The sequence below is a fragment of the Pseudomonas sp. MEJ108 genome, from assembly GCF_030208985.1.
Lineage (GTDB): Bacteria > Pseudomonadota > Gammaproteobacteria > Pseudomonadales > Pseudomonadaceae > Aquipseudomonas > Aquipseudomonas fragariae.
The window spans coordinates 115,344-173,014 of record NZ_JARVSW010000029.1; the positions used below are offsets into that span (position 1 = coordinate 115,344).

The following is a 57,671-nucleotide window of genomic DNA, read 5'->3' on the forward strand; positions in this document are numbered from 1 at the left end:
ATGGTGTGGCGCTTGGTGCTTTCGGCCATCAACCAGGCGAGGGCTTCCTTGAACTCGTTGACGGGCTTCTTGCGCTCGCCACGTTGTACGTAGGCACCTTCTTCCAGCAGCGTGCTGATCTGCGCGCCCAGAGCGGTAACGGTCTTGTAGTCGTTGCTGCCGAAGAAGTCGCGGTTGAAGGTGACGTAGTTCGACAGGCCGTGGGAGATCAGTTCGACCTCTGGCAGCCAGACGTTACGTTCACGGTCTTCACGCAGGCTGGCCTTGTAGACCAGACCCGACTTCTCGCCGGTGCGCAGACGCGCGTCGAACAGTGCCAGCCAGGCTTGCATGCCCTCGTGATCCGACAGTTGTTCGAGCGTGATCGGCGGCAGGTAGACGAAGTGCTCGGTCAGTTCCTGTGGGTACAGACGCGACAGGCGCTTGAGCGTCTTCATGACCATGCGGAAGTCGTTGACCAGCTTCTCCAGTGCGGTACCGGAGATACCCGGCGCCGATTCGCTGAGGTGCAGGCTGGCGTCTTCAAGGGCCGACTGGGTCATGTATTCTTCCATGGCCTCGTCGTCCTTGATGTACTGCTCCTGCTTGCCTTTCTTGACCTTGTACAGCGGCGGCTGAGCGATGTAGATGTAGCCACGCTCGATCAGCTCGGGCAACTGACGGAAGAAGAAGGTCAGCAGAAGGGTACGGATGTGCGAGCCGTCGACGTCAGCATCGGTCATGATGATGATGTTGTGATAACGCAACTTGTCGATGTTGTACTCTTCACGGCCAATACCGCAGCCCAGCGCAGTGATCAAGGTGCCCACTTCCTGCGAAGAGATCATCTTGTCGAAACGCGCTTTTTCAACGTTCAGGATCTTGCCCTTGAGCGGCAGGATGGCCTGGGTTCTACGATTACGCCCCTGCTTGGCTGATCCGCCAGCAGAGTCCCCTTCCACCAGGTACAGTTCGGAAAGGGCAGGGTCCTTCTCCTGGCAGTCCGCCAGTTTGCCCGGCAAGCCGGCGATATCCAGCGCGCCTTTACGACGAGTCATCTCACGCGCCTTGCGCGCAGCTTCACGGGCACGGGCAGCGTCGATCATCTTGCCGACAACCGCTTTGGCTTCGTTCGGGTTTTCCAACAGGAAGTCGGAGAAGTACTTGCCCATTTCCTGTTCGACAGCCGTTTTGACTTCGGACGAAACCAGCTTGTCCTTGGTCTGCGAGCTGAACTTCGGATCAGGCACCTTGACCGAAATGATCGCCGTCAGACCTTCACGCGCATCATCGCCAGTGGTCGCGACCTTGTGCTTCTTGGCCAGACCTTCCTGCTCGATGTAGTTGTTCAGGTTACGCGTCAGCGCAGAGCGGAAGCCCACCAGGTGAGTACCGCCATCACGCTGTGGAATGTTGTTGGTGAAGCACAGCAGGTTCTCGTTGAAGCTATCGTTCCACTGCAGAGCAATCTCGACACCGATGCCATCATCACGCTGGATGTTGAAGTGGAACACTTCGTTGACCGGCGTTTTGTTGGTGTTCAGGTACTCGACGAATGCACGCAGACCGCCTTCGTATTTGAACAATTCTTCCTTACCGCTGCGCTCATCCTTGAGGACAATGCCGACACCGGAGTTCAGGAAGGACAGCTCACGAATCCGCTTGGCCAGGATGTCCCAGCTAAAGTGGATGTTCTTGAACGTTTCAGCGGAAGGCTTGAAGTGGATCTGAGTGCCTGTGCTGTCACTTTCACCGACAATCTTCATCGGTTCCTGTGGAACACCATGAACATAGGTCTGTTCCCAGATCTTGCCGCTCCGACGAACCGTCAGCAACAGAAGCTCTGAAAGGGCGTTAACCACAGAGACACCTACACCGTGCAAACCACCGGATACTTTGTAGGAGTTATCATCGAACTTACCGCCAGCGTGGAGCACGGTCATGATGACCTCGGCTGCCGACACGCCTTCTTCTTTATGCACGTCTACCGGAATACCGCGGCCGTTGTCGCGCACGGTGATAGATTCGTCTGGGTGGATGATGATGCTGATGTCGTCGCAATGGCCTGCCAATGCTTCGTCGATCGAGTTATCAACCACCTCGAACACCATGTGGTGCAGACCGCTGCCATCGTCTGTATCACCGATGTACATTCCGGGACGCTTGCGTACGGCATCAAGTCCTTTCAGCACTTTAATGCTGGACGAGTCGTACGTTTGGTTTTCGCTCATGCAATCACTCCCGATGGTCGTGGGTCTGGGTGATACGGCCTTGTTCCACGTGGAACAAAGCGACTGGCGTTTCCGTCTGCCAGCCTTCCCTCAAAAATTCTTGATCTACACAGGTGATAAACACCTGGCAGCGTAATTCTTCCAGCAAGCGGCAAAGCGCGCGTCGATGGTTGTCATCCAGTTCGGAGGGCAAATCATCTACCAGGTAAATACACTGGCCGCGACGGACCTGGCTGACCAGATGTCCCTGAGCAATACGCAGTGCGCAGACCACCAGCTTTTGCTGACCGCGAGACAGAATATCTGCCGCATTATGCGCGCCTAATCTAAGGCGCAGATCAGCTCGCTGTGGTCCGGCCTGGGTGTGGCCCATTTGCTGATCGCGGTGGATGGAAGAGGCGAGCACTGTACTTAGCTCTTTTTCCTTGTCCCATCCTCGGTAGTAGCTCAGGGTCAAACCTTCAAGCTCAACAAGTTCGCTCAAAGTCTGTTCAAAGACTGGCTTCAATGCCTTGATATAAGCCCGGCGGAACTCGTCGATCTCGTCACTTGCCGAGCACAGCTCACGGTCCCATGCCGCCTGTGAAGCGGCGTCAAGTGTACCATGCCGAAGCCACGAGTTTCGCTGCTTGAGGGCCTTCTGCAGGCGCTGCCACGTGGCCATAAAGCGAGGTTCCACGTGGAACACTCCCCAATCCAGAAACTGCCTGCGTATCTTCGGCGCACCTTCGAGCAATCGGAAGCTGTCGGGGTTGATGAGCTGCAGCGGCAGAATTTCTGCAAGCTGCGCGGCGCTTCTGGCGTTCTGCCCATCGATACGAATCTGGAACTCGCCTTGGCGGTCGCGTGAAACACCCAGATTGCTGTGTCCACCTTGTGCAAGATCGACCTGACCGAAAACGGTGCAGGAAGGCTGCTCGTACTGAATGACGGGCAGCAGGCGACTGCTGCGGAACGAGCGGGCGATGCCCAGCAGATGGATAGCTTCCAGCACGCTGGTTTTGCCACTGCCGTTTGCGCCGTAGAGGATATTGATACGCGGGGAGGGGGAGAGGGTCACCGGGTGCAGATTGCGCACCCCGGTGACCGAGACGCGACTAAGAGACATCTAGGTTGCGCTGGACATGAAGTTACAGACGCATCGGCATGACAACGTAGGCGGAGTCGTCGTTATCGGACTCTTGCACCAGGGCGCTGCTATTGGAGTCAGACAGGATCAGGCGCACCTGTTCGGTGGTCATGACGCCCAGCACGTCGAGCAAGTAGCTCACGTTGAAACCAATCTCCAGCGAGTCACCGTTGTACTCGACGCTGATTTCCTCTTCTGCTTCTTCCTGCTCAGGGTTGTTGGCCTGAATCTTCAATTGACCGCTGGCCAGTTGCAGACGGATGCCGCGGTACTTCTCGTTGGACAGAATCGCCGTGCGGCTGAACGCCTCACGCAGTGCCTGACGATCACCGAGCACCAGCTTGTCACCACCTTTAGGCAGCACACGCTCGTAATCCGGGAACTTGCCATCGACCAGTTTGGAGGTGAAGGTGAATTCGCCAGTCGTCGCACGAATGTGATGCTGACCCAGAACGATACTGACCGTACCGTCCTGCTCGGTCAGCAGGCGCGCCATTTCAAGAATACCTTTACGTGGAACGATCACCTGATGGCGATCGGCATGTTCGATATCGGCAGACATCGAGCACATGGCCAGGCGGTGGCCGTCGGTGGCAACCGCACGCAAGATACCGGCACTCACTTCAAGCAGCATGCCGTTGAGGTAGTACCGAACGTCCTGCTGGGCCATCGCAAAGCTGGTGCGCTCGATCAAGCGGCGCAGTTTGCTCTGCACCAGAGTGAACGTCAGCGAACCCGGGCCTTCTTCGACGGTAGGGAAATCATTGGCAGGCAGAGTCGACAGGGTGAACCGGCTACGACCGGCCTTGACGATCAGTTTCGAATCATCGAGCTTGATGTCGATCAGCGCGTCATTGGACAGGCTTTTGCAAATGTCCATGAGCTTGCGCGCAGGAACCGTGATTTCTCCAGGTTCGGCAGGCTCTTCCAGCTGGACGCGGCCAACCAGTTCGACTTCCAGATCCGTACCGGTCAGCGACAGTTGCTGACCTTCGACGACCAGGAGCACATTGGAAAGAACCGGCAAGGTCTGGCGGCGTTCGACGACGCCGGCGACCAATTGCAGGGGTTTCAACAGGGCTTCGCGTTGAATGGTGAAATGCATGGTCTAGTCCCTTGCCTTGATGAGCTGCACTGGCGTTATCACGTAGTCAGAGTGCGCAGCAGGTTCTTGTAGTCCTCGCGGATATCCGCATCGGATTCCTTGAGCTCGTTGATCTTTCGGCATGCGTGCAAGACAGTCGTGTGGTCACGGCCACCAAACACGTCACCGATTTCCGGAAGACTGTGGTTGGTGAGTTCCTTGGAGAGCGCCATCGCGACCTGACGAGGCCGGGCGACAGAGCGGGAACGACGCTTGGACAGCAGATCGGAAATCTTGATCTTGTAGTACTCGGCGACAGTGCGCTGAATGTTATCCACACTGACCAGCTTGTCCTGCAACGCCAGCAAGTCCTTCAGCGACTCGCGAATCAGCTCGATGGTGATGTCGCGGCCCATGAAGTGCGAGTGAGCGATGACGCGCTTGAGCGCACCTTCCAGCTCACGGACGTTGGAGCGAATTCGCTGGGCGATGAAGAACGCTGCGTCATGGGGCAGATCGACCTTGGCCTGATCTGCTTTTTTCATGAGGATCGCCACGCGGGTTTCCAGCTCCGGAGGCTCGACGGCAACCGTCAGGCCCCAGCCAAAACGCGATTTGAGTCGCTCTTCAAGGCCTTCGATTTCCTTGGGATAGCGGTCGCTGGTCAGAATGACCTGCTGTCCGCCTTCCAGCAGCGCGTTGAACGTGTGGAAAAACTCTTCCTGCGAACGTTCCTTGCGGGCAAAAAACTGGATGTCGTCGATCAGCAGCGCATCGACTGAACGGTAGAAGCGCTTGAACTCGTTGATTGCATTGAGCTGCAAGGCCTTGACCATGTCTGCAACGAAGCGCTCCGAATGCAGGTACACGACCTTGGCGTTCGGGTTCTTCTTCAGCAGGTGGTTACCCACCGCATGCATCAAGTGAGTTTTACCAAGACCGACGCCGCCATAAAGGAACAGCGGGTTGTAGCCATGCTTGGGGTTGTCGGCAACCTGCCAGGCCGCAGCGCGTGCCAGCTGGTTGGACTTACCCTCGACGAAATTTTCGAACGTGAACGTACGGTTCAGGTAACTGGTGTGCTTGAGCGCACCTTCTACCTGGACGGTGCGTTGTTCCGCGCGAGCGGGCGCTTGTTGCGAGCTGGCACCGGCCATCGGATCGAAGCTGTCACGCGACGGTTCGTCGTGTGTTGCAATGTTCTGGACCGGTGCAGGCGTCGCTACAGCAGCAGCTGGAGCAGCCGTGGCAGGAGCCGGGGCCGAGACGCTGCTGACCGAATTGGCAGACAGCGCCTGTGAGGCTGCAGCGGCCAAGGGTGCATTCGGGGCAGCACGCGGTGCTGAGCTGCGCTTGCTTCCTATTAATAAGGAAAGAGCAGGGGCCATGCCTTGACCGTGTTCGCCGAGAAGCTCGAGCAGACGACCAAGGTACTTTTCGTTGACCCAGTCGAGAACAAAACGATTGGGTGCGTACACACGCAACTCGTCGCCTTCGGCTTCGACCTGTAGCGGACGGATCCAAGTGTTGAATTGCTGGGCAGGCAGCTCATCGCGCAAAAGCTCCACGCACTGCTGCCAAAGTTCCACTGACACGGATATCCCCTGAGTTGAAAGCCGGTGAGGCAAAAACAGCCGCCATTGTAACGACCCAGAGGCGACTTATCCACATGTAGGTTGCTCACAGACAGCTATAAATCAACGATTTATGCCTGAAGCACACGACAAACGGTCGATGCCTAAGCTCTGTGGATAACCCGTCTTCAGCCCATTGCATAAGTCAGGCTTGAACTCTGTGCATAACTCGCCTGTGGATAAAACAGCGTTCCATGCACAGCTTTTCCGAGGGTCCGGCACAGGCAGGGCACCGTTTCTCGACAACCTTTCTAACCTCTGTACACATTGAATAACAAGGGCTGTGAGAGGTTATCCACAGAAAAGCGCTGCCTAAGAGTTATAAGCTTTATAAAGAAGCTTTAAATACTTTCTTCTTTTTATTTCTATAACAGGATCGGGTCAGCCTAGCGGTGAACGAGAGGAAGAGGGCTTTCAGCTATAAAAAGACGCCCATGAAGAAAAGCTGGTTGGAAATTGACCTGCGGGCCCGCTTTCTCTAGAATCCCCGGTCTCTTAAAACGGGGGCCATTCCGGCCCGTAGTGGACGAACCAGGTAACACGCCATGAAACGTACTTTCCAACCCAGCACTATCAAGCGCGCCCGCACCCACGGTTTCCGTGCACGCATGGCCACCAAAAACGGCCGCGCAGTTCTTTCGCGTCGTCGTGCCAAAGGCCGTAAGCGTCTGGCAGTTTGATAAATCGGCACAGGAGGTGAGTCGAGACTTCAGTCGGGAAAAGCGTTTGCTCACTCCCCGGCATTTCAAGGCAGTCTTTGACTCCCCTACCGGTAAGGTTCCGGGGAAAAATCTCCTGCTCCTTGCGCGCAACAACGACCTTGATCATCCCCGCCTGGGGCTTGTGATAGGTAAAAAGAGCGTGAAGCTTTCCGTCGAGCGCAATCGTTTGAAACGCCTGATGCGCGAATCATTTCGCCAACACCAAGACAGTTTGGTCGGTTGGGATATCGTTATCGTCGCGCGTAAAGGCTTGGGTGACGTAGAAAACCCTGAACTGATTCAGCATTTCGGCAAGCTCTGGAAACGTCTGGCGCGTAGCCGACCCATTCCGGAAGAAAAATCCGAACCTGCAGGGGTAGACAGTCCAGATGCGTAAACTGGCACTCGTTCCGATCCAGTTTTATCGCTATGCCATTAGCCCGCTGATGGCCAGTCACTGTCGTTTCTACCCCAGTTGCTCCTGCTACGCGTATGAAGCCATCGAGAATCATGGCCTTTTGCGCGGTGGCTGGCTGTCAATTCGTCGTCTTGGTCGCTGTCACCCATGGAATCCCGGTGGTTATGACCCGGTTCCAGCTGTCCCCACCTCCCGTTCTTCTTCGATGGCCGAGTAATCATGGATATTAAACGCACGATCCTGATCGTCGCCCTGGCAATCGTGACCTACGTCGGGGTTCTGAAATGGAACCAAGACTATGGCCAGGCTGCCATGCCGACCCAGAATGTTGCAGCCAGCACCACCGCACCGGGTATTCCGGACACGGCCGCTGGTACTAATGGTTCTGCAAGTGCCGATGTTCCAAGCGCAAACGCTACTGCCAATACGGCTGCAGCACCTCTTGAAACTCCGGCCGTAGCCAGCAAAGACCTTATCCACGTCAAGACCGATGTGCTCGATCTGGCGATCGATCCGGTGGGTGGCGACGTCGTTCAACTTCGTTTGCCTCTGTACCCGCGTCGTCAGGATCGTCCTGACGTTCCGTTCCAGTTGTTCGACAACGGTGGCGAGCGTACTTTTCTGGCACAAAGTGGCCTGACCGGGACCAATGGTCCTGATGCTCGCGCTGCCGGTCGTCCGGTTTACACCTCCACACAAAAGACTTATCAACTGGCTGACGGCCAGGGCACGATGGTCGTGGATCTGAAATTCTCGGAAAACGGCGTCAATTACATCAAGCGCTTCACGTTCAAGCGCGGTCTGTACGATCTGGTCATGACTTACGTTGTGGATAACCAGAGCGCACAACCCTGGTCCGGCAATCTGTTCGCGCAATTGAAGCGCGATGCCAGCTCCGATCCTTCTTCGACGACTGCTACCGGCACTGCTACCTACCTGGGCGCTGCCCTGTGGACTGCGGCCGAGCCGTACAAGAAAGTGTCGATGAAAGATATCGATAAGGGCCAGGTCAAGGAAACTGTCCAGGGCGGCTGGGTTGCATGGTTGCAGCACTACTTCGTGACTGCGTGGATTCCGGATCACAACGCAACCAACGCCGTTCAGACCCGCAAAGACAGCCAGGGCAACTACATCATCGGCTTCACCAGCCCGACTCTGTCGGTTGCACCTGGTGCACAAGGTGAAACCAGTGCCACCCTGTACGCAGGTCCGAAAAGCCAGGCGGTACTCAAAGAGTTATCCCCAGGCCTGGAGCTGACTGTCGATTATGGTTTCCTGTGGTTCATTGCCCAGCCTATCTTCTGGCTGCTGCAACATATCCACGCCATTCTCGGTAACTGGGGCTGGTCGATCATTGTTCTGACCATGCTGATCAAAGGCCTGTTCTTCCCGCTGTCCGCAGCCAGCTACAAGTCGATGGCACGCATGCGCGCCGTGGCTCCGAAGCTTGCACTGCTGAAGGAACAGCATGGCGATGATCGTCAGAAGATGTCCCAGGCAATGATGGAGCTGTACAAGAAAGAGAAGATCAACCCGCTGGGTGGATGCTTGCCTATTCTTGTGCAGATGCCGGTTTTCCTTTCGCTTTACTGGGTACTCCTGGAAAGCGTGGAAATGCGTCAGGCACCATGGATCCTGTGGATAACCGACCTGTCGATCAAGGACCCGTTCTTTATCCTGCCGATCATCATGGGCGCGACCATGTTCATCCAGCAGCGTCTGAACCCGACTCCGCCGGACCCGATGCAGGCCAAGGTCATGAAAATGATGCCGATCATTTTCACGTTCTTCTTCCTGTGGTTCCCTGCCGGTCTGGTTCTGTACTGGGTTGTGAACAACACCCTGTCGATCGCTCAGCAGGCTTACATCACTCGCAAGATCGAAGCAGCTACCAAGAAAGCAGCTGTCTGATCTAACCTGTGAATAAGTTCTACAAGACGCCCCCTCGTGGGGCGTTTTGCTATCCGTCATTTGTCCGGGAGCCGGAGCATGAACGTTCCTCGTGAAACCATTGCCGCCATTGCTACAGCCCAAGGGCGTGGCGGTGTGGGTATCGTCCGGGTGTCAGGTCCTCTGGCGGGCAAGGCCGCCGAAGCCATTATCGGTCGGACCCTCAAGCCACGATTTGCCCACTACGGACCTTTTGTAGATGGCACCGGGCAGGTGCTCGATGAAGGTATCGCACTGTATTTTCCGGGACCCAACTCGTTCACCGGCGAGGATGTACTGGAACTTCAGGGTCATGGCGGCCCCATTGTTCTGGACATGCTGCTGCAGCGCTGCCTGCAACTGGGCAGCCGCCTGGCTCGTCCGGGAGAGTTCAGTGAGCGTGCGTTTCTCAATGACAAGCTCGATCTTGCCCAGGCGGAAGCGATTGCCGACCTGATCGAGGCGAGTTCTGCACAGGCAGCGCGCAATGCACTGCGCTCGCTGCAGGGCGCTTTCTCGCGGCGTGTGGATAACTTGACCGAGAAATTGATCAGCCTGCGTATCTACGTAGAGGCTGCAATCGACTTCCCCGAAGAGGAAATCGACTTCCTTGCCGATGGCCACGTTCTGAACATGCTCGATGACGTGCGTGCCGAGTTATCCACAGTGCTGCGTGAAGCCGGGCAGGGTGCCTTGTTACGCGACGGCATGACCGTAGTGATTGCCGGGCGCCCCAATGCGGGCAAATCCAGTCTGCTGAACGCTCTGGCGGGCAGGGAGGCGGCGATTGTCACCGAGATCGCCGGCACAACCCGCGATGTACTGCGTGAACATATCCACATAGACGGAATGCCCTTGCATGTCGTCGACACCGCAGGGCTGCGGGATACTCAAGACCAGGTGGAAATGATCGGCGTGCAGCGCGCACTCAAGGCCATCGGCGAAGCTGACCGGATTCTGCTGGTGGTGGATGCGACCGCGCCGGAGGCAGCCGACCCGTTTGCACTGTGGCCCGAATTTCTCGAGCAGCGCCCGGACCCGTCGAAAGTCACGCTGATACGCAACAAGGCAGATCTGAGTGGAGACCCCATCAATCTGCAGACCAGCGTTGATGGCCACGTCACCATCAGCCTGAGCGCCAGGTCTGGTGGCGAAGGGCTTGAACTGCTGCGCGAACATCTCAAGGCCTGCATGGGCTATGAACAAACCTCGGAAAGCAGCTTCAGCGCGCGTCGACGCCACCTTGAGGCGCTGCGCCATGCCAGTGACTCGCTGGAACACGGCAGGGCTCAACTCACCCTGGCGGGCGCTGGAGAGCTGCTGGCCGAAGACTTGCGTCAGGCACAGCAAGCGCTTGGCGAGATTACCGGCGCATTCAGTTCCGATGACCTGCTTGGCAGAATCTTCTCCAGCTTCTGCATCGGCAAGTAAACCTCTTGGCATGGCCCGCCCTGGGTCATGCCTTCAAGCACCACAAAACGCCTCTTTCAGCGGCAGCGTTATCCACATACTCCGCCATTTCCTCCTTTAATTTTGCCTCGACACCTGAATCTGACGAGCAGGAATGCCCGAGGGATGGATTTTCCGTGCCTGATTTTTGCTGAATAGCCGTTTTTTTGTGGATTAAGCCCTGTGAATAACTGCCCTTTAGCTCGGTGGGTAAGCAGGGTGCAAACCTGAAGATAAATCCCCCTGTGGACAAGTGGCTATCTTATCAACAGGCTCAGGACGGTTATCCAAACCCCTCATCCCCACATGAACACAGACTTTTGAATCTCTGTACACATTGAAAATAAAGGCCTGTAGCAATCTATCCACAGAAAGGTGGCTCAGTAAGAATAAACATAAAAACAAGGCTTTATAAACTTTCTTTCCTTTTTATTTTCTTTATCCGCGACTTTTCCACAGCTGGTTAAATTTTGTCCAACGGGTTTCATTCAGGTGGGGTAAGTCCCTATACTTGTCAGCTATCCCAATTTCTCATCGACAACAGGCACGAGGTGCGTGGTGGATTTCCCTTCCCGTTTTGAAGTGATCGTCATCGGTGGCGGTCATGCCGGTACCGAGGCCGCACTGGCGTCGGCACGCATGGGTGTCAAAACCCTGTTGCTGACCCACAACGTGGAAACACTCGGCCAGATGAGTTGCAACCCGGCCATCGGTGGTATCGGTAAAAGCCATCTGGTCAAGGAAATCGACGCCCTGGGTGGCGCCATGGCCATGGCTACTGACAAGGGCGGTATCCAGTTCCGCGTGCTGAACAGCCGCAAGGGGCCGGCAGTACGGGCCACGCGTGCACAGGCCGATCGCGTGCTGTACAAGGCAGCCATCCGTGAAACCCTGGAAAATCAGCCGAATCTGTGGATATTTCAGCAAGCCTGCGATGACCTGATCGTTGAACAGGATGAAGTGCGCGGCGTCGTGACCCAGATGGGTATGCGCATATTTGCTGATTCCGTGGTGTTGACCACAGGTACGTTCCTTGGCGGACTTATCCACATCGGTATGCAAAATTATTCGGGCGGTCGGGCAGGTGATCCTCCTTCGATCGCACTGGCGCAACGACTGCGTGAGCTGCCGCTGCGCGTCGGCCGCCTGAAAACCGGGACCCCGCCACGCATTGACGGGCGTTCTGTGGATTTCTCGGTGATGACAGAGCAACCAGGTGACACGCCGATCCCGGTCATGTCGTTCCTGGGCAACAAGGAACAGCATCCGCCGCAGGTCAGTTGCTGGATTACCCACACCAACGCGCGGACTCACGAGATCATTGCGTCCAACCTTGATCGCTCGCCGATGTATTCGGGCGTGATCGAAGGTATTGGTCCACGTTACTGCCCGTCGATCGAAGACAAGATCCACCGGTTTGCCGACAAGGAAAGCCACCAGGTCTTCATCGAGCCGGAAGGGTTGACCACGCATGAGCTGTATCCGAACGGTATTTCCACGTCGTTGCCATTTGACGTGCAACTGCAGATCGTCCGGTCGATTCGCGGCATGGAGAATGCACACATCGTTCGCCCTGGTTACGCCATCGAATACGACTATTTCGACCCGCGTGATCTGAAATACAGCCTGGAAACCAAGGTCATCGGTGGCCTGTTCTTCGCTGGCCAGATCAACGGCACGACCGGTTACGAAGAGGCCGGTGCCCAGGGTTTGCTGGCCGGGACCAATGCCGCGCTGCGCGCACAGGGTCGAGACAGCTGGTGCCCGCGTCGCGATGAAGCGTACATCGGCGTTCTGGTCGATGACCTGATCACGCTTGGTACGCAAGAGCCTTACCGGATGTTCACCTCCAGGGCCGAATACCGTTTGATCCTGCGCGAAGACAACGCTGACCTGCGACTCACCGAAAAAGGCCGCGAACTGGGCCTGGTCGACGATGCCCGCTGGGCTGCGTTCTGCACCAAGCGTGAAAGCATCGAGCTGGAAGAACAGCGTTTGAAAAGTACCTGGGTGCGTCCCGGTACCGAGCAGGGCGATGCGATTGCCGCACACTTCGGCACACCACTGACCCACGAATACAATTTGCTCAACCTGCTGACCCGTCCGGAAATCGACTATGCCAGCCTGATTTCAATCACTGGCCAGGGCTGCACCGATCCCCAGGTCGCCGAGCAGGTCGAGATCAAGACAAAATACGCCGGTTACATTGATCGCCAGCAGGATGAAATTGCCCGTCTGCGCGCCAGCGAAGACACCCGCCTGCCGGAAGACATCGATTACGCCGCGATATCCGGCCTGTCGAAAGAAATCCAGAGCAAGCTGGGGATAACTCGTCCGGAAACGCTCGGACAGGCATCGCGCATCCCCGGTGTTACGCCTGCAGCGATATCGCTGTTGATGATTCATTTGAAAAAACGCGGCGCGGGCCGTCAGTTGGAGCAAAGCGCTTGAGTTCTATGGTCACCCCGCAACACGCCCAAGAGTTATCCACCGGTGCCCGGGAATTGGGGATTGACCTCAGTCCGGCCCAGCACGAGCAATTGCTGGCGTATCTGGCGTTGTTGATCAAGTGGAACAAGGCCTACAACCTGACTGCGGTACGCAACCCGGACGAAATGGTATCGAGGCATCTGCTCGACAGTCTCAGTGTGGTGCCCTTCATCGAAGGTACACGCTGGATCGACGTCGGCAGCGGCGGTGGGATGCCCGGCATTCCCATGGCCATCCTGTTTCCGGAGCGCAAAGTGGCGCTGCTGGACAGCAATGGCAAGAAAACCCGGTTTCAGACCCAGGTCAAACTTGAGCTGAAACTGGATAATCTTGAAGTTATCCACAGCCGTGCAGAAAGTTATCAGCCCGAAGTGCCTTTCGACGGGATCATCTCCCGTGCGTTCAGCAGCCTGGAAGACTTCACCGGCTGGACCCGTCACATGGGCGACGTCAATACACGCTGGCTGGCAATGAAAGGGCTGCATCCTGACGATGAGCTGGTAGCATTGCCCTCGGATTTTCACCTCGATAGCGCACACGCCTTGACCGTTCCGGGTTGCCAAGGCCAACGCCATCTGCTGATACTGCGCCGCACGGCATGACTGGGAACACAAGCAAGAATGGCTAAGGTATTCGCGATAGCGAACCAGAAAGGTGGGGTCGGCAAGACCACCACATGCATCAACCTCGCCGCGTCACTGGTCGCGACCAAGCGCCGTGTGCTGCTGATCGACCTCGATCCCCAGGGCAATGCGACCATGGGTAGCGGTGTGGATAAACACAACCTGGAAAACTCCGTCTACGACCTGTTGATCGGCGAATGCGATCTGGGCGAGGCCATGCAGTTTTCCGAGCACGGTGGTTATCAACTGCTTCCGGCCAACCGTGATCTGACGGCGGGTGAAGTGGTTCTGCTGGAAATGCAGATGAAAGAGAGTCGTCTGCGCAATGCGCTGGCGCCCATCCGCGAGAATTACGATTACATTCTCATCGATTGCCCACCTTCGCTGTCGATGCTGACTCTGAACGCGCTGGTCGCGGCAGACGGCGTAATTATCCCCATGCAGTGCGAATACTTTGCACTCGAAGGTCTCAGTGACCTTGTGGATAACATCAAGCGCATCGCTGAACTGCTCAACCCGCAGCTGAAAATCGAAGGTTTGCTGCGCACCATGTATGATCCGCGGCTGAGTCTGATCAACGACGTTTCGGCGCAGCTCAAGGAACACTTCGGCGAGCAGTTGTACGACACCGTGATCCCGAGAAACATCCGTCTGGCCGAGGCTCCGAGTTTCGGCATGCCCGTGCTGGCGTATGACAAGTCGTCTCGCGGTGCGCTGGCCTATCTGGCCCTGGCAAGTGAACTGGTTCGTCGTCAACGTCGCGGCGCAAAAACCGCTCAGCCAACCTAAGGAATTCCCATGGCCGTCAAGAAACGAGGTCTCGGACGTGGGTTGGACGCACTTCTGAGCAGTCCAACCGTCAGTTCGCTGGAAGAACAGGCCGTCAAGGCCCCGCCAAGTGAGTTGCAGCATGTGCCGCTGGACCTGATCCAGCGCGGCAAGTACCAGCCGCGCCGTGACATGGACCCGCAGGCACTCGAAGAACTTGCGCAGTCGATCAAGTCGCAGGGCGTGATGCAACCTATCGTGGTGCGTCCTATCGGTGACAACCGCTTCGAGATCATTGCGGGCGAGCGTCGCTGGCGTGCCAGCCAGCAGGCGGGAGTCGAGACGATCCCGGCGATGGTCCGCGATGTGCCGGACGAAACCGCGATTGCGATGGCGCTGATCGAGAACATCCAGCGTGAGGACCTCAACCCGATCGAAGAGGCCATGGCACTGCAGCGCCTGCAGCAGGAGTTTCAACTGACCCAGCAGCAGGTGGCCGATGCCGTCGGCAAGTCGCGAGTCAGTGTGGCCAACCTGTTACGCCTGATTGCCTTGCCGGAGGCCATCAAGACGATGCTGTCTCATGGCGACCTGGAAATGGGTCATGCTCGCGCCTTGCTCGGGCTGGGTGAGGATCGGCAGGTCGAAGGTGCGCGACACGTTGTCGCACGCGGGCTTACCGTGCGCCAGACCGAAGCACTGGTCAGGCAGTGGCTGAGCGGCAAGGCAGAGGCCGCCGAGCCGGTGAAGACCGACCCGGACATCAGCCGCCTGGAACAGCGCCTGGCCGAGCGTCTGGGCTCGGCGGTGCAGATTCGTCACGGTCAGAAGGGCAAAGGGCAATTGGTCATCCGTTACAACTCGCTGGACGAGCTTCAGGGAGTGCTCGCCCACATCCGCTGAAACAATTGCTCTGTAGCGTATAGTCGGAAATCACTACCCGACTGTTGAATAGGGGCTTAACCGCCCCTATACTCTGCGCGCATTTTGTCGGCACAAATTATGCCAAGTTATTGATTATGGCGACCGACATCAAAGGAGCAGTTGCGATGGAATCCCGCATGCCAGACCGCTTGCCGTTCTATCGCCTGGCGGTTTTCCCGCTTTTGCTGGCTCAATTGATCGTGCTGCTCATGGCCGCATTGGTGCTGTGGCAGTGGCAAGGAGTCGTTGCAGGATATTCGGGACTCTGCGGAGGCCTGATAGCCTGGCTACCCAATTTATACTTTGCTCACAAGGCATTCCGGTTTTCCGGGGCCAGAGCAGCGCAAGCCATCGTTCGGTCGTTCTACGCCGGCGAGGCAGGCAAACTGATTTTCACGGCAGTGCTTTTTGCATTGACGTTCGCAGGTGTGAAGCCTTTGGCGCCGCTGGCTGTATTCGGCGTGTTCATGTTGATCCAGGTGGTCAACTGGTTCGCTCCCCTGCTTACGAGAACAAGACTTTCGAGACCTTAGGGCGTTTGAGGCAACCATGGCAGAGCAAACAGCTTCGGGCTATATCCAGCACCACTTGCAGAACCTTACCTTCGGGCACCTGCCCAATGGCGAATGGGGCTTTGCCCACACCGCAGCGGAAGCCAAGGAAATGGGTTTCTGGGCCTTCCACGTCGATACCCTCGGCTGGTCGGTTGCGTTGGGTCTGATTTTCGTTCTGATCTTCCGCATGGCGGCCAAGAAGGCAACTTCCGGTCAGCCTGGCGCACTGCAGAACTTCGTCGAAGTGCTGGTCGAGTTCGTCGACGGCAGCGTGAAAGACAGCTTCCACGGCCGCAGCGCGGTTATCGCGCCACTGGCGTTGACCATTTTCGTCTGGGTCTTCCTGATGAACGCGGTCGACCTGGTACCGGTGGACTGGATTCCACAGCTGGCGATGATGATCTCGGGTGACTCGCACATTCCGTTCCGTGCCGTGTCGACCACTGACCCGAACGCCACGCTGGGCATGGCCCTGTCCGTGTTCGCACTGATCATTTTCTACAGCATCAAGGTCAAGGGCATCGGCGGTTTCATCGGCGAGCTGACCCTTCACCCGTTCGGCAGCAAGAACCTGTTCGTTCAGGCGCTGTTGATCCCGGTCAACTTCCTGCTGGAATTCGTGACGCTGATCGCCAAGCCGATTTCCCTGGCTCTGCGTCTGTTCGGCAACATGTATGCTGGCGAGCTGGTCTTCATCCTGATCGCCGTGATGTTCGGCAGCGGTCTGTTGTGGCTCAGCGGTCTGGGTGTAGTGCTGCAGTGGGCGTGGGCTGTGTTCCACATCCTGATCATCACCCTGCAAGCGTTCATCTTCATGATGCTGACCATCGTCTACCTGTCGATGGCTCACGAAGATAACCATTGAGATTCGTCTCAGGACGCGTCTGATGACCGTCTCGCCAGTGGCGAGGCGGTGCCCGCAAGGGCTGATGTAGAAACGATTTTGTTTTACCGCTTCAATTAAAAAAACCTAACCAATACGACGTAAAAGTCGGGAGGAAAGATGGAAACTGTAGTTGGTCTAACCGCTATCGCTGTTGCACTGTTGATCGGCCTGGGCGCACTGGGTACTGCAATCGGTTTCGGCCTGTTGGGCGGCAAGTTCCTGGAAGGCGCAGCGCGTCAGCCGGAAATGGTTCCAATGCTGCAAGTTAAAATGTTCATCGTTGCGGGCCTGCTCGACGCCGTGACCATGATCGGTGTTGGTATCGCTCTGTTCTTCACCTTTGCGAACCCCTTCGTTGGTCAACTCGCTGGCTGATCACTCGAATTTTCGAGTTGATTGGTGTGATGGACAACGAACGAGCGAGGTGTTGGCGTGAACATTAATGCAACCCTGATTGGCCAGTCCGTTGCGTTCTTCATTTTTGTGCTGTTCTGCATGAAGTTCGTGTGGCCTCCGGTCATCGCGGCTTTGCACGAACGTCAGAAGAAGATCGCGGATGGACTGGACGCTGCTTCCCGAGCAGCTCGCGACCTGGAGCTGGCCCAAGAAAAAGCGGGTCAACAACTGCGCGAAGCTAAAGCTCAAGCAGCCGAGATCATTGAGCAAGCCAAGAAACGCGGTACCCAGATTGTCGACGAAGCCCGTGAAACGGCACGCGTTGAAGCTGACCGTGTGAAGGCTCAGGCTCAGGCCGAGATCGAGCAGGAACTGAACGGTGTCAAAGACGCCTTGCGCGCCCAGTTGGGTAGCCTGGCAGTCAATGGCGCAGAGAAGATCCTGGGTGCCACAATCGATCAAAACGCGCACGCGGAGCTGGTTAACAAACTGGCTGCTGAAATTTAAGCGAGGGCGATCATGGCAGAACTGACCACGTTGGCCCGACCTTACGCGAAGGCGGCCTTCGAGCATGCGCAGGCCCACCAGCAGCTGGCCAATTGGTCAGCCATGCTCGGCCTGGCTGCTGCGGTGTCGCAAGACGACACCATGCAGCGCATGCTCAAGGCCCCGCGACTGACGAGCGCACAAAAGGCCACCACTTTTATTGAAGTGTGTGGCGAAAAGTTCGATGCCAAGGCACAGAATTTCATTCACGTCGTTGCTGAAAACGACCGCCTCCCGCTTTTGCCGGAGATCGCCGAACTGTTCGACCTGTACAAGGCCGAGCAGGAAAAATCGGTCGATGTGGATGTCACCAGTGCTTTTGCATTGAACCAAGAACAGCAAGACAAACTCGCCAAGGTTCTCAGTGCACGGCTCGGCCGGGAAGTGCGCCTGCATGCTGCGGAGGATGCCTCTCTTATAGGGGGTGTCGTCATCCGCGCCGGCGACCTGGTTATCGATGGCTCAGTTCGTGGCAAGATCGCGAAACTAGCCGAAGCATTGAAATCTTGAGTTTGAAGGGGCAGCAGAGCAATGCAGCAACTCAATCCTTCCGAAATAAGTGAAATCATCAAGGGTCGCATCGACAAGCTCGATGTAACCTCCCAAGCCCGTAACGAAGGCACAGTCGTCAGCGTGTCTGACGGTATCGTGCGGATTCATGGTCTGGCCGACGTAATGTACGGCGAAATGATCGAGTTTCCGGGCGGCGTCTACGGTATGGCGCTGAACCTTGAGCAAGACTCCGTGGGTGCCGTTGTACTGGGCGCTTACACGACTCTGGCTGAAGGCATGAGCGCCAAGTGCACTGGCCGCATCCTCGAGGTTCCGGTAGGTAAGGAACTGCTGGGTCGCGTTGTCGATGCACTGGGTAACCCAGTTGACGGCAAAGGTCCGCTGAACAACACCGAGACCGATGCGGTCGAGAAAGTTGCTCCAGGCGTGATCTGGCGTAAGTCGGTAGACCAGCCTGTACAGACTGGCTACAAGGCTGTCGATGCCATGATTCCTGTCGGCCGTGGCCAGCGTGAGCTGATCATCGGTGACCGTCAGATCGGTAAAACCGCTCTGGCCATCGACGCAATCATCAACCAGAAGAACAGCGGCATCTTCTGCGTCTACGTAGCGATCGGTCAGAAGCAATCGACCATCGCCAACGTTGTTCGCAAGCTCGAAGAAAACGGCGCACTGGCTAACACCATCGTCGTGGCTGCAAGTGCTTCCGAATCCGCTGCGCTGCAGTTCCTTGCACCGTACTCGGGTTGCACCATGGGCGAGTTCTTCCGCGACCGCGGTGAAGACGCGCTGATCGTTTATGACGATCTGTCCAAGCAAGCAGTGGCTTACCGCCAGATTTCCCTGCTGCTGCGCCGTCCACCAGGCCGTGAAGCTTACCCAGGCGACGTGTTCTATCTCCACTCCCGTCTGCTGGAGCGCGCATCGCGTGTTTCCGAAGAGTACGTAGAGAAGTTCACCAACGGCGCAGTGACCGGCAAAACCGGTTCCCTGACCGCACTGCCGATCATCGAAACCCAGGCTGGCGACGTTTCCGCGTTCGTTCCGACCAACGTGATCTCCATCACCGACGGTCAGATCTTCCTGGAATCGGCCATGTTCAACTCCGGCATCCGTCCGGCTGTGAACGCCGGTGTTTCGGTATCCCGTGTGGGTGGTGCCGCTCAGACCAAGATCATCAAGAAGCTTTCCGGTGGTATCCGTACCGCTCTGGCTCAGTACCGTGAGCTGGCGGCATTCGCCCAGTTCGCTTCTGACCTGGACGAGGCGACCCGCAAGCAACTTGAGCATGGTCAGCGCGTTACCGAGCTGATGAAGCAGAAGCAATACGCACCAATGTCGATCGCTGACATGGCGCTGTCGCTGTATGCCGCTGAGCGTGGGTTCCTGACTGACGTCGAAATCACCAAGATCGGCAGCTTTGAACAAGCGCTGATTGCTTACTTCAACCGCGATCACGCCGATTTGATGGCGAAGATCAACGTGAAGGGTGACTTCAATGACGAAATCGATTCTGGCATGAAAGCCGGCATCGAGAAGTTCAAGGCCACCCAAACCTGGTAAGCCGCAGCGGGGGCCGCAAGGCTCCCGCTTGCTAACCTGATAGGTGTTACATGGCAGGCGCAAAAGAGATTCGCAGCAAGATTGCGAGCATCAAAAGCACGCAAAAGATCACCAGCGCCATGGAAAAAGTGGCGGTCAGCAAAATGCGCAAGGCTCAAATGCGCATGGCTGCTAGCCGTCCTTACGCGGAGCGCATTCGTCAGGTGATTGGTCATCTGGCAAACGCCAACCCGGAGTACCGCCACCCGTTCATGATCGAGCGCCCTGTGAAGCGCGTCGGTTATGTCGTCGTGAGCAGTGACCGTGGTCTGTGTGGTGGCTTGAATACCAACCTGTTCAAGACTCTGGTCAAGGACATGGCGGTGAACCGTGAAAACGGTGTAGAGATCGATCTGTGCGTGGTCGGCAGCAAAGGTGCGGCATTTTTCCGCAACTTCGGCGGTAACGTCGTCGCTGCGATCAGCCACCTGGGCGAAGAGCCGTCGATCAACGACTTGATCGGCAGCGTCAAGGTGATGCTGGATGCCTACCTGGATGGCCGTATTGATCGCCTGTCCGTGGTATCCAACAAGTTCATCAACACCATGACCCAGCAACCAACAGTGGAGCAATTGATTCCGCTGGTGGCAACCCCGGATCAAGGGCTCAAGCACCACTGGGACTATCTCTACGAACCCGATGCCAAAGAGCTGCTAGACGGCCTTATGGTTCGCTACGTGGAATCGCAGGTGTACCAGGCGGTGGTCGAGAACAACGCAGCTGAACAAGCAGCGCGGATGATCGCGATGAAGAACGCCACAGACAACGCCGGTGATTTGATCAGCGATTTGCAGCTGATCTACAACAAGGCGCGTCAGGCAGCGATCACCCAAGAGATCTCGGAAATCGTCGGCGGCGCTGCCGCGGTTTAACGGTTCAAATATTAGAGGAACCAGCTAATGAGTAGCGGACGTATCGTTCAAATCATCGGCGCCGTGATCGACGTGGAATTCCCACGCGATAGCGTACCGAGTATCTACAACGCGCTGGAAGTTCAGAGCGCGGCAGGAACCACCCTGGAAGTTCAGCAGCAGCTGGGCGACGGCGTGGTTCGTACCATTGCGATGGGCTCCACCGAGGGCTTGAAGCGTGGTCTGGAAGTCACAGACTCTGGCGCAGCCATCTCCGTACCGGTCGGTAAAGCGACGCTGGGCCGGATCATGGACGTGCTGGGCAACCCGATCGACGAAGCTGGCCCGATCGCCACCGAAGAGCGCTGGGGCATTCACCGTCCTGCACCGTCCTTCGCTGAGCAGGCAGGCGGCAACGACCTTCTGGAAACCGGCATCAAGGTTATCGACCTGGTCTGCCCGTTCGCCAAAGGCGGTAAAGTCGGTCTGTTCGGTGGTGCCGGTGTCGGCAAGACCGTAAACATGATGGAGCTGATCCGTAACATCGCCATCGAGCACAGCGGTTATTCCGTGTTCGCCGGTGTGGGTGAGCGTACTCGTGAGGGTAACGACTTCTACCACGAGATGAAGGACTCCAACGTTCTGGACAAAGTGGCACTGGTCTACGGTCAGATGAACGAGCCGCCGGGTAACCGTCTGCGCGTAGCACTGACCGGCCTGACCATGGCCGAGAAGTTCCGTGACGAAGGTAACGACGTTCTGCTGTTCGTCGACAACATCTATCGTTACACCCTGGCCGGTACCGAAGTGTCCGCACTGCTGGGCCGTATGCCTTCCGCAGTAGGTTACCAGCCGACCCTGGCTGAAGAGATGGGTACTCTGCAAGAGCGCATCACTTCCACCAAGAATGGTTCGATCACCTCGATCCAGGCCGTATACGTACCAGCGGACGACTTGACTGACCCGTCGCCAGCGACCACGTTTGCCCACTTGGACGCCACCGTCGTACTGTCCCGTGACATCGCCTCCCTGGGTATCTACCCAGCGGTAGATCCACTGGACTCGACTTCGCGCCAGCTGGACCCGAACGTCATTGGCCAGGAACACTACGACACCGCTCGCGGCGTTCAGTATGTGTTGCAGCGCTACAAAGAGCTGAAAGACATCATCGCGATCCTGGGTATGGACGAGCTGTCGGAGACCGACAAGCAGTTGGTTAACCGTGCTCGTAAGATCCAGCGCTTCCTGTCCCAGCCTTTCTTCGTGGCAGAAGTCTTCACCGGTGCTTCGGGTAAATACGTTTCCCTGAAAGACACCATTGCTGGCTTCAAAGGCATCCTCAACGGTGACTACGACCACCTGCCAGAACAAGCGTTCTACATGGTCGGCGGCATCGAAGAAGCGATCGAGAAAGCCAAGAAACTGTAATCCCGGCGCCCGGCAACGGGCGCTATTAGGTTGAGGCAAGCAAATGGCTATGACAGTCCATTGCGACATCGTCAGCGCGGAAGGGGAAATCTTCTCCGGTCTGGTCGAGATGGTGATTGCGCACGGCAACCTGGGTGATATCGGTATCGCTCCAGGCCACGCGCCGCTGATCACTGATCTGAAGCCGGGCCCGATCCGCTTGATCAAGCAGGGTGGGGAAGCCGAGGTGTTCTACATCTCCGGTGGTTTCCTTGAAGTTCAGCCGAACATGGTCAAGGTGCTTGCCGATACTGTGCAACGTGCTGCCGACCTGGATGAAGCTTCTGCTCAGGCGGCCGTACTGGCTGCAGAGAAGGCCCTGAACGAGAAGGGCGCAGATTTCGATTACGGATCTGCAACTGCTCGTCTGGCCGAGGCTGCAGCTCAGCTGCGCACCGTTCAGCAAATTCGCAAGAAGTTCGGCGGCTAACCCTGCTGCACTCGATGCGCGATTGAGAAAAAGGGTAGCCTCGGCTACCCTTTTTCTTTTTTCAGATTTCCTCTTTCAAGTCAGCCCGCCTTCGGTCCGGTTGCCGCTCAGTTGGTAGTCCTATCATGTCTCTCGATATCGTTATTCTCGCTGCTGGCCAAGGTACCCGGATGCGTTCCGCGCTGCCGAAGGTTCTGCACCCCGTGGCCGGCAATTCCATGCTGGGTCATGTTATCCACAGCGCACGTCAGTTATCCCCAAGTGGAATACACGTAGTGATTGGGCACGGCGCTGACGCCGTGCGTGAACAGCTGGCAGCCGATGACTTGAATTTCGTGATGCAGGACAAGCAACTCGGTACCGGCCATGCGGTTGCTCAGGCGCTGCCCGCGCTGACGGCTGACACCGTGTTGATTCTTTATGGCGATGTACCGTTGATCGAAGTGGAGACGCTTTCGCGCCTGCTCGAACGGGTCAACCCGCAGCAACTGGGTCTGCTGACCGTTACGCTGGATGACCCTACCGGTTACGGCCGTATCGTTCGCGATGATCAGAATCGTGTCTGTGCCATCGTCGAGCATAAAGACGCGAGTGACGCGCAGAAGGCTATTACCGAAGGCAATACCGGCATTCTCGCCGTGCCTGCCGCTCATCTCGCTGACTGGCTGGGGCGGCTGTCCAACAACAATGCCCAGGGCGAGTATTACCTCACCGACGTGATTGCCATGGCGGCTAATGACGGCCTGGTGGTTGCCACAGAGCAGCCCCACGACGCGATGGAAGTGCAGGGCGCCAATGATCGCAAGCAGCTTGCCGAGCTGGAGCGTCATTACCAGATGCGCGAAGCCCGCCGTCTGATGGCGGCTGGCGTGACCCTGCGTGACCCTGCGCGCTTCGATGTGCGCGGTGAAGTCATTGTCGGGCGCGACGTGCTGATCGATATCAATGTGATTCTTGAAGGCAAGGTCGTGATCGAGGATGACGTGGTCATCGGTCCGAACTGCGTCATCAAGGACAGCACCCTGCGCAAGGGTGTCGTCGTTAAAGCCAACAGCCATATCGAAGGCGCGATCCTGGGTGAGGGCAGCGATGCCGGCCCGTTTGCACGCTTGCGACCAGGCAGCGTGCTGGGTGCCAAGGCGCATGTGGGTAACTTTGTCGAGCTCAAGAATGCGAACCTGGGCGAGGGTGCCAAGGTCGGCCACCTGACGTATCTGGGCGACGCCGAAGTTGGCGCACGCACCAATATCGGCGCCGGTACCATCACCTGTAACTACGATGGTGCCAACAAGCACAAGACCACGTTGGGTGCAGACGTCTTCATCGGTTCCAACAACTCTCTGGTTGCGCCTGTGGATATCCTGGACGGTGCGACGACTGCAGCCGGTTCGACCATCACCCAGAACGTGCCAGCTGAACAACTCGGCGTAGCCCGCGCCCGCCAACGCAATATCGAAGGCTGGAAGCGTCCGGTGAAAATCAGCAAAGACTGAGTTATCCACAGCTCCTGATGACCCGCGTGCCAATGTTCAACATTGGCATGCGTCCATAACTATCCACACCTGACACTCAAGCCAGGACGCAGAGCGTCCAGAACCGCATACCCACGCGGAGCATGGGTACGATAGCGTTCCGGCAGACACCTCTCGTTCCTCACGCTCCAGCGTGGGAATACCGTTCTTGACGCTCCGCGTCACACCCTCGCGCGGTCCCCTGCGTTCGGAACTGCATCCTCACGCGGAGTATGGGTGTACGATCAGCGTAAGCCCAGACACCTCTCGTTCCTCACGCTCCAGCGTAGGAATGCTGTTCGTGATGCTCCGCGTCAAACCCCAGGCTCAAAAGCCGATGTCACGAGTATCCGATAGAAATTGCGCCCCCCATCCCGAAACCTTGACCAAACCCCAAAAATAGGTTTTGATTGCCTTCGTTATCTTTCGAAACGAAACTTAAGGCAGTCATGTCGAAGCGCAATACACCACAACGTCGCCACAACATTCTCGCCCTGCTCAACGAGCAAGGCGAAGTCAGTGTGGACGACTTGGCCAGACGCTTTGAAACTTCCGAAGTTACGATTCGAAAGGACCTGGCTGCGCTTGAAACCAACGGCCTGCTGTTGCGCCGTTACGGGGGCGCAGTGCCGCTTCCCCATGAGCTTATAAGCGATGGCAGTCAGCCAGTTTCGCGCTACAAACAGGCCATCGCCCGCGCTGCGGTTTCCAGGATTCGCGAGCACGCCAGAATCATCGTCGACAGTGGCAGCACCACGGCGGCATTGATCCCTGAGCTGGGCCAGCAACCCGGCCTGGTGGTCATGACCAATTCCCTGCATGTTGCGCGCGCCCTGACCGAGCTGGAACACGAACCGGTCCTGTTGATGACGGGCGGAACGTGGGACCCGCACTCGGAGTCCTTTCAGGGGCAGGTCGCGGAGCAGGTACTGCGTTCCTACGACTTTGATCAGCTGTTCATCGGTGCCGACGGCATTGATCTGGTGCGTGGCACTACCACCTTCAACGAACTGCTGGGCTTGAGCCGGGTCATGGCGGAAGTCGCCCGGGAAGTGGTGGTCATGGTCGAAGCCGACAAGGTCGGTCGCAAGATCCCCAATCTGGAACTGCCCTGGAGCAGTATCCACACCCTTATTACTGATGATCGCCTGTCCAGTGAGGCACGCGATCAGATACAGGCCCGCGGCATCAATCTGATTTGTGCTGCTGTCAGCTAGGAGATAACCATGTGTGGAATCGTCGGCGCCGTTGCTGAACGTAATATCACGGCCATTTTGCTCGAAGGCCTCAAGCGCCTTGAATACCGCGGTTATGACAGCGCGGGCGTGGCAGTCTTCAGCAACGAAGGCACCCTTGAGCGCCGTCGTCGCTCCGGCAAGGTCAGTGAGCTGGAACAGGCACTTGCCGGCGAGCCGCTGATCGGCCGTCTGGGCATCGCCCACACGCGTTGGGCGACCCACGGCGCCCCGTGTGAGCGTAACGCCCACCCACACTTCTCGGCCGACACGCTGGCAGTTGTCCACAACGGCATCATCGAGAATCACGAAGCGCTGCGTGAACAGCTGAAAGGCCTGGGTTACGTATTCGCATCCGATACCGACACTGAAGTCATCGTCCACCTGCTGCACCACAAGCTCAAGGACACCGCCGATCTGGCGGTTGCCCTGAAAGCTGCGGTGAAAGAACTTCACGGTGCTTATGGGCTTGCGGTCATCAATGCCGCGCAGCCCGATCGCCTGCTGGCAGCCCGCAGCGGCAGCCCGCTGGTTGTCGGCATGGGCCTGGGTGAAAACTTCCTGGCCTCCGACCAACTGGCGCTGCGTCAGGTCACCGACCGTTTCATGTACCTGGAAGAGGGCGACATCGCCGAGATCCGTCGCGACAGCGTGCAGATCTGGAACGTCGACGGTGTTTCGGTCGAGCGCGAAGTGGTGCAATACCATGAAGGCGCCGAAGCCGCCGACAAGGGCGAGTACCGCCACTTCATGCTCAAGGAAATTCACGAGCAGCCCAAGGTCGTACAGCGCACCCTCGAAGGTCGTCTGGGGCAGCAGCAAGTGCTGGTCCACGCATTCGGTCCGCAGGCTGCCGAGCTGTTCGCCAAAGTACGCAACGTTCAGATCGCCGCCTGTGGCACCAGTTACCACGCCGGCATGGTCGCGCGTTACTGGCTTGAAGGCCTGGCCGGCATCCCTTGCCAGGTTGAAGTGGCCAGCGAGTTTCGCTATCGCAAGGTAGTGGTTCAGCCGGACACCCTGTTCGTCTCGATCTCGCAGTCTGGTGAAACCGCCGACACCCTGGCAGCGCTGCGCAACGCCAAGGAACTGGGCTTTCTGGCCAGCCTGGCGATCTGTAACGTGGGCATCAGCTCACTGGTGCGGGAATCCGACCTGACCCTGCTGACCCAGGCCGGTCCGGAAATCGGCGTGGCATCGACCAAAGCCTTCACCACCCAGCTGGTTGCCTTGTTGCTGCTGACCCTGTCGCTGGGTCAGGTCAAGGGTTCGCTGGAGGAGGGCGTCGAAGCGCAACTGGTCGAAGAACTGCGTCGCCTGCCAACCCGCCTCGGCGAAGCGCTGGCAATGGATGGCACGGTCGAGAAAGTCGCCGAACTGTTCGCCGAGAAGCACCACACCCTGTTCCTCGGGCGCGGCGCACAGTTCCCGGTGGCAATGGAAGGCGCACTCAAGCTCAAAGAGATCTCCTACATCCACGCCGAAGCCTACCCGGCCGGCGAACTCAAGCATGGCCCGCTGGCGCTGGTCGACGCCGACATGCCAGTCGTCACCGTCGCACCGAACAACGAACTGCTGGAGAAACTCAAATCCAACCTGCAGGAAGTGCGCGCACGCGGCGGCGAGTTGATCGTATTCGCAGACGAGCAAGCCGGCCTGAAGAACGGCGAAGGCACCCACGTCATCGCCATGCCACACATCATCGATGCCCTGGCACCGATTCTGTACACCATTCCGCTGCAGTTGCTTTCGTATTATGTGGCTGTGTTGAAGGGGACGGATGTCGATCAGCCGAGGAACTTGGCGAAGTCGGTGACGGTGGAGTGAGTTATCCACAGGGGTGAGGGCTTCAGTAAATTAGAGCAGACTCAGATTTATTCAAAATAAGTCCTAACGCGGTCACTCCTTCGTACGGAGTAACTGCGTTGTGGCGTCAAGCCTCCATGGAAGGAGACCACCCCAGTATGCGCTTGGCTTTTTCGTTGCTGACGGTCGGGCTGTCCTGAGTGATATTAAAAATACCACTTTGCTCTTTTTGCAACGCCAGCAGTACTGCACGCGCAGCGTCTTGTACGTGTACTGGGCTGGTACCGGTCGGCTCGTCAGTGCCGGTGTCGGGCCCGTACAACTGACCATAGCGCAAGACTGTGCCGTTCAATGCAGGCTCGCTGAGCACTTGCTGTTCCAGGGCCGCCACACCCTCCACGCTGATGCCACGGCTGCCTTGTGCCTCTACGTCCAGAGGGCTGGTTTCCAGATAAGGGGTGTCGCCTGGACGGTAGGCCCAGGCGATGCTTTGAGCTATCAGGCGTGTAGCGCCAGCGGCTCGAGCGGCGGCTACCAGATTACGCTTTCCTTCTGTACGGATACGTGCGTTGTTCTCGACCGCTTTGGCCATCAATTCAGGACTCAAGCCACGAGGCAGATCTGTCAGTTGATGAATAACAGCCCATGGCTGTATGCGGACCAACTCTTTGTTTAAACGCTCGGCGTCATAGACATCAACCACCACTGCCGTAGCACCTGTGGCCTCGATGTCCTTCACTTTTTCGGCGCGACGGGTAGCGCCATATACGCTGTAGTCCGCAGCCACCAAAAGCTTGAGCAGGGCTCTGCCGATTACACCGGATGCGCCGGCTACGAAAACTTTACGCGACATTGCACTCATCTCCTTGAGGGTTCATTGCAGCGGAAGCAGTGCGCCAACTCGCCTGGCACTGTGTCAATACCCTCCAATAAAAAATGTGGATTCTATTGGATAGGCCTAGGATTAGGCCCGACCTGCTAGCGCGCTTGACGATGGCTAATTATTCACTATGATTAACTTTGAATCGAGTGACAATCAGGAGTATCTCATCATGGCAACAACCGCCAAAACCCGATCTGTCACGGCTCACGTTCCTGAGCAACTGGCACAAAAAGTCGATTTGATGGCAGAGCGTCTCGAACGCTCCAAAAACTGGATCGTCAAACAGGCGCTGTCCGCTTGGATAGACCAGGAAGAGGAACGCAGTCGCCTGACCCGCGAAGCCTTGGCTGATGTTGATGCTGGCCGCATAATCGACCACCAGGCTGTGCAGGCCTGGGCTGATAGCCTTAGCACCGACACGGCGTTGCCGTTACCGCGCTGATGGAACTGAAGTGGACAAGCAAGGCGCTTTCTGACATTGCTAGGCTTTACGAGTTTCTGGCAGCGGTAAATCAGCCTGCTGCTGCACGAACCGTACAGCAGCTCACGTCAGCGCCGACTACGCTGCGGACTAACCCGCGCATCGGCGAGCGCCTTGAAGAATTTGAGCCCAGGGATGTGCGCCGGATTCAGATCGGCCATTACGAGATGCGTTACGAGATAGTGAATTCCACTGTCTATCTGCTGCGCCTGTGGCACTCCCGTGAAGATCGATAGCGTTGTGAAAGCAGCAAAACCGACCTTTGCGCCTGGTCAAGACCGGTCGAAAAGCCTCAGCGTCCGATTTTTCCGACTTCCGTAAGCTCTCCCAAAACAGACCCTACCCCCCGAAAGTCACCCTCAAGGCCTAGTTTCTTCACTACCTATTCCGGCACTTTCGAAAACTTGTAAAACAGATTCGGCTCACTGACGACGTACAGGTTGCCTGCGCGATCCATGGTCAGGCCTTCGGGTTGGGGGGCGCTGTGCTTGAGGTCGGAGAAGGTAGCCAGCAGTGATCGAATGCTGACGAATCGTCCTTTGCTGTCCAGTTCCGTGATCGAGCGCGACTGGTCGCTGAGCAGCAGTAAATGGCCAGTTCGCGGATCGTAGTAGCCGTCTGAAAGGTCGCGTGCAGCGACACTTTTCATGATCCAGTCCAGCCGGTCGGCAATTTTGATCTGCAAACGGCCTTGATCGATGGAGCGCAGGACGCCGGAAACCTCGAACATCTGGCGTGGATCGCGCTCTTTGATCGCGAACAGGCGGTCGTTGGCGGGATCGTAGGTTACGCCTTCGAATCCCTTGTTATGAATACTGGGGTTGATCAGTAGCGCAATGAACTGAGCTTCCTCGACGTGGATGGGGCGTGCCTGCGTCGGCAACGTGATGATGTCCAGTTGCTGGAGATCTTCATCGCACAGCACGATGCGACCGTTGCCCAGATAAGCCACACCCTCTGTGTCGTCGAAACCGATCAGTGGGTAGCGGTCGATTATGTCGCCGTTCACGTTCAGCGCCAGCAGTTGCATGGGGCCTTTGTTGGTCACTGCCAGCAGTCGGTCATTGTCGTAGTCGTAGGTGATCCCGGAGATATTGGCGACGTCCGGGGCAAGTGGTTTGGCGTCGATAACCACCTGGAAATCCGGCAGCCAGATATTCTTGTCGGCTGCCGTATTGCCCTTTAACCAGGTGCGACCGTACTGGTACAGCTGTTGGTGGACCTGAAAGTGTGTCGACACGGCGTAGGCCAGGATCAACAGCCCGAGGGCACCTGCACTCAGCACAAGTTGTGCGAGTGATACCTGCCTTCGAGCGACGTTCGACCACGTCAAGCGCTTTGCCTTGATCGTTTCCAGCTGCATGGCTTCAGGCACTCCCGCGTGTTGGGTGGCTGGGCGGGGGATTAATCAACATTCTGCTGCCAGGCGAAGCGATAGGCCTGCATAGGGCGTTGCGGTTTACACCGGCCATTGTCGGCATCGGCATCGACGATGAACCAGTCAGCTCTGGAGGTCTGGCCCAGCGGCCGGGCTTTTTCCGGCAAGAAGCAATTGGCCAGTTGCTCGCCTGGCACCAGCGCAAAGGTGCCGGGGTGTTCTCTTAGCCAGCGGGCGGCCTGTTCGGTTGCCGACGGCTTGGCAAAACCGAAATGCACAATGGGTTGGCGTGCATAGAGCCAGTGCCCCTCGCGCCAGTTGACCAGCACCAGATCAGCACCTTGAGTGACGTAAGCGGCCTGTTCCATCAATTCCTTGTGTGGGTTTTGGCCTTCTATGACGGGTTCGACGAACCCTCTGGCGAACCACAGACCGAGCCAGATAACCACCACCACCGGGACGATTCGCCGAGCCCGTATGCGGTCATGGAACCAGCGTTTCAATAACCAGGGCAGCAAGGGGGCGGCTATCAGTACCAGGCCGGGCAGCGCCGGAAAGATGTAGATTTTGCGTTTGCCACTGGAGAGGCTGAAGAACAGCAGCACCAGCAACACCCACCCGAGCAGTACCAACACCCGGCCATCGTGCTTGCTCAACTGTCGGCGCCAGGCCGGGATCAGCCAGGGCAGCGCCAGCACCAGCGGCAGCCAATACTGCGGGATGACTTTGACGAAGAAATACCAGAAGGGCTCGCGATGGTCCCAGGCGCTGGCGTAGCGATTGGCGGTCTGGTGCAAGAGTATTTCCTGCACGTAGGCGAAGCCTTCCGGGCCGCCGTCACGCACGACCGAGATAATCATAGGCACCAGCCACAGGCAGCAGGCCAGCAATAACACCAGCAGACCCAGCGCCCAGCGCGCGGCCTGTCCAGGCATGGCCACGACACCGTGCCAACCTTTGTGCGCGGCATAGGCGTAAGGGATCAACATCAACGCGGGAACAAAACCGACGCCCTTGGTGATAATGCCCAGGCCCATCGCCGCACAGCTGAAATAGAACCAGCCCCAGGCTGGCCCGAGCAACACGTGGCGAACCAGGCCGTAGAAGCCCAGCGCAATCCACAGGCACAGAAAACTGTCGATCTGCCCGGTGCGCAGGATGCTGTAGGTCTGATAGGTGGCCAGGAACAGCAAGGCGGCGTACCGACCGATGCGTCGGTTCCACAGGCGGGTGCCCAGATCGTAGAGGACTGCGGTGGTCGCGCCTGCAGAGAGCAGCCCGGGCAGGTACAGCGCGATGTTCGGGCTGCCCGTCAGCCAAATGAAGAATGCCGTCGCCCACATGAACAGCGGCGGTTTGTCGGCATAGATCTGCGCGGCCCGGTGCGGGACGAACCATGAGCCGTTCTGTAGCATTTCCAGGGCAACGCCGAGAAAACGCTCTTCGTCCACGTTCTGCGGCAGACGCAAGCCCAGGCCGCCCCCGACCAGTAAAACGGCCAGCGCGACCAGCAGCCAGCCCTCGAGGCGAGGCGAAAGGTGAGTTCGCACCGTCATTGCTCCTCAGGTGTCTTGGCCTGTCGACTGATCAGCTGCAGGTTGCGCATGTACACCAGCAGGCCAAAGGCCTGGCCGGCGATGAAGACCGGGTCCTGTCGATAAATGGCGTAGGCCAGCAGGATCGTGCTGCCCAGCATGCTCAGGTACCAGAAGCCTACCGGGATGATGCTGCGCTTCTTGAATTCGCTGTACAGCCATTGCAGGACAAAGCGGCCGGTAAAAACCGCCTGCCCGACAAAGCCGAGGATCAGCCAGAAAGTCTCGTTGTCCGGCTTCATGGCCGCAGTTCCTGTGCCTGAACATCCAGGCGAGTCCGACGGATCAGCCACCAGACGCCGACCAGATCAAGAATGCCTACCAGCGCGCGGTCCAGGTTGCCGTACTTGGACACGCCAGCCTGGCGATGACGGTGGTTGACGGGGTGCGTAACCATACGGCCGTTATGTCGCTGAATCAGCGCTGGAATGAACCGGTGCATATGGTCGAAGTACGGCAGGCGCAGAAACGCGGCTCGCTCGATCAGTTTCAGGCCGCACCCGGTGTCTGGAGTCGCGTCCTTGAGAAGCCGGCTGCGCAGGCCGTTTGCAAAGCGCGAGGCCCAGCGTTTGCTGGCGGTATCGCGCCGATTCACCCGGTGACCGGCCACCAGCTGTATCGCCTCCGAGCCCGTTGCGTGAGCGCGTACCAGCGCCAACATCCCCGGAATGTCCGCAGGGTCGTTCTGACCGTCACCGTCCAGGGTTGCCAGCCAGGTGCCGTTGGCTGCCAGTGCTGCGTGATAGACCGAGGTGCTCTGCCCGAGTGATCGCTCGTGGCGCAGGATCCGCAACATGGTCAGCCCGCTGTCCTTGAGGTGCGTCAGCACTTTCAAGGTGTCGTCTGTGCTGCCGTCGTCAACGACCAGTATCTCGTAGCGTTCCCCGTCCAGCGCTGTGCAAATTTCTTTTATCAGGCTGGGCAGGTTATCGGCTTCGTTTTTGGCCGGGATCACGACGGAGAGAAAAGTGGGCGTGGTCATGGAAGTCCTTGTTATTGAAGTGGCTCGCAGATCCGGGCCTGATAGTGCTCCCGATACCAGTCGACGAAGGCCCTGACGCCGGTGTCGACCGAGACCTGTGGTTGAAAGTCGATCCATTGGCTCAGCGCACTGACGTCAGCCCAGGTTTGCAGCACGTCGCCCGCCTGCAAGGGCAGGTAGCGCCTTTCCGCGCGCAGGCCTAGCGCGGCCTCCAGGCAATCGACGAACTCCAGCAGCTTGACGGGCTGACCCCGGCCGATGTTGAAGAGTCGATGGGGCGGCTCGCTGCCAACCGCATCGGGCGGCAGCAGACGCAGGCGCAGGATGCTTTCGACAATGTCGTCGATGTAGGTGAAGTCCCGCGCCATTTCGCCGTGGTTGTAGATATCCACAGGCTGGCCGGCCAGCATGGCTTTGGTGAATTTGAACAGCGCCATGTCTGGCCGACCCCAGGGGCCGTAGACAGTGAAAAAGCGCAGTCCTGTGGCGCGCAGGCCGTACAAGTGGCAATAGCTGTAGGCGGTGAGTTCGTTGGCGCGCTTGGTGGCGGCATACAGGGACAGCGGCCGGTCGACGGCATCCTCGACCTGAAACGGCATGCGCGTATTGGCACCGTACACCGAGCTGCTGGACGCGTAGATCAGGTGCGCAGGTCGATACTGCCGACAGGCCTCGAGCACGTTGATAAAGCCGACCAGATTGGATTGGGCGTAAACATTCGGTTGTTCAAGCGAATAACGCACACCGGCCTGAGCCGCCAGATGAATGACCTGTTCGAAGCCATTTTGCGAGAAGAGCGCGGACAGCCCTTCGGCATCGGTGATGTCCAGCCTGTGGAACGTGAAACCTGGCAGGCGCTGGAGTAGGGCCAGGCGCGATTGTTTGAGCTCGACGCTGTAGTAATCGTTGAGGTTGTCGATGCCGACGACCTCCACACCGAGCTCGCACAGACGCTTGGCGACATGAAACCCGATGAACCCTGCAGCACCTGTCACCAGTACCGTCATGCCGGCGTCGCCTGGCCACGACCAATGCCGTAGTAGGTAAAGCCCGCCTCACGCAGCTGTAACGGGTCGAACAGGTTGCGGCCATCGAACACCACGCGATCACCGAGCTTTTCGCCGAGCGCGTCCAGATCCAGCACCCGGTAGTCCTGCCATTCGGTCACCACCACCAGAGCGTCTGCGCCTTCCAGTGCATCTTGCTTGCACTGCACCAGTTGCAGGTCGTTTCGCTCGCCGTAATGATGCCTGACCGCTTCTATTGCTTGAGGGTCGTGCGCTTGAACCCTGGCACCGGCTGCCCAGAGTGCTTTGAGCAGGGTATGGCTGGTTGCTTCGCGAATGTCATCGGTATTGGGCTTGAAGGCCAGTCCCCAGACAGCGAAAACCTTGCCCCTCAGATCACCGTGATAATGCGTGTGGATATTTTCGAACAGGCGGTGCTTCTGGCGGCGATTGACCTGTTCCACGGCGTTGAGCAACGCCGTCTCCACGCCGTGCTCGCTGGCCGTGCCGATCAGCGCCTGCAAGTCCTTGGGAAAGCATGAGCCACCGAAGCCGCAGCCCGGGTAAATGAAGTCATAACCGATACGAGGGTCGGAGCCGATGCCAAGCCGGACCTGTTCTATGTCAGCACCCACCTGTTCAGCCAGGTTGGCGATCTCGTTGATGAACGAAATCTTGGTCGCCAGCAGGCAGTTGGCAGCGTATTTGGACAGCTCTGCGCTGCGCGCATCCATGACCACAAACTTCTCGCGGTTGCGACTGAAGGGCTGATACAACTCGCGCATCTGCTCCAGCGCTCGCGGACTGGCCCCGCCGACAATAATGCGATCCGGACGCAGGCAATCACTGACTGCGCAGCCTTCCTTGAAAAACTCGGGGTTGCTGATCACTTCAAAGCCGTCATCGCATCGCGCACTGGCAGCTATCTCAGCGAGCAGGCGGTCAACGGTGCCCACTGGCGAGGTCGACTTGTTGACAATGATCGGGGCACTTTCGGCGTGTCTGATCACGCAGCGCAGTACGGCAAGCACCTGGCTCAGGTCCGCCTTGCCGTCGGCTTGCGCTGGCGTACCGACGGCGATGAAGACCAACTCTGCAAAGCGACTGGCGTGTACCTCATCGGTCGTGAAACTCAGTCTTTTGCAGTCCAGGCCGTTGCGCAGAAGTTCGCCAAGACCGGGTTCGAATATCGGACATATGCCTTCGCGAAGCGCATCAATGCGCTTGCTGTCGACATCCATGCAACAGACGGTATGGCCTACTTCAGCCAGACAGGCGGCAAGAGTAAGCCCCACATAACCGGTTCCGAACACTGTCACTTTCAAGTGCCGCTCCTTCCGCCTCATGACATGAATGGATGAGCCGGTTTATTCTCAGGCGCCTCGGCAGCCTGAAATAACCAGCGCAAAATAAATGTCATAAAGGTGTTAAGGAACGATGACACGAGTTTGTCATGTAGTCGGAAGGGCCGCGGGCAGTCCTGTTTGCCCACGGCAAACACCTTGCCGATTACTGACCGCGCTTCATCATGAAAATGAAAAACAGCCCTCCCAACAAGGCGGTCGTAATGCCTATCGGCAGGTCTTCGGGGGCGATCAGCGTGCGGGAGATGACGTCGACCCAGACCATCAACAATGCGCCCAGAAGGGTGGCGACAGGCAACAGTCGTCGATGCTCCGAGCCCACCAGACGTCTGGCCATGTGCGGCACCATCAGGCCGACAAAACCGATGGAGCCGCACAGGGCGACCAGTACGCCGGTCATCAGTGAGGCGATCAGAAAAACCAGCAGGCGCATATTGCGCACTTGCAGGCCAAGGCTCACGGCGGTCTGGTCGCCGCCCATCAGCGCGTTCAGTGAACGACCCAGCCCTTGCAGCAGGATCCAACCGCATAGCACCGTGATAAACGGCACCGCAAGCAATTCCCAGCGGGCCAGACCCAGCCCGCCCAGCATCCAGAACAGCACCGAGGAACTGGCGCGGTGGTCGCCCAGAAACAACGACAGGTTGGCGATTGCCATCATCACGAAGGACACGGCCACACCGCCGAGCAGCAGGCGCTGGCTGTCCAGCCGGCCTTGGTGACTGGCCAGCCACAGCACCAGGCACAGGCTGACCAGCGAGCCGACAAAGGCGGCCAGTGGCAATGTCAGCATGCCAAACACTTCCCCCACATGCATGACCACGATCACGGCGCCAAGCGTGGCGCCCGAGGTCGCCCCCAGCAAATGCGGATCGGCCAGCGGATTACGGGTCGCGGCTTGCAGAACGCTGCCGATCAACGCCAGCCCTGCGCCTGCCAGCGCGCCCAGCAAGACGCGGGGCGTACGTATCAGCCAGACGATGGTTTCCTGTCCCGTTGTCCAGAGCGGTGGGTGTTCGGCAGTACCGGAGAGTTTGAACATCAGGATAGCCATCACCCGGCTCAAGGGCACAGGGGCCGCGCCGAAGGTGATGCACACCAGGCACGACGTCAGCAGCAAAAGCGTCAGAGCGATCAACAGGCCCAGGTAACGGCGCGGCCGTTCGGTCAGCCACTGCGCCAGCGTCATCGCTTCACATCATGAAATGCCGCTGCAAGCGTTTCGATGGCCGTGACATTGTCGATGCCGGGCGTCACCGCCACATAGGGCAGCACGACATAACGCCGGTTGCGGATCGCGTCCACGGAGTGCAGTGCCGGATTGCTTTCAAGAAAGTGCTGTTTCTGCGCAGCGCTGACTTCACCGTAGTCGACGATGACGATCACCTCGGGATTGCTTTGCACGACCGACTCCCAGTTGACGTGGGTCCAGCTGGCTGCGACGTCGCCCATGACATTGCGGCCGCCTGCAGCGCTGATCAGCGCCTGGGGAATGGCCAGGCGCCCGGCGGTCATCGGCCGGTCTTCGCCGCTGTCGTACAGAAACACCCTGGGCGGCGATTTGCCCGCCACGCTTTTCTCGACGTCGCTCACGCTGCGGCGCATCTGCGCAACCAGCGTTTCGGCCCGGCTCTGCACATCGAATATCCGGCCCAGATTGAGCAGGTCGTTATAGACATCCTCCAGCGTCGCCTCGGCGCGGGGCATTATCTGGGCGCAGGACTCGGTCAGTTCATAGGCCTGAATGCCCAGCGGGGCCAGACTTTGCGGCGTGACATCGCCACCCACGCGCATGCCATAGTTCCAGCCGGCAAAATAGAAGTCGGCGTTGGCATTGAGCAGCGTTTCCAGAGACGGGTATTTACTGGACAGCTCGGGCAGCGTGCCCAGGTCGCGCAATAGCGCCTGATCGGGTTTGTTCCAGCCGGTGATGCCACTGTAGCCGACCATGTGCGATTGCAAACCCAGAGCAACCATCATTTTGGTGAGGTTCACATCGTTGCTGACCGCGCGCTGCGGCGCAGCCGTGAACGTCACCGAACGGTCACAGCTTTGCACGGTGACAGGGTAGGCGGCATGCGCCATCGGGCTGCATAGCAACGCGGCCAAAGCCAGGCGGGCGGACAGGCTGTTCATGTCAGGGTATCCAGGTGATGCGTGGGTAGTCACGCAGAGGGTGGCTGTCGACCAGCGCCTTGGCGCCGAACACACTGAGCAGCATTTCCGGGGTCAGCACCTCCCGGGGCGTGCCTTGCGCAATGAGCCGGCCGTGATGAATGACACACAGGCGATCACAGAATGCCGCCGCCAGGTTCAGGTCATGGATACTGGCCAGCGTGGCCGTGCCGAGCTGTTTGACCAGCCCGAGCAATTCCAGTTGATGGCGCGGGTCGAGGTGGTTGGTGGGTTCGTCCAGCACCATCAGTCGGGGTTCTTGCACCAGCGCCCGCGCCAGCAGACAACGCTGCTTCTCGCCGCCGGAAAGCGTGTCGAACCGATGCTGCTCATAGCCCGCCAGCCCGACGGCGTTCAGCGCGTTTTGTACAATTGTGCGGTCGTGGTCACTGTCTGCGGCAAAGAATCCCTGGTGAGGGGCACGCCCCATGTTTGCCACATCCAGCAGCGTCAGGCCGAATGCATCGGGAAACTCCTGGGCAACCACTGCCACGTGCCGGGCGCACCAGCGCGAGCTGCAGGACCAGATATCGCGGGCATTGATGGCGACCTTGCCGCTGTGCGGGCGGCTGTAGCGGAATGCGCAACGCAGCAGGCTGGTCTTGCCGCTGCCATTGGGCCCGATCAGGCCGACGAACTCGCCTGCGGCGATCTGCAGGTCGATATCCTTCAAGGCAAAATGTTGGTGCGTGCAGACTGACGTCTGTTCCGGTGCCCACGCGAGGCGTTCCAGCGCCAGCATCAAACACGCGGGTCCACAGCGACGTGCCGCGAGTGCGGCTCACTGGGTATCCATTGCTGAGTATGCTGACCTGCCTGCAAGGCGTGCTTGGTGGTGACTGGAAAGGATTGGGGAACAGGGTTGATCATGGCGGCGGAAGATCGCTTGGGAAGGCTGCATTAAGAATCTTCAAGCGTTATAACATAACATTTGAGGCGCAGCACACCCGCGTATCAATATTCGATTGCCCCGCTTTATTGACCCACCTTTGCAGAGCAACGTGTGACCTGAGCGATTCAATAAATCGCCCAGCAGCCCGGCGTCAGGAGTTCGACGAGATTTTCATCGGGGTCGCGGAAATAGACGCTCGATCCGCCTTTGGGCCATTCGGTGCGGCCTTCGATGGCGACGCTGGCCCTGGCAAGGCGATCCGCCCAGGCTTGCATCTCGTCGGCATTGATGGCGAAGCACACATGAATCCGGCCGTGTGCATCGTGGGGTGGTATCTCTCCGCCGCTCAGGTACTGCGTCTGCAACGAAGCGCCGCGCTTGAACAACAGCAGGGTGCTCACACCGCCGACGTTGAAAGCCACCAATGTCGCGCTTTCGAACATCACTTCCAGTTCAAGGGTGTCGGAATAGAACTCCCTGGCGTTCGCCAGATCGTCTACGTAGAGGGCTGTTTCGATGATCCTGTTAAGGCGTGGCATGTGTCGTCATCCTTTTCGGTGTGCGACGAGCCTGCATCGATCAACAGCAGGGTGTTGATCGATGGCTCGTGGCAAGTTTCACCGGGATGCGGTCAGGCTGACCAATGCTTGGTTCTTATGCGCGTTATAAGCATGAACTATTGAAGATATTTCGGTGGGTCATGCGGGGCGTCGGGTGACCACCAGCTCCACTGCTGCAATACGGTCCACGTCTTCGTAACCCTCTTCAAGCAGCTCTTCGCCAAACACATCCGGGTCCAGTTCGCGGTAGGTCCATGTCAGTGCCGCATGGTCGATATCGGCCTGCACCGCCTCGAAGAACGGATCGTGCTCGCCCACCATGGCCACGCCGGTGTAAAGCACCAGCGAGCCGCCAGGAGTCAGGCGGTCCAGTGACTCGCGCAGGATGCGCACAGACAGGTCTGCGCCCAGTGCATCACCTCCGTGGCGGTAGGCGCGGCGCTGGGTGTCTTTCATGTAGGGCGGGTTGGCGACGATCAGGTCGAAATTTCCGCTCAGGCCCGAGAGAATATCGCTGTGGCAGCACTCCATATTCTTCAGCCCGGCGACTGCCGCATTGGTCTGTGCGAAATGCAGCGCCTTGGGGTTGATGTCGACGGCGTGGACCTGTGCCTGCGGACGGGCGACCGCGATCAACATGGCGCCGGCACCCGTGCCACAGCCGATGTCGACGGCGCGGTTGACCGGATGCGACGTACCTTGCAGATGGCGATTGATGGACTGCGCGAAGCGGTAGGTATCCGGACCGAAAAACACCGAGTCTTCATCTGAGGTAGGAAACGCCGAATGCACCAGCAGCAGATCATCCAGGCTGGAAAATCTCACCCGGCTTTTCAAGCCGTCTTCCTTACGTTCCAGAATACCGGCAGCCAGCAACCCTTGAGCCTCCTCGACCGGCAGCATGGACTCCGGTATCAGCCGACTCCAGCCGAACACATCGCGCAGTGACGCGGCAGTACGATTTTCCGGGCGCTGATTGACGTGTTGATGAGTCAGGGGCGTGGGCGTGATGAAGCGATAGCCGCTGTTTTCAAGACGCTGCGCCAGGGCAATCAGCGCGGCGCTGTCGGGGAGGGGATGACTCATGCGTGGGCTCCTGTCATGCGCTCGGCCATGCTGTTCACAAACAGACGCGTCGCGTGCAGGCCGGCGGCGGTCGCGTGTCTTGCCGGCGACATGCTTTCGATCAACGTGGACATCTTCTCCGAGGCGGGCGCAGATTCCAGTTTCATGTGCAGTTCGCGCACGTCCGGATCAGCGTCTGCCGAGGCAGGCACTGCAAGCGCGGGGGAGGGCTGAGCGCCATCTTGCAGGCTGCGGAAGCGCGAGCGAAAGGCTTCCGGAAGCCGTTTGCCAACCGTGGGCTGAGCGCTGCCATCCGACAGCCACTCACCGGCGATCCAGTCGTGCACGAGTTGCTTTTCATAACCGTTGAAGACGCCGAACATCGGTGCGCCGGCGCCCTCGAACAGCTTCCAGAAGCGGCTGTGCAGAGGGTCTTCGTGACGCTTGATCCAGCCTCTGTTCTCCAGTACAGCAAGAAATTCCGGGATCTGATCGGGCTCGGCGAGCCATTCGTTGACAGTCTTGCCATCGAGACGGCAGTAGTCGGAATGCATGTGCTGACCGAACGTGCGCTTGCGCTCGAGCATGGCGATCACTTCCTGCTCCAGGTCGAACGACTGGATCACCTGAGTTGAACCCATGCCCAGCTCATTGAGCCGGTAACCACTGGCGACACGACGGTAAAACTCGTCGCGCTCCTGGCCAACAGGCATCAACTCAAGGACGCTCTGCGCAGCCTTGCGCGCATGACCGGTGCTGGCGTTATCGATCGTCACATGCAGGGTGAAGTAGTAAGGGTCTATGCCCAGTTCATTCAGCTCGAACGATGTGATGAGCAAGTGCAGCGGCAGCTGTTCATAGCCCAGGTTGTAACCAATGACCTCGGGAAGGTACTGCTCGCTCAGTTGCCCCAGTGACAGCTGAATCGCACCCTGCAGGTAAGCGTCGTCTGCCAGTGGCGCGTTGGTATCGCAGTCCAGATCCGCCAGCAGTTTCCGGTACAGCGAGACATGATTCTGCGCCTGTTCGCCGTCACCGAGCTCTTCAAGATACGTACGAATCAGGCCGTGGAAGCGGTAGTCTGCCCAGCGCGGCAGCAATCCGTATAGCCAGGCGCCGTCGACCATTTTGGTCGGTGCGACCTGCTGAATGAAATACATCGCGTGCGCTTTGTTCTTGAAAAACCGTCTCGGTTTTCCAGCGCGGCGTTGCTCGAGATAGAGCGCATATTGATCAGCCACGACCCCTACGTTCTGCTCCATCCACTGTTCAAGCGCTTCAGGCTGGGCCGGAAGGTCGCAGTGTTCCCGCTCGGCCAAGACCAGGCAGTGATTCAGAAACATGACCGCATCGTGTTGATGTTCGGGAGCACGTTCATTCATCCATGATTGATAGACGGTTTTTGAACGGGCTTCTTCAACGACGGTTTTGACGACGGCATCGCCGGTCATCACTTGAAGAGACGTCATGAAAATCGTACCTCGGCAGTTGAACATCGCGTTGACGCAGTCATTCGGGACTTTCTGTTTTTCTATGCAGCGTAGATAAGTGAGTGTCTCGGTACAGGGAAATTCAGCGTAATTTTCCGGGTACCGATAGGTGGCAATGGTGCTTATTCCAGAGGGTGATGATTGCGCGGAAAAAATGCATTGCCGGTTCGGGTTTACATCAGCATCAGGTGAGCGTGGTACCGGCGTATGCCGCGTCCGGTCAAAAAGGCTGAACGCAGGTATTTGAAGCAGGTCGTAACGTTCATGTCGTCGATAACGATGACGTATTCAGCCCATAAAAGGATGACCGAAAATGAACAATTATTTTCGCATGAGCGCCATTGCCGTTGTACTTTCGCTAGGTTCGCAAATGGCTGTTGCTGCTCAGGACGCTGATGATTTCGTAGAAGACGCTTCTGCTAAAGGCATCGCCGAAGTTCAGGTTGGCAAGCTCGCACAGGATGAGAAAGGTGTCTCTGCAGATGTGAAGGAATTTGCAAAGCAGATGGTCACGGATCACACCGCCGCCAATGAGAAGCTGGCTGCGATCGCAAAAAGCAAGAACCTTGAAGTGTCTGAAGACCCTATGCTGATGGATAAAGCCAAGGCAATGATTCTGGAGATGCGCGAGAAGTCGTTCGACCAGGCGTACGCCAACAATCAGGTCTCCGCACATGAGCAGGCGATCAAGCTGTACAAGGAAGAGGCCGAGAATGGCAAGGATCCAGAGCTGAAGGCGTTTGCAAAAGCAACGCTGCCTACCCTGGAGAAGCATCTGGAGCATGCGAAAAAGCTCGCTGCTGCGCATGGCGGTGATGCTGCCAAGAAGTAATTCCACTGGCCCGCATGACGGGATCTACACCCTGTAGACCGTCATGCGGCTGACGCTGTGAACCATGATTACTTTTTCGAAGTGGCCGCTTGGGTTCCGCCCTGTTCGGCGATCTCCGTGAGCTTCTCGTCTGCGCCTTTTTCTTCCGCCAACGTGGCACTCAATAGAGCGGCTGCCTCTTTCATATTTAAATGTCTGGCCATTGCGATGAGTGTGCCGTAACTGGCGATCTCGTAATGTTCGACCTTCTGGCATGCGCCGATCAACGCGGCATCGAGCACTGCACCTTTTTCGATCTCTTCCAGCAATTCCTTGCTTTCTTCGATCAGACCTTCCATGGCCGCGCATTTCATGCGTTTCAGCTTCAGACCAGCGCCTTCCACCAATTCATCGATACGATCGATCTGACCCTGAGTTTCTTCAAGATGAGCCTTGAAGGCTTCTGCCAGCAGTGGATTGGTCGAAGCGCGTGCCAGACGCGGGAGTGCTTTGGTAATTTGCTTTTCAGCGCTGTAAACGTCTGAAAGTTCGTGAATGAACAAATCTTCTATCGTCGTGCGAGTCATGTTCTTGCCCTTTTCAGCGAAGAGAGACTTGTCCACAGGCGAGCGGATTGCTTGCTGGCCTGTGGACAAGTCGGGTTTGATGCGCTGTGAGATCAGCGCCGTGGCAGGTTGTTTTCAAGCAGGGTTCCAACGCCGAAACCCTTGATCGCCATCACCACCTGGAAGCCTCGGCGTGCAAGCAGCGCCTGGGCTTCGAAGGCACGAAGCCCGTTTACAAATACCGCGTCGCTCAAGGCGGTATCGAACTCGCCCTGCGGCGAAGGGGATGTGCTGGAGCGAAGTTTCTTCATGATTCCATTCTCCTGAACATAACAAGGGTTGCCGTTTCAGGCATCTTTGCCCTGGACCAGACCAGAACCCAGGTCCGCCCCGGTGATCGGGTTGGCGGCCGGGTCGGACTGGGTCCGTTTCTTCATCATTTCCAGCGCCTCGGTGTCCTTTTCATTGAGCGTGACCGAGGCCGTACCATCGCCGCCATCGACAGCCGCTTGTGGCGATTCCACATACTCCCAGTCGCCGCCTTGATTCCAGGCGCCGCGTACATTGGATTCGCCGGACATGTTGAAGTACTTGTTGGTGAATTCCGGCATGCCCGGCAGCTTGCCCTGCGGGAAGTTGGGCTGGATGGCGTGCAGGGCTTTTTCAAACGACAACTGGTGTGCGATTTCCCGAGTCATGAGAAAGCCCAGCGCTTCTTTAACGCCAGGGTCATCGGTCACGTTCATCAATCGCTCGTAAACAATCTTGGCTCTTGATTCTGCGGCGATGTTGGAACGGAAGTCCGCTGTTGGCTCGCCGATCGTATCGATATAAGCCGCTGTAAAGGGCACGCCGGCAGAGTTGGTCAGCGGCGCACCGGAGCCGTACAGCAGGCTGGTGATATGTGAGTCATTGCCGTTACCGTTGATAGAGCGATACAACTCGCCTTCTTTTTCGGTGCCTTCAGCCAATTGACCTTTGGCGCCCTTATTGAGCATGACAATAATGGAACCGACGATTTCAAGGTGGCTCAGTTCTTCGGTGGCGATATCCATCAGCAGGTCTTTACGGCCTGGATCTTCTTCACTCAACCCTTGCGTGAAATAGCGGCCGGCGGCGGCCAGTTCACCCTGAGCCCCACCGAACTGCTCAAGCAGAAGGTTGGCCAGTCCAGGATTGGGTCTTGCTACGCGTACGGTATATTGAAGTCGCTTGTTATACATGAACATGTCGTATCCTCAGGCTTTGATCTCTCGGGAAGCGTCAACCCATGTGCATGGGCTCGATTCAACGCAGTCACAGGTTATGAGAGACTGAGGAGCACGATCGTTACTGCTAACTTTTTTAAAGGGGACCGACGGTGTTTAAACTGCAGTTCAATAGAATTTTATTATTCCCTATGCTGCGCTGAATGTCCGTTCATCGTGGCGGAGAAGCCTGTTTGAACCGGCTCGGCGGCCGTCACTGTTTCCCGCTGAAAATAGCGTAAAAGTGCAGTTATAAACAAACTCTATCGCCAACTAAACCCTAGGGTTCAGTTATAAAGATACATCGGGGTGTGGCTTAATGATATCATTTAAATGATAACATTAATATTTTGAATTTTTTGAAACTGCTGTGATCTGTTTTGCGAGTCGACAAAGCAGGAGCACCACAATGGCTGATGAAAAACACTACCGTATCGATTACCTGCTGCATGGCAGTTACAAGACGTTCTACATAAGAGCAGGCGCCATGGACAATAAAGAGGCCTGGCACTGGGCTTCAGTGGATGCCGGGTTCGGTGCGATCCCCAAGTACCGTTCCGACCCGGTGCCGAAGCTGAGCAAGCCTCAGGCGGAAAAGCTCGGTTTGTCGAACGTGGAGTGGGCGAGGGCTTGAAGAGCCCTCGATCACCTCGATACGACACCTACCGTCGTGCGTCACGATGTCGCACGACGGTATTTCTCTTTTGCAAAGTCTACGGTCGCCAGACTGTCAGATGAACAGTTGTTTCCCGCCTGATTGACCTGAATACCCTCATTCGAATCATGCCTGCCGCAAGCGTATTAGCGGTAAAGCGCTCTCGCCCGCCATTCGCCCCATGATCCTGACCTCACGTTAACCGTGGCTTGGTCGATAGCCCGGGATCAGGCTATAGCACCCATTGAACTTCCTGACAGGCCACTGCTCTCAAGTGATGTCAATGTGCCTCCATCTGAATGGATGACCTCGTTCAGCACGGCATAGCTGCCCTGTACTACCCGTGATGCAAAGAAAGGAGCTTTTCCGCCCGGATCGGACACCCTAATTAAAAAGAGAACACTATGAACATCCTTTCGCCTGGTATCTACCTGACCAATCGCCTGCGTTTCCCTGCCAAGTTTGCCGTTTTAGCCATCATTATCGTTATCCCGCTGATCGTTCTCGGTCTTCGGGTTTTCAACAGCCTGAATGCAAGCATCGACACGGTCGCGCAAGAGCGCGTCGGCCGTGAATACCTGCAATTGACCACCCCCGTGCTGCGAACTTCCATGCTCCAGCGCGCGGCCAGTAACCGTCTACTCGCCGGCGATGCCTCTGCCGCTCAGGATGTGATCAGCAATCGCGCTCAGCTCGAAACCGCTCTTGCTAATCTTGCCGACATGGACGCACGCCAAGGGCAGCAGCTGGAAACCGAGAACCGCGTACAGCGCCTGCGTGAAAGCACCCGTTCCCTGATGGACAGTATCAAGCCAGGCCTGTCGCAGGATGAAGTGTTCGCCCAGTGGAACGAGCAACTGGCCCAGACACTCAACTTTATCTACTACGTCTCGGCGACCTCGGGCATGGTGCTGGACGAAGATTACGCCTCGCTGTTTCTGATCGACCTGAGCACCATCCGTATGCCTCGGGAAATCAACGTCGCCGGTCAGATCCGCGGTATCACGGCAGGTTTGGTAACCGGTCAGGGGCTGAGTGTATCGATGCGTGGTTCGCTCGAGAGCCTGCTGAAGATCGAACTGCAATTTCGTGCGGAGCTGGAGCAAAGCATTCGACTGCTCAAGCGTCGTTCGCCAGAGCTGGCCGCGCGCATCAGTGACCCGATCACTGCCGCTACTGCAGCGATGGAAAGCTTTCGCGGCGACCTGCACGCGTACGTAAAAGGCACAGAGTTTTCGGTGCAGCAGGGTCAGGCGCTGAGTGCGCGCGGCAACGTGGTTGTCTCGGGCCTCTACAAGGCTCAGGACGAAATTCAGACCGCGCTTCAGGATGAGTTGAATTCTCGCTACGACGCCCTGGTGCTGCAACGCGAAGTCGTGATTGCCATGTGCGTGATCATGGGTTTGTTGCTGCTCTACGCGTTCTGCAGCATCTACCGCGCCTTGCGCCTGACCATCGACAGCCTGCTGGGCGTTACCCGACGTCTGGGCGAGGGCGATCTGAGTGCACGCGTAGCGGTCGTCAGCAAAGACGAAGTGGCGGATATCGCCAACGGCCTGAACCTGATGGCCGACGCCTTCGCCAGTTCCATCTCGCACATGGACCGCACCTCTTACGAACTGACCGATGTAGCGTCCCGGCTGGGCGCATCCATCGGCCTGGCCAAGCAGTCGATGAACGCGCAGCAGGCTGAAACGGAGCAAGTGGCGACCGCGATCAACGAGATGACCGCGAGCGTCGCCGACGTGGCGCAGAATACCGAAGGTGCTGCGCTGGCCGCCGATGAAGCGAATACTGCATCACGTAACGGACTGCGCATCATGCACCAGGCACACTCGACCATTCAGGCGCTGGCCGAAGAAGTTGAACTCAGTGCCCAGAAGGTCCAGGCGCTGGCCCTGCACAGTCAGTCGATCGGTGGCGTTATCCAGGTCATCAGCACCATTGCCGATCAGACCAACCTGTTGGCCCTCAATGCCGCCATCGAAGCTGCACGGGCGGGTGAGCAGGGTCGCGGGTTTGCCGTGGTGGCTGATGAAGTCCGCACGCTGGCTTCGCGCACCCAGGCGTCGACCGAAGAAATTCGCGGCATCATTCAGCAACTGCAAGGTGCGACCGACGCTGCCGTGCAGCAGATGCAGGCCGGGCAGCAGAAGGCTCATGCGTGCATCAGTGCCGCCAGCGATGCCTCGGGCAGCCTGTCGAGCATCAGTCAGGGCGTGGAGCGTATCGTCGAGATGAACACGCAGATCGCCAGTGCCGCCGTGCAGCAGCATGCGGTCTCCGAAGACATCAACCGCAATGTCATGGAGATTCGTAACAGCTCCGGGACGTTGATGCTGGGTATCGACAACAACGCGGTTACCGCCGATGAACTGGCGCGGGTCGCCAGCGACATGCGCAATGTCGTGGCGCGTTTCAAACTGATTGCCTGATTGAGTCGGGGGCTGTTCAGCCCCCGATTTCCCTCCCGAATCGGCGCGCTCGCGCGGATTGCCTTTTTCCGATCAAGTTTTGCTCTTCTGCGGCCGATAGCTCTGGCGCGCGGGTTTGCTGTCCATAAAAACAAATCTCAGCTCTTTCGTTGCGCACAAAAAAGCATCTTCAGGAGATTTTATGAACAGCAGATTTGCGAATATCAGCGTCAACATGAAGTTGGCATTGGGCTTTGGGACCGTTCTTTTCTTCACGGCTGTCCTCGCCCTTGTTGGCTGGACCAGCCTCGACAAGCTCATCTATCGCACCGACCGCATCGGCGATATCACCAGGCTGAGTGACAACCTGACCAATCTGCGAGTCGCGCGTCTGCAATACATGCTGACTGACGGCGATGAAACCGCAGCACAGAATATGCAAAGCAAGCTGGATGTGTTCAAGGCACAGCAGCAATCACTGCTCATCAGCTTCAACAACCCGGTCAATCTCAAGCCGCTGCGCGAACTGGCCGATGTCACCCGCGACTATGAAGCATCCCTGAACAGCATGCGCGCCGTGTACCAGGCCGGTGCCAAAGTGCGCAACGAGATGACCGCCAATGGTACAGCGGCCATGCAGGCCGTCGAGTCGTTGAACAATGCCGTCCTGCAGATAGATCCTGCTGACCCGGCACGCTTCGATCTGGCCCAGTTGGCGAACAGCGCCCGGCAAGACCTGGTTCTGGTGCGTTATGAAGTGCGTGGCTATACCGGCAATCCGAATGACAAGACCGAGACAGCAGCCTTCCAGCAACTGGATAGCGCGATCAGTCATCTGGACAGGTTCAAGGCCGCTTTTGGTCCTGCCAACCGCGAACAGATCGCACAGTTTGAAAGCGCTTTACGCAATTACCGCAGCTCGGTCGATGCCTTCAAGGCAACCACTCAGACAGCAGCGAGCGTGCGCAAGGATCTGACCACCCAGGGTGCGACCATCGTCAAGCTGGGCGAAGAGTTGTACGGCCTTCAGATGCAGATGGGCAAGGAAGACACCGCTCACGCGCGCAGCCTGCAGATAGGTTGTGTGGTGTTGGTCATGCTGCTGGGCATACTTGCCGCGGTGATCATCACGCGTCAGATCACCCGGCCATTGCGCGATACGCTGGCCATCGTCGAGCGTATTGCGTCCGGCGACCTGACGCATACCGAAGCGGTCACCCGACGCGATGAGCTGGGCGTCTTGCAGCAAGGCATCCAGCGCATGGGGACAACCCTGCGCGAACTGATCTCCGGTATACGCGATGGCGTCACACAGATTGCCAGCGCGGCTGAAGAGCTGTCGGCAGTTACCGAGCAGACCAGTGCAGGGGTCAACAGTCAGAAGGTCGAGACCGACCAGGTGGCCACCGCCATGCATGAAATGTCGGCGACGGTGCACGAAGTGGCGCGCAATGCCGAGCAGGCTTCCGTGGCGGCTTCCGATGCCGACCAGCAGGCGCGCGACGGCGATAAGGTCGTCGGCGAAGCCATCCAGCAGATCGAGCGACTGGCCGCCGAAGTGGTTCGCTCATCTGACGCAATGAACGTGCTGGAGCAGGACAGTGACAAGATCGGCAAGGTCATGGATGTGATCAAGGCGGTCGCCGAGCAGACCAACCTGCTGGCCCTCAATGCTGCTATCGAAGCAGCACGTGCCGGGGAAGCCGGCCGGGGTTTTGCCGTGGTCGCCGACGAAGTTCGCGGCCTGGCGCAGCGTACCCAGCAGTCCACCGAAGAAATCGAAGGGCTGGTGGCGGCATTGCAGAACGGCACGCGTCAGGTGTCGGGCATCATGCTTGGCAGCCGCACCCTGACAGACAGCAGTGTTGAGCTGACGCGCAGGGCCGGTACGTCGCTGGAAAGCATCACCCGGACCGTCTCGAGCATTCAGGCGATGAACCAGCAGATCGCTGCCGCCGCCGAACAGCAAAGCTCGGTGGCCGACGAAATCAGCCGCAGCATCGTCAACGTTCGCGATGTATCCGAACAGACCGCCGAAGCCAGCGAAGAAACCGCAGCCTCCAGCGTCGAGCTGGCACGCCTCGGTGGCCAGCTGCAGATGATGGTCAGCCACTTCCGGGTGTGATCCACCTGACGTTCGTGCCTGCGCGGAGCAGCCGGGCACCTATCGTTCCTCACGCTCCTGCGTGGGAACGCAGTTCGTGACGCTCCGTGTCACGGCTCCAGGCCGCACCGCTTTCTCAGGTGAGGACGCAGAGCGTCCGGAACGGCATGCGACGCGGAGCGTCGCACGATAGTCGAGATTATCGTTCCGCACGCTACAGCATGGGCACGATAATGTTCTTTTGTACAACGCTTAACTGGCCTGAACAACAGAGCCACCGTTATATAACTATACGTTGGTATATATCACTGATACTGACAGATAAACATGAGCTACTTATGCAGGTTTCTACTGTTGATCGAAACGCTATAAGCTTTACCTCACTGTCCGGCAACTATTAACTCACGGCCTTTATCTGTTATCGCTGACTGCCTGTTTGCTTATAAAGCGGGTGGGTCTGCGCCTGCGCGGCCGGCTCGAGGTGAGCAATGCATTCGATATTTGAATTCGGTAAAAGCCTGCGGACGCCCCGTTTCGTCAAACCCGGTGCACGCACGCCTTATTGGGCCGATGGTATTTGCCTGGCCATCCTGACTCTGTTCATTGGCCTGTTCATCTATGGCCTTGGCCAGATGATGCAGCCGTTGGCGGTGCTTAATTCAAGCCCCATGAGCCTCGATCCGGCGCGCCTGCCCGAATATGCATTGCGCACTACAATGCGTATGTTCATCGCGCTGGCCGCTTCGTTGATCTTTACCTTTGTCGTCGCCACGCTGGCAGCCAAAAGTCGCAAGGCCGAGCAGGTGATCATCCCGGCGCTGGATATTCTTCAGTCGGTACCGGTGCTGGGTTTTCTGACGTTCACCGTGACCTTCTTCATGGGCCTGTTTCCCGGTCGGCAGATGGGCGTTGAATGCGCAGCGATCTTTGCCATCTTCACCAGCCAGGCCTGGAATCTCGCGTTCAGTTTCTATCAGTCACTGCGTACTGTGCCCAGTGACCTGAATGAAGTCAGCCGTCAGTTCGGGTTATCTGCAGTACTGCGCTTTACACGCCTGGAACTGCCGTTCGCCATACCGGGGCTGGTGTGGAACATGATGATGTCGATGTCCGGCGGCTGGTTTTTCGTGGTCGCCTGCGAGGCCATTTCGGTCGGCGATACCACGGTCAATCTGCCGGGCATCGGTTCCTGGCTGGCGCTGGCCATCGAGCAGAAAAACCTGGCTGCGATTGCCTGGGCAGTGGGCGCAATGGCGCTGGTGATTCTGGCCTATGACCAATTGCTGTTCAGGCCGATCGTCGCCTGGGCGGACAAATTCCGCTTCGAGCAAACCGCATCGTCGAAGCGTCCGCGCTCGTGGATGTACAGCGTGCTGGGCCGCTCCCGTGTCGCACCGATGCTGGGCTCGGTCCTGGCTGCACCGTGGAAATGCCTGATGCTGATCGACGGGCGCGTGATCTCCCGGCTGTGGAAAGTGAAGCTCACCCCAGGCGTCGCCCGCGTGCTCGACTACGCGTGGCTGGGTCTGGTCATGGCCGCCTGCCTGGCCGGCAGCGTGTACCTGTTCAGGTTCATCGAGGCGTCACTGGGCGCCAGCGATATGGTTACTGCCTTTGGTCTGGGCCTGGCGACGATGGTGCGCGTGATCGTATTGATCGTCGTCGCCAGCCTGATCTGGGTGCCTGTCGGTATCTGGATCGGCCTGCGTCCGGTCTGGGCTGAACGCTTGCAGCCAATCGCGCAGTTCATGGCGGCGTTCCCGGCCAACGTTCTGTTCCCTTTTGCGGTGATCGCGATTGTCGGCCTGCACCTGAACCCGGACATCTGGCTGTCGCCGCTGATGGTGCTCGGCACCCAGTGGTACATCCTGTTCAACGTGATCGCCGGGGCCAGTGCCTTGCCGACTGACCTGCGCGAAGCGGCGACCATGTTCAACATGCGTGGCTGGCAGTGGTGGCGCCGTGTCGCGCTGCCCGGCGTGTTTCCCTACTACATCACCGGGGCGCTGACCGCGTCGGGTGGTTCGTGGAACGCCAGTATCGTCGCCGAAGCGGTTTCCTGGGGCGATCAGCATCTGGAAGCGGCAGGCCTGGGGTCGTACATCGCCAATGCGACCCAGGCGGGCGACTTTCCACGCGTCGCGCTGGGCATCGTGGTCATGTCGGTGTTCGTGATTGCGTTCAACCGGTTGCTGTGGCGCCCGCTGTACGGGTTTGCCGAGCGACGTCTGAGTCTTGTCTGATCTTGTGTAAGGGGAGGGCGCCATCATGATGGCTGTCGAAACGCGTTGCCTGGTAGATGTTCAAAAGGTCCGACATGTGTACGGCAAAGGCAGCAAAGAGCGCCTGGTGCTGGATGACGTGACCCTGACGCTCAACGAGAACGAAATAGTGGGCCTGCTGGGCCGGTCCGGTTCGGGCAAGTCGACCCTGTTGCGCTCCATCGCCGGGCTGGTGGTGCCCACCGAAGGTGAGGTGAATTTCCCGCGCCGTGCGCAAGGGCGGGCGATGTCGGTGGGCATGGTGTTCCAGAGCTTTGCGCTGTTTCCCTGGCTGACCGTGCTGGAAAACGTCGAAGTCGGCCTCGAAGCGCAACGTGTGCCCGCCGCGGTCCGCCGCAAGCGCGCACTGGCGGCGATTGATCTGATCGGCCTGGACGGTTTCGAGAGCGCCTACCCCAAGGAGCTTTCCGGGGGGATGCGCCAGCGGGTGGGCATGGCGCGCGCGCTGGTCATCGATCCTGACGTGCTGTTGATGGACGAACCGTTTTCCGCGCTCGACGTGCTCACCGCCGAAACCCTGCGCACTGACTTGCTGGACATGTGGAGCGAAGGGCGCATGCCCATCAAGTCGATCCTGATGGTGACGCACAACATCGCCGAAGCCGTGCTGATGTGCGACCGCATCCTGCTGTTCTCCTCCAATCCTGGGCGGGTGATCAGCGAGATCAAGGTCGATCTGCCCCAGCCACGTAACCGCCAGGACCCGATCTTTCGGGCGCTGGTGGAAGAAATCTACGTGCTGATGACCCAGGACAACGACGCCGGCGAAATCCGTCAGGGCGTGTTTCCGGGCACCGGGCTGGGGATGGTGTTGCCACAGGTTTCCACCAACGCACTGGCCGGGCTGATCGAGGCGATTCACGCGCCGCCCTATAGCCTGAAAGCCGACCTGCCGGAGCTGGCCGCGGCGCTGCACTACAACGCCGACGAGCTGTTCCCGATTGCCGAGGTGCTGCAACTATTGCGCTTCGCTGAACTGAAGGGCGGCGACATTCGCCTGCTGCCTGCCGCCAATCGCTATGCGCTGGCGGATGTCGACGAGCGCAAGCAACTGTTCGCCCAGCACCTGCTGAGCTTCGTGCCGCTGGTGGCGCATATCCGTCGAGTGCTGGATGATCGTCCCACGCACACGGCACCGGCACGGCGCTTTCGTGATCAACTCGAAGACTTCATGTCCGAAAGCGACGCCATGCAGACCCTCAATGCAGTGATTCAATGGGGGCGCTACGCGGAGTTGTTCGCCTATGACGAACTGGCCGATCAGTTCAGCCTGGACAACCCGTCCTGAGGTTTGTAGGACATACTCAATGGGCCTTTTGCAACCAGCGGGATGATGCGCATGCGTGAACCGGATTCCTATGGCAAGGCCGCTATGGCGGTGCGGCTGATCGCGTTGCTGATGCTGGCGCTGGTCATTGCGGTTGCCGACACCTTGACCGACCTGGAAATCGCCGTGGGCGTATTTCAGATTGTGGTGGTGCTGCTGGCGGTCAGGTTCCTGCCGGCCACAGGCGTTATCGCGATGGCGTTGCTGTGCATGGTGCTGACCGTGATCAGTTACGAGATGACGACCTCCAGAGGCAGTGAGGCGTCCGGGCTGATCAATTGCATCATCAGCCTGGCGGCCATTGCCATGACCACCTGGCTGGCACTGCGCATGGCGCTGGCTATCCGTTCGGTACACGAAGCGCGCTCGCAGCTGGCGCGGATCGCACGGGTCAATCAACTGGGTGAACTGACGGCGTCCATTGCTCATGAGGTCAATCAGCCGCTGTCGGCCATTGTCACCAGCGGCAATGCCTGTCAGCGCTGGCTGGCCACCGAGCCGGTCAATCTGGACAAGGCCCGCCAGGCGGTCGAGCGCATGATCAGTGACGCGAACCGCGCCGGGGACATCATCGTGCGAGTGCGCGCCCTGGCGAAGCGTTCGTCCACTCACAAGGAGTGGATCAGCGTGGCCGACACCGTCGCCGAGATCGTCGCGTTGGCACACAGCGAGATAGAAGGGCAGGGCGTCGCACTGCTGGTCGACGTGCCGGAGGGCCTGCCGCCGCTGCTGGCTGATCGGGTGCAGATCCAGCAAGTGTTGCTGAACCTGATGCTCAATGGCGTGGATGCGATGAAAAAGCTCAAGGCAGATCAGGCGCAACTGGAGGTTCGGGTGGGCTTGCAAGACGGCGGCGATATCGGATTTGCGGTGAGCGACAATGGGATCGGCGTGCTGCCGGAAAACATCCACCAGTTGTTCGACGCGTTCTACACCACCAAGGAGGAAGGGATGGGGATTGGCCTGGCGATCAGTCGTTCGATCATTGAGGCCCATGGCGGGCGCATCTGGGTCACGCCCAACCCGTCAATCGGTGCTACGTTTCACTTCACCTTGCCTACTGGAAAGATGGAAACCTGATGAGCACAGCTGCCACCGCATCACCGACCGAAGAGCCGATCATCTACGTCCTCGATGACGACCTGTCGGTGCGCTCCTCGCTGGAGGACCTGCTGGCCTCGGTCGGATTGCGCAGCATGCTGTTCGGCTCGACCCGCGAGTTCCTGGACACCCCGCGTCCTGACGCGCCGGGCTGTCTGATTCTGGACATCCGCATGCCGGGCATGAGCGGCCTGGATTTCCAGGAACATATGGCCAGGTCGGGGATTTCCCTACCGGTCATTTTCATCACCGGGCATGGTGACATCCCCATGTCCGTGCGGGCGATGAAGGCCGGTGCGGTGGAGTTTCTGACCAAGCCCTTTCGCGATCAGGACTTGCTCGATGCCATTCAGCAGGGCTTGGCGCAGGATCGCAGTCGGCGCCAGAGTGCCGCCGTCGAAGCCGAACTGCGGCGCCGCCACGCAAGCCTCAATCTCGGTGAGCAGCAGGTGATGGAGCTGGTGGTCAGCGGCCTGCTCAACAAACAGATTGCAGCCCGGCTGAACGTGAGCGAAATCACCGTCAAGGTCCGCCGTGGCTCGGTGATGCGCAAGATGGAAGCCGATTCCCTGGCCGACCTCGTCAAGTTTGCCGAGCGCCTCAAAGAGCTGCATTGATCGACGAACCCATCGTTATACACCTGTCTCGTGGGAGCGAGCCGGACGACGCTTCGCTTGCTCGCGAAGAGGCCGCTACAGCCTCCAGAAACAGGACGTTTGTTAATTCACCAATTGCGGCAGTACATAGTTGCGCACGACGTACAGCGAACCTTCTGCGCTCAAGTGCCCCGAGTCGATCTGCAGCAGCGAGCGGTTGTCTTCCAGGCGTACCAGGCAGGCATCGGCGATGCACAGTTTGTCGATCAGCGACACGAACTGGATGCCTGCCGATGCGGCCAAATTGCGGGCCGCCTGATCCACCAGCATGATGCTTTGATCCAGAGCCGGATCGCGGATGTGCGATTCGCTCAGCCCCCAATGGCGGTTGGCGATGACGCTGGGCAGCGACGGGTTCCACTGCGGGACCGGGCCGATCAGCACGATATGCTTCACGCCCAAGCCCTTGAGCCGGGTCGCGATCTGCGTCCAGTCAGTCTTGTCGTGCCCATCCTTCTGCGCGATGACCACGATATCCGGACGCAGCTTTTCGATGCCCTGCAGGGCCGTTCTGTTGGAGTAGTCACAGGCCCTGCTGGTCGCAGAGGTACGTCCTTGATGGTCACTCAGACCGGGACGGCAACTGGCCGAGGCGACCTGATAGAAAGGCGTGCTGTGTGTCAGCAAGGTACGCAAGCCGAGCGACAGCGCCTGCGCGTGAGAGTCGCCCCACAGGAACACGCCGCCCGCACCTTGCTTGCGCGTGCAGGCTTCGTCGATGCCTGATTGGCCGCGTTGGGTCAGGGCAGAGAAGGCATCACATTTCAGCCAGTAAGGCTCGTACAGGTTGTGCTGACGATCAGCGTATTCCTGAATGAAACGCGCCTTGTCCGAAACACTCACAGGTCGCAGTGGCGATACCGCGCCGCCAGTCGCACTCACCAGCGCTCCGCCGACGAACAGCAGAGCGATCAGCGCGCCGAACGTGGCACGTCTGCTGCGCTGATCGGATGACGGCCTGCTGACGGGCTGCTCGATCAGCCGCCATGAAACCAGACCCAGCGTCACGGCCACGCCGATGCCCACCAGCACCGTGCGGGTCTCGCCCAGCAAGCCGGCGTCATTCATCCACACCACCACCGGCCAATGCCACAGGTACAGCGAGTACGACCGTGTGCCGGTCCATTGGGCCAGTGGGTTACAGGTCAGCAGCGAGTCGTCGCGCGCGGCGATGATCACCGCGAATGTCCCCAGCACCGGCATCAGCACCAGATAACCCGGCCATGTGTCCTGCACGGACAGCAGAAAGAAACCGGCCACGATCAGCGTCAGGCCGATGTGTTCCAGAGCGCGCTGCTGCAGGGCCTTCAATTGCAGCGGGAACAGGCAGGCCACACCACCTGCCAGCAACTCCCAGGCGCGGGTCGGCAGCAGGTAAAACGCCGCCTCCGGCCATTGTGAGGAGGCAGGTATGCAGACCACAAAGCCTGCCAGGCTTGCTCCGAGTATCCACCAGCGCAGGTTGTGCAGCGCGACAAAGCGGCTGAGCATCAGCAGCGCAATCGGGTACAGCAGGTAAAACTGCCATTCCACTGACAACGACCAGGTGTGCAGCAGCCATTTCTCATGGGCACTGGCGGTGAAATACCCTGCCTCACGCCAATAGACAACGTTGGAAACGAACCCCAGGCTGCTCGCCACATGTGTGCCCAGCGCACTGTAATCCAGCGGCAGCAGGGCGAACCAGCCCAGCAGCAGCAAGGCAAAACACAGCGCAGCGAGGGCCGGGACGATGCGTCTGGCCCGTGACGTGTAGAACGCTGCCAGCCTGAACTTACCGCTCCTCAAGCCGCGCAGGATGATGCCGGTGATCAGATACCCCGAGATCACGAAAAACACGTCGACACCGGCAAAGCCGCCAGGCAGCCAGTCGGGGTGGAAGTGGAAGAGCAGTACCGCGATCACTGCGATGGCGCGCAGGCCATTGATGTCTTTTCTGAAGTCCATTTGAGAACGCCATCCGTTGGCTGATCGTGAGGGAGAGGGTGCCGGGGATCAGCCGAAACGTATCGGCGGCCAGCGTGGTGGTGATGGGGTGGCGGTCAGCGGGCGGTCGACGACAGTCCGGGCGCATGGCTCGCAGAAGGTTCTCTGCCGGCAATCACATGACCAATCGCCAGGCCGATGAACAGGTTGGCGACAGCGACCTCGAACATGTCGGTGGTCCAGCTGATCAGGCACCAGCAAAAGCTGATCGCCAGCAACATATGGCCGACACGGGTCTGATCATCGATCAGTCGGAACAACAGCGGAATCTGCAGCGCATACAGCAGCAAGCCGAGCACGCCCAGCATTGCCCAGAGGTACAGGGCGGAGCTGTCCATGCCGAGAAATACTCCGGCACCGTCCACCGGAAACAGCCCCATCGTGCTGCCGACCATGCCGAAGCCTGCGCCGCTGATCATCCAGCCTTCGCGACTCATCGCATTGATCAGGCCGGGCCAGGTGTTGATCAGCCGGTCATACAGCGAGGCCAGCGAGCCGCCGTTGCTGACCGCGTAGGCATCAGGACTCACGATCAGGCCAAGCGCCGGCAACAGCAGACCGATGCCTACCACCACGGCGCACACTGTCCTGCAGGTCCAGCTCATCCGCCGTAACAACAGCAGCACGATGGTCAGGGCGAAGGCCGCGGCTGGCGCTTTGCTGGTGGTCAGCACGATGGCGTAAAGCGCCACCGCACTCAGCAACATCATCATCAGGCGCGAGCGCAGGAACATGAGCAGGTACAGCGTGTAGAAGGCGATCATGATCGACAGCACGTTGGACACTCTGGCGAAACCGGCAATGCGATCCACCTCGTCCGCACTCCATGAGGTATTGGCGCTCAACTGGGTTTCACCGACGCTGTAGCTGTAGCCCTTCCACGGCACGGAGGTGAGCTTGTCCAGGGCAATCCCCAGCAGCGAGGCCAGCAGGCAAAAAGCAATGGCGCGGTACAGCAGCTTGCGGCGATACAGCAGGTGCCGGCCACACACCAGGCCGAACACCAGCGGGCTCAGCGCGAACAGACTGAACGCCAGGTTGTGCACGCTGGCGCGATGCAGCATGGCCAGCAGCCCGGAAAGCAGCCACAGGATCGTGAACGTCCAGAACAACCGTCCAGCCCTGAAGGTGCGCAGTTCGAGTGTAAATAACAGGATGCAGGTGGCCTTGGGCAGGTAGAGCAGGGCGCTGATGCCTGCCTGATCGAAGTAGAAGCGCAAGGCTCCGGAAAAGGTCTCGACCAGAATCAGGCTGATGGCGACCCACACCACCACCGTGGACTTGTCAAAGGACATCAACGACGACCTGGCGTCGACGCCGTTCGCAGTATTCAACGCCATGCTGGCTGCCTTGTGAAATACGTCAGGGGAATTGCGCGGACAAAGCTACCGCCCGACGATCACGGGGACGTGTCGACACAGGCAGGCTTTGTGAGATGGGGGTCTGGAGCGGACGCTCGCAACGGCATGACAACAGGTATATCAGTCGCAGTTG

At 58.4% G+C, this 57,671-nt stretch carries 53 protein-coding genes and 1 pseudogene (1 of these 54 only partly in view); 32 read left to right on the plus strand and 22 right to left on the minus strand.

Annotated features, from left to right (window positions below; all coding sequences use genetic code 11):
* The 4 genes in view from gyrB to dnaA are tightly spaced (at most 38 nt apart) and all read right to left on the minus strand, a layout consistent with a single transcriptional unit that may run on beyond the window.
* On the minus strand, positions 1-2,210 hold the 5' portion of the coding sequence (gene gyrB, locus QRN50_RS15225) for a DNA topoisomerase (ATP-hydrolyzing) subunit B (RefSeq protein WP_003340175.1). Its footprint begins 208 nt before the window's first position; the window shows 2,210 of its 2,418 coding nt (coding positions 1-2,210); it begins with the start codon at positions 2,208-2,210; its stop codon lies beyond the left edge, outside the window.
* Positions 2,211-2,214: 4 nt separating this feature from the next.
* The gene (gene recF, locus QRN50_RS15230) at positions 2,215-3,318 is read right to left on the minus strand and encodes a DNA replication/repair protein RecF (protein WP_011266123.1); all 1,104 of its coding nucleotides are present in this window, start codon (positions 3,316-3,318) and stop codon (positions 2,215-2,217) included.
* Between the two features lie 22 nt (positions 3,319-3,340).
* Positions 3,341-4,444, minus strand: coding sequence for a DNA polymerase III subunit beta (dnaN, locus tag QRN50_RS15235; protein ID WP_003421522.1), 1,104 nt, complete (start codon positions 4,442-4,444; stop codon positions 3,341-3,343).
* Positions 4,445-4,482: 38 nt separating this feature from the next.
* The gene (dnaA, locus tag QRN50_RS15240) at positions 4,483-6,018 is read right to left on the minus strand and encodes a chromosomal replication initiator protein DnaA (RefSeq protein ID WP_096126720.1); all 1,536 of its coding nucleotides are present in this window, start codon (positions 6,016-6,018) and stop codon (positions 4,483-4,485) included.
* A gap of 584 nt (positions 6,019-6,602) precedes the next feature.
* On the opposite strand from dnaA, the gene rpmH reads away from it, so the two are divergent.
* The 21 genes from rpmH (at position 6,603) to glmS (ending at position 27,177) form a co-directional block, all read left to right on the plus strand.
* Entirely contained in the window at positions 6,603-6,737 is a 135-nt protein-coding gene (gene rpmH / locus QRN50_RS15245) for a 50S ribosomal protein L34 (RefSeq protein WP_002551315.1), read from the plus strand.
* Positions 6,738-6,753: 16 nt separating this feature from the next.
* Positions 6,754-7,155, plus strand: a complete 402-nt coding sequence (rnpA, locus tag QRN50_RS15250) for a ribonuclease P protein component (protein WP_002551314.1) — start codon at positions 6,754-6,756, stop codon at positions 7,153-7,155.
* On the plus strand, positions 7,148-7,393 hold the full coding sequence (gene yidD, locus QRN50_RS15255) for a membrane protein insertion efficiency factor YidD (protein ID WP_002551313.1): 246 nt from the start codon (positions 7,148-7,150) through the stop codon (positions 7,391-7,393). The genes rnpA and yidD overlap by 8 nt, the downstream gene beginning before the upstream one ends.
* A 2-nt stretch (positions 7,394-7,395) precedes the next feature.
* On the plus strand, positions 7,396-9,087 hold the full coding sequence (yidC, locus tag QRN50_RS15260; protein ID WP_024660768.1) for a membrane protein insertase YidC: 1,692 nt from the start codon (positions 7,396-7,398) through the stop codon (positions 9,085-9,087).
* A 78-nt stretch (positions 9,088-9,165) separates the two neighbouring features.
* Positions 9,166-10,536 (plus strand): tRNA uridine-5-carboxymethylaminomethyl(34) synthesis GTPase MnmE, encoded by a 1,371-nt coding sequence (gene mnmE / locus QRN50_RS15265; protein ID WP_024639356.1) that lies wholly within the window; start codon positions 9,166-9,168, stop codon positions 10,534-10,536.
* Between the two features lie 576 nt (positions 10,537-11,112).
* Entirely contained in the window at positions 11,113-13,005 is a 1,893-nt protein-coding gene (mnmG, locus tag QRN50_RS15270; RefSeq protein ID WP_096126723.1) for a tRNA uridine-5-carboxymethylaminomethyl(34) synthesis enzyme MnmG, read from the plus strand.
* Complete coding sequence (gene rsmG, locus QRN50_RS15275; protein ID WP_003367844.1) at positions 13,002-13,646, plus strand: 16S rRNA (guanine(527)-N(7))-methyltransferase RsmG; 645 nt, start codon at positions 13,002-13,004, stop codon at positions 13,644-13,646. Before mnmG ends, rsmG begins: the two co-directional genes overlap by 4 nt.
* 18 nt (positions 13,647-13,664) lie before the next feature.
* Entirely contained in the window at positions 13,665-14,456 is a 792-nt protein-coding gene (locus tag QRN50_RS15280) for a ParA family protein (RefSeq protein ID WP_002555991.1), read from the plus strand.
* A gap of 9 nt (positions 14,457-14,465) precedes the next feature.
* Entirely contained in the window at positions 14,466-15,338 is an 873-nt protein-coding gene (locus QRN50_RS15285; RefSeq protein WP_003315951.1) for a ParB/RepB/Spo0J family partition protein, read from the plus strand.
* Positions 15,339-15,484: 146 nt separating this feature from the next.
* Positions 15,485-15,892 (plus strand): F0F1 ATP synthase subunit I, encoded by a 408-nt coding sequence (locus tag QRN50_RS15290; protein WP_002555989.1) that lies wholly within the window; start codon positions 15,485-15,487, stop codon positions 15,890-15,892.
* Between the two features lie 16 nt (positions 15,893-15,908).
* Positions 15,909-16,778 (plus strand): F0F1 ATP synthase subunit A, encoded by an 870-nt coding sequence (gene atpB / locus QRN50_RS15295; protein ID WP_003315954.1) that lies wholly within the window; start codon positions 15,909-15,911, stop codon positions 16,776-16,778.
* 138 nt (positions 16,779-16,916) lie between these two features.
* Entirely contained in the window at positions 16,917-17,174 is a 258-nt protein-coding gene (gene atpE, locus QRN50_RS15300; RefSeq protein WP_002555987.1) for a F0F1 ATP synthase subunit C, read from the plus strand.
* A gap of 57 nt (positions 17,175-17,231) precedes the next feature.
* On the plus strand, positions 17,232-17,702 hold the full coding sequence (locus tag QRN50_RS15305) for a F0F1 ATP synthase subunit B (protein WP_003401414.1): 471 nt from the start codon (positions 17,232-17,234) through the stop codon (positions 17,700-17,702).
* A 12-nt stretch (positions 17,703-17,714) separates the two neighbouring features.
* Complete coding sequence (locus tag QRN50_RS15310; RefSeq protein WP_003315956.1) at positions 17,715-18,251, plus strand: F0F1 ATP synthase subunit delta; 537 nt, start codon at positions 17,715-17,717, stop codon at positions 18,249-18,251.
* A 21-nt stretch (positions 18,252-18,272) separates the two neighbouring features.
* On the plus strand, positions 18,273-19,817 hold the full coding sequence (gene atpA, locus QRN50_RS15315) for a F0F1 ATP synthase subunit alpha (RefSeq protein WP_003315957.1): 1,545 nt from the start codon (positions 18,273-18,275) through the stop codon (positions 19,815-19,817).
* A gap of 50 nt (positions 19,818-19,867) precedes the next feature.
* A complete protein-coding gene (gene atpG / locus QRN50_RS15320) occupies positions 19,868-20,728 on the plus strand; it encodes a F0F1 ATP synthase subunit gamma (RefSeq protein ID WP_003367855.1) in 861 nt (286 codons plus the stop codon).
* A 27-nt stretch (positions 20,729-20,755) separates the two neighbouring features.
* Positions 20,756-22,135: a F0F1 ATP synthase subunit beta gene (gene atpD, locus QRN50_RS15325; RefSeq protein ID WP_002555982.1), complete on the plus strand. Its 1,380-nt coding sequence runs from the start codon at positions 20,756-20,758 to the stop codon at positions 22,133-22,135.
* A gap of 43 nt (positions 22,136-22,178) precedes the next feature.
* Entirely contained in the window at positions 22,179-22,604 is a 426-nt protein-coding gene (locus tag QRN50_RS15330; protein WP_003413751.1) for a F0F1 ATP synthase subunit epsilon, read from the plus strand.
* Positions 22,605-22,729: 125 nt separating this feature from the next.
* Entirely contained in the window at positions 22,730-24,097 is a 1,368-nt protein-coding gene (gene glmU, locus QRN50_RS15335; RefSeq protein WP_003401407.1) for a bifunctional UDP-N-acetylglucosamine diphosphorylase/glucosamine-1-phosphate N-acetyltransferase GlmU, read from the plus strand.
* A 467-nt stretch (positions 24,098-24,564) separates the two neighbouring features.
* Positions 24,565-25,332, plus strand: coding sequence for a DeoR/GlpR family DNA-binding transcription regulator (locus tag QRN50_RS15340; RefSeq protein ID WP_003401405.1), 768 nt, complete (start codon positions 24,565-24,567; stop codon positions 25,330-25,332).
* A gap of 9 nt (positions 25,333-25,341) precedes the next feature.
* Positions 25,342-27,177: a glutamine--fructose-6-phosphate transaminase (isomerizing) gene (gene glmS, locus QRN50_RS15345; protein ID WP_096126718.1), complete on the plus strand. Its 1,836-nt coding sequence runs from the start codon at positions 25,342-25,344 to the stop codon at positions 27,175-27,177.
* Between the two features lie 106 nt (positions 27,178-27,283).
* On the opposite strand, the gene QRN50_RS15350 is transcribed toward glmS, so the two are convergent.
* Entirely contained in the window at positions 27,284-28,009 is a 726-nt protein-coding gene (locus QRN50_RS15350; protein ID WP_060409246.1) for an NAD-dependent epimerase/dehydratase family protein, read from the minus strand.
* Between the two features lie 199 nt (positions 28,010-28,208).
* Between QRN50_RS15350 and QRN50_RS15355 the strand changes: the two genes are divergently transcribed.
* Together QRN50_RS15355 and QRN50_RS15360 are read left to right on the plus strand one after the other, a co-directional pair.
* Positions 28,209-28,481, plus strand: coding sequence for a CopG family ribbon-helix-helix protein (locus QRN50_RS15355; protein ID WP_003401400.1), 273 nt, complete (start codon positions 28,209-28,211; stop codon positions 28,479-28,481).
* Positions 28,481-28,756, plus strand: a complete 276-nt coding sequence (locus QRN50_RS15360; protein ID WP_003401398.1) for a type II toxin-antitoxin system RelE/ParE family toxin — start codon at positions 28,481-28,483, stop codon at positions 28,754-28,756. The genes QRN50_RS15355 and QRN50_RS15360 overlap by 1 nt, the downstream gene beginning before the upstream one ends.
* A gap of 146 nt (positions 28,757-28,902) precedes the next feature.
* Here QRN50_RS15360 and QRN50_RS15365 read toward each other — a convergent pair whose 3' ends face one another.
* From QRN50_RS15365 to QRN50_RS15420, 12 genes are all read right to left on the minus strand, one after another.
* The gene (locus QRN50_RS15365; protein WP_096126717.1) at positions 28,903-29,883 is read right to left on the minus strand and encodes an SdiA-regulated domain-containing protein; all 981 of its coding nucleotides are present in this window, start codon (positions 29,881-29,883) and stop codon (positions 28,903-28,905) included.
* A 41-nt stretch (positions 29,884-29,924) separates the two neighbouring features.
* A complete protein-coding gene (locus QRN50_RS15370; protein ID WP_096126716.1) occupies positions 29,925-31,454 on the minus strand; it encodes an ArnT family glycosyltransferase in 1,530 nt (509 codons plus the stop codon).
* Positions 31,451-31,735: a lipid-A-disaccharide synthase N-terminal domain-containing protein gene (locus QRN50_RS15375; protein ID WP_003367870.1), complete on the minus strand. Its 285-nt coding sequence runs from the start codon at positions 31,733-31,735 to the stop codon at positions 31,451-31,453. The genes QRN50_RS15370 and QRN50_RS15375 overlap by 4 nt, the downstream gene beginning before the upstream one ends.
* Positions 31,732-32,475, minus strand: a complete 744-nt coding sequence (locus QRN50_RS15380) for a glycosyltransferase family 2 protein (protein ID WP_024640371.1) — start codon at positions 32,473-32,475, stop codon at positions 31,732-31,734. Before QRN50_RS15380 ends, QRN50_RS15375 begins: the two co-directional genes overlap by 4 nt.
* Before the next feature lie 11 nt (positions 32,476-32,486).
* Positions 32,487-33,482, minus strand: coding sequence for an NAD-dependent epimerase (locus QRN50_RS15385; RefSeq protein ID WP_003401393.1), 996 nt, complete (start codon positions 33,480-33,482; stop codon positions 32,487-32,489).
* Positions 33,479-34,807: a UDP-glucose dehydrogenase family protein gene (locus QRN50_RS15390; protein WP_024651902.1), complete on the minus strand. Its 1,329-nt coding sequence runs from the start codon at positions 34,805-34,807 to the stop codon at positions 33,479-33,481. Before QRN50_RS15390 ends, QRN50_RS15385 begins: the two co-directional genes overlap by 4 nt.
* Positions 34,808-34,991: 184 nt before the next feature.
* Complete coding sequence (locus tag QRN50_RS15395) at positions 34,992-36,035, minus strand: FecCD family ABC transporter permease (protein ID WP_054092694.1); 1,044 nt, start codon at positions 36,033-36,035, stop codon at positions 34,992-34,994.
* Positions 36,032-36,982 (minus strand): ABC transporter substrate-binding protein, encoded by a 951-nt coding sequence (locus tag QRN50_RS15400; RefSeq protein ID WP_060409242.1) that lies wholly within the window; start codon positions 36,980-36,982, stop codon positions 36,032-36,034. Before QRN50_RS15400 ends, QRN50_RS15395 begins: the two co-directional genes overlap by 4 nt.
* A 1-nt stretch (position 36,983) precedes the next feature.
* On the minus strand, positions 36,984-37,763 hold the full coding sequence (locus QRN50_RS15405) for an ABC transporter ATP-binding protein (RefSeq protein ID WP_060409241.1): 780 nt from the start codon (positions 37,761-37,763) through the stop codon (positions 36,984-36,986).
* A 275-nt stretch (positions 37,764-38,038) separates the two neighbouring features.
* Positions 38,039-38,452, minus strand: coding sequence for a VOC family protein (locus QRN50_RS15410; RefSeq protein ID WP_024651901.1), 414 nt, complete (start codon positions 38,450-38,452; stop codon positions 38,039-38,041).
* Between the two features lie 159 nt (positions 38,453-38,611).
* Positions 38,612-39,559, minus strand: coding sequence for a methyltransferase (locus tag QRN50_RS15415; protein ID WP_024640374.1), 948 nt, complete (start codon positions 39,557-39,559; stop codon positions 38,612-38,614).
* On the minus strand, positions 39,556-41,007 hold the full coding sequence (locus QRN50_RS15420; RefSeq protein WP_057457340.1) for an iron-containing redox enzyme family protein: 1,452 nt from the start codon (positions 41,005-41,007) through the stop codon (positions 39,556-39,558). The genes QRN50_RS15415 and QRN50_RS15420 overlap by 4 nt, the downstream gene beginning before the upstream one ends.
* Positions 41,008-41,341: 334 nt before the next feature.
* Here QRN50_RS15420 and QRN50_RS15425 point away from each other — a divergent pair, with 334 nt between their 5' ends.
* On the plus strand, positions 41,342-41,860 hold the full coding sequence (locus QRN50_RS15425; RefSeq protein WP_003401379.1) for a DUF4142 domain-containing protein: 519 nt from the start codon (positions 41,342-41,344) through the stop codon (positions 41,858-41,860).
* 68 nt (positions 41,861-41,928) lie between these two features.
* Here QRN50_RS15425 and QRN50_RS15430 read toward each other — a convergent pair whose 3' ends face one another.
* From QRN50_RS15430 to QRN50_RS15440, 3 genes are all read right to left on the minus strand, one after another.
* Positions 41,929-42,426 (minus strand): YciE/YciF ferroxidase family protein, encoded by a 498-nt coding sequence (locus QRN50_RS15430; RefSeq protein ID WP_011269425.1) that lies wholly within the window; start codon positions 42,424-42,426, stop codon positions 41,929-41,931.
* A gap of 92 nt (positions 42,427-42,518) precedes the next feature.
* Positions 42,519-42,716 carry a hypothetical protein gene (locus QRN50_RS15435; protein ID WP_024640376.1) on the minus strand — a complete coding sequence of 66 codons (198 nt, stop codon included), beginning with the start codon at positions 42,714-42,716 and terminating at the stop codon, positions 42,519-42,521.
* A 36-nt stretch (positions 42,717-42,752) separates the two neighbouring features.
* A complete protein-coding gene (locus QRN50_RS15440) occupies positions 42,753-43,634 on the minus strand; it encodes a manganese catalase family protein (RefSeq protein ID WP_096126715.1) in 882 nt (293 codons plus the stop codon).
* Between the two features lie 427 nt (positions 43,635-44,061).
* Between QRN50_RS15440 and QRN50_RS15445 the strand changes: the two genes are divergently transcribed.
* From QRN50_RS15445 to QRN50_RS15475, 8 genes and pseudogenes are all read left to right on the plus strand, one after another.
* On the plus strand, positions 44,062-44,286 hold the full coding sequence (locus tag QRN50_RS15445) for a DUF6555 family protein (RefSeq protein ID WP_003316018.1): 225 nt from the start codon (positions 44,062-44,064) through the stop codon (positions 44,284-44,286).
* Between the two features lie 425 nt (positions 44,287-44,711).
* A complete protein-coding gene (locus tag QRN50_RS15450; RefSeq protein WP_096126714.1) occupies positions 44,712-46,742 on the plus strand; it encodes a methyl-accepting chemotaxis protein in 2,031 nt (676 codons plus the stop codon).
* Between the two features lie 214 nt (positions 46,743-46,956).
* A pseudogene (locus QRN50_RS25920) lies at positions 46,957-47,943 on the plus strand (methyl-accepting chemotaxis protein); the annotation flags it as partial.
* Positions 47,944-48,141: 198 nt separating this feature from the next.
* Positions 48,142-48,846, plus strand: coding sequence for a methyl-accepting chemotaxis protein (locus QRN50_RS25925; protein ID WP_370661166.1), 705 nt, complete (start codon positions 48,142-48,144; stop codon positions 48,844-48,846).
* Between the two features lie 467 nt (positions 48,847-49,313).
* Positions 49,314-51,068, plus strand: coding sequence for an ABC transporter permease (locus tag QRN50_RS15460; RefSeq protein WP_003401364.1), 1,755 nt, complete (start codon positions 49,314-49,316; stop codon positions 51,066-51,068).
* A 22-nt stretch (positions 51,069-51,090) separates the two neighbouring features.
* A complete protein-coding gene (locus QRN50_RS15465) occupies positions 51,091-52,395 on the plus strand; it encodes an ABC transporter ATP-binding protein (RefSeq protein ID WP_024640682.1) in 1,305 nt (434 codons plus the stop codon).
* 51 nt (positions 52,396-52,446) lie between these two features.
* On the plus strand, positions 52,447-53,514 hold the full coding sequence (locus QRN50_RS15470; protein ID WP_024660261.1) for a sensor histidine kinase: 1,068 nt from the start codon (positions 52,447-52,449) through the stop codon (positions 53,512-53,514).
* The gene (locus QRN50_RS15475) at positions 53,514-54,152 is read left to right on the plus strand and encodes a response regulator transcription factor (protein ID WP_003401355.1); all 639 of its coding nucleotides are present in this window, start codon (positions 53,514-53,516) and stop codon (positions 54,150-54,152) included. The genes QRN50_RS15470 and QRN50_RS15475 overlap by 1 nt, the downstream gene beginning before the upstream one ends.
* 102 nt (positions 54,153-54,254) lie before the next feature.
* Here QRN50_RS15475 and QRN50_RS15480 read toward each other — a convergent pair whose 3' ends face one another.
* Both QRN50_RS15480 and QRN50_RS15485 read right to left on the minus strand, forming a co-directional pair.
* Entirely contained in the window at positions 54,255-56,138 is a 1,884-nt protein-coding gene (locus QRN50_RS15480; RefSeq protein ID WP_024641705.1) for an acyltransferase family protein, read from the minus strand.
* Positions 56,139-56,233: 95 nt separating this feature from the next.
* Positions 56,234-57,517: a membrane protein gene (locus QRN50_RS15485; RefSeq protein ID WP_024641706.1), complete on the minus strand. Its 1,284-nt coding sequence runs from the start codon at positions 57,515-57,517 to the stop codon at positions 56,234-56,236.
* Positions 57,518-57,671 lie beyond the last annotated feature (154 nt).

Coding starts and splice junctions, on each gene's coding strand:
- recF (WP_011266123.1), bottom strand. CDS start 3,318: ATGTCTCTTAGTCGCGTCTCGGTCACCGGGGTGCGCAATCTGCACCCG.
- dnaN (WP_003421522.1), bottom strand. CDS start 4,444: ATGCATTTCACCATTCAACGCGAAGCCCTGTTGAAACCCCTGCAATTG.
- rpmH (WP_002551315.1), top strand. CDS start 6,603: ATGAAACGTACTTTCCAACCCAGCACTATCAAGCGCGCCCGCACCCAC.
- yidD (WP_002551313.1), top strand. CDS start 7,148: ATGCGTAAACTGGCACTCGTTCCGATCCAGTTTTATCGCTATGCCATT.
- yidC (WP_024660768.1), top strand. CDS start 7,396: ATGGATATTAAACGCACGATCCTGATCGTCGCCCTGGCAATCGTGACC.
- mnmE (WP_024639356.1), top strand. CDS start 9,166: ATGAACGTTCCTCGTGAAACCATTGCCGCCATTGCTACAGCCCAAGGG.
- QRN50_RS15280 (WP_002555991.1), top strand. CDS start 13,665: ATGGCTAAGGTATTCGCGATAGCGAACCAGAAAGGTGGGGTCGGCAAG.
- QRN50_RS15285 (WP_003315951.1), top strand. CDS start 14,466: ATGGCCGTCAAGAAACGAGGTCTCGGACGTGGGTTGGACGCACTTCTG.
- QRN50_RS15290 (WP_002555989.1), top strand. CDS start 15,485: ATGGAATCCCGCATGCCAGACCGCTTGCCGTTCTATCGCCTGGCGGTT.
- atpB (WP_003315954.1), top strand. CDS start 15,909: ATGGCAGAGCAAACAGCTTCGGGCTATATCCAGCACCACTTGCAGAAC.
- atpE (WP_002555987.1), top strand. CDS start 16,917: ATGGAAACTGTAGTTGGTCTAACCGCTATCGCTGTTGCACTGTTGATC.
- QRN50_RS15310 (WP_003315956.1), top strand. CDS start 17,715: ATGGCAGAACTGACCACGTTGGCCCGACCTTACGCGAAGGCGGCCTTC.
- atpA (WP_003315957.1), top strand. CDS start 18,273: ATGCAGCAACTCAATCCTTCCGAAATAAGTGAAATCATCAAGGGTCGC.
- atpG (WP_003367855.1), top strand. CDS start 19,868: ATGGCAGGCGCAAAAGAGATTCGCAGCAAGATTGCGAGCATCAAAAGC.
- atpD (WP_002555982.1), top strand. CDS start 20,756: ATGAGTAGCGGACGTATCGTTCAAATCATCGGCGCCGTGATCGACGTG.
- QRN50_RS15330 (WP_003413751.1), top strand. CDS start 22,179: ATGGCTATGACAGTCCATTGCGACATCGTCAGCGCGGAAGGGGAAATC.
- glmU (WP_003401407.1), top strand. CDS start 22,730: ATGTCTCTCGATATCGTTATTCTCGCTGCTGGCCAAGGTACCCGGATG.
- QRN50_RS15340 (WP_003401405.1), top strand. CDS start 24,565: ATGTCGAAGCGCAATACACCACAACGTCGCCACAACATTCTCGCCCTG.
- glmS (WP_096126718.1), top strand. CDS start 25,342: ATGTGTGGAATCGTCGGCGCCGTTGCTGAACGTAATATCACGGCCATT.
- QRN50_RS15350 (WP_060409246.1), bottom strand. CDS start 28,009: ATGTCGCGTAAAGTTTTCGTAGCCGGCGCATCCGGTGTAATCGGCAGA.
- QRN50_RS15355 (WP_003401400.1), top strand. CDS start 28,209: ATGGCAACAACCGCCAAAACCCGATCTGTCACGGCTCACGTTCCTGAG.
- QRN50_RS15360 (WP_003401398.1), top strand. CDS start 28,481: ATGGAACTGAAGTGGACAAGCAAGGCGCTTTCTGACATTGCTAGGCTT.
- QRN50_RS15365 (WP_096126717.1), bottom strand. CDS start 29,883: ATGCAGCTGGAAACGATCAAGGCAAAGCGCTTGACGTGGTCGAACGTC.
- QRN50_RS15370 (WP_096126716.1), bottom strand. CDS start 31,454: ATGACGGTGCGAACTCACCTTTCGCCTCGCCTCGAGGGCTGGCTGCTG.
- QRN50_RS15375 (WP_003367870.1), bottom strand. CDS start 31,735: ATGAAGCCGGACAACGAGACTTTCTGGCTGATCCTCGGCTTTGTCGGG.
- QRN50_RS15380 (WP_024640371.1), bottom strand. CDS start 32,475: ATGACCACGCCCACTTTTCTCTCCGTCGTGATCCCGGCCAAAAACGAA.
- QRN50_RS15385 (WP_003401393.1), bottom strand. CDS start 33,482: ATGACGGTACTGGTGACAGGTGCTGCAGGGTTCATCGGGTTTCATGTC.
- QRN50_RS15395 (WP_054092694.1), bottom strand. CDS start 36,035: ATGACGCTGGCGCAGTGGCTGACCGAACGGCCGCGCCGTTACCTGGGC.
- QRN50_RS15400 (WP_060409242.1), bottom strand. CDS start 36,982: ATGAACAGCCTGTCCGCCCGCCTGGCTTTGGCCGCGTTGCTATGCAGC.
- QRN50_RS15405 (WP_060409241.1), bottom strand. CDS start 37,763: ATGCTGGCGCTGGAACGCCTCGCGTGGGCACCGGAACAGACGTCAGTC.
- QRN50_RS15410 (WP_024651901.1), bottom strand. CDS start 38,452: ATGCCACGCCTTAACAGGATCATCGAAACAGCCCTCTACGTAGACGAT.
- QRN50_RS15415 (WP_024640374.1), bottom strand. CDS start 39,559: ATGAGTCATCCCCTCCCCGACAGCGCCGCGCTGATTGCCCTGGCGCAG.
- QRN50_RS15420 (WP_057457340.1), bottom strand. CDS start 41,007: ATGACGTCTCTTCAAGTGATGACCGGCGATGCCGTCGTCAAAACCGTC.
- QRN50_RS15425 (WP_003401379.1), top strand. CDS start 41,342: ATGAACAATTATTTTCGCATGAGCGCCATTGCCGTTGTACTTTCGCTA.
- QRN50_RS15430 (WP_011269425.1), bottom strand. CDS start 42,426: ATGACTCGCACGACGATAGAAGATTTGTTCATTCACGAACTTTCAGAC.
- QRN50_RS15435 (WP_024640376.1), bottom strand. CDS start 42,716: ATGAAGAAACTTCGCTCCAGCACATCCCCTTCGCCGCAGGGCGAGTTC.
- QRN50_RS15440 (WP_096126715.1), bottom strand. CDS start 43,634: ATGTTCATGTATAACAAGCGACTTCAATATACCGTACGCGTAGCAAGA.
- QRN50_RS15445 (WP_003316018.1), top strand. CDS start 44,062: ATGGCTGATGAAAAACACTACCGTATCGATTACCTGCTGCATGGCAGT.
- QRN50_RS15450 (WP_096126714.1), top strand. CDS start 44,712: ATGAACATCCTTTCGCCTGGTATCTACCTGACCAATCGCCTGCGTTTC.
- QRN50_RS25925 (WP_370661166.1), top strand. CDS start 48,142: ATGTCGGCGACGGTGCACGAAGTGGCGCGCAATGCCGAGCAGGCTTCC.
- QRN50_RS15460 (WP_003401364.1), top strand. CDS start 49,314: ATGCATTCGATATTTGAATTCGGTAAAAGCCTGCGGACGCCCCGTTTC.
- QRN50_RS15470 (WP_024660261.1), top strand. CDS start 52,447: ATGCGTGAACCGGATTCCTATGGCAAGGCCGCTATGGCGGTGCGGCTG.
- QRN50_RS15475 (WP_003401355.1), top strand. CDS start 53,514: ATGAGCACAGCTGCCACCGCATCACCGACCGAAGAGCCGATCATCTAC.
- QRN50_RS15480 (WP_024641705.1), bottom strand. CDS start 56,138: ATGGACTTCAGAAAAGACATCAATGGCCTGCGCGCCATCGCAGTGATC.
- QRN50_RS15485 (WP_024641706.1), bottom strand. CDS start 57,517: ATGGCGTTGAATACTGCGAACGGCGTCGACGCCAGGTCGTCGTTGATG.